Genomic DNA, 47,716 nt, shown 5'->3' with positions numbered 1-47,716 from the left:
GAACGGTGATACGGTGCTATGGCCTAGCTATACGGAAATGCATGATGCCGCATTCTGCTCATTAATAGGTAATTACAAAATAACGTCAATGGTAGGGGTAATTTAATGGATAAAAATCGATGGCAATGGCTGCTAATTTAGCAAATTGAAAGGCCAAGAGGCATCGTCATTGCGAGAAGGCTTTTTCAGCCGACGGCTAGCCCCGACTTTTCGGGGAAGCAATCTTAAAACGATCGCTACTAGCGTGCGCATTAAGATTGCTTCGCTGCTCGCAATGACGATTTTTCTATTGGATTCTGTCAATGGTAGGGGTAATTTATTTAATAAAAATCAATTCGCAAAAAAAGATTGCTTCGTCGTTCCTCCTCGCAATGACGACTTTTTTACGGACTCTGTCTATAGTAGCTTTTCGAAAAAAAAGGTTTCTAAATGCTTTAAAGGCGTTTTGATACCGTTACTTGCTCAGGACAAGCTGAGTTCAACTTGACAAATTAGAGGTGAAATTTCAAATTTTATAAAGCTTCTTTTGTTTTTTTATAGCATTTTTAATGTAAGCAATTCAACAGACAGGGATTGGAAGTAATTTTTTTAAAATTTTCAAAAACCAAATGCTTAAGATTCCGTTTCTTCGACATGGAAACTTTTAAGAGGCTACTTTCAATTATTTTAGACGTATTTTTCATTTGTCTGGTCGTTAGCGCCATTCTCGGCATGACCTTAGCTAAACTGGCTTAATTTTTCATCTGATTTTTACAAACCATTACGTTATTTAATTTGCATGGAAAGTTTAGATTCATTTGAAAGGTTGCTGGCTATATTTTTTGCCACCATTTTATTGCTTGGTTTCATTATCGGTACAGCCCTTTACCTGCTGGTATAAACCATGGCTTTTCAGGAGTTAATCCATTGGCGCTATTTCAGGCTGTCGAATTCGATGAACTCATATTCCGGCGAGCTCTCCAGTAATTGCCGGAGGATAGCCCCATGACCGTTCCCGAATATGACCAGAATCCGGTCTTTCGGACTTTCGGTAATCTCCTGAAGGTTTCTAAAAATCCGCAGGTTCCGGCTGTACCAGTTTATGGCCAGGGCATCTGCACCTCTTTTATCATCTAACTTAAAATCACCTACAAGGTAAGCACCATGCATAAGCTGTTGATAGCGCTTCGAGTTTGTAAGTTTGAAGTATACTAACAAGGAAGTGTTAGCACGTAAACTGTCTTCAGCTTTATACCAATGTTCATACATTTTGGAGTAAGGGTCTTCACTTTTATAGTCATAATCTTTAAACAAAGCTTTAAAATACTCCGGATCGATTTTGCTCAATGCAGAAACCATTGAGTTATCATCAATTGAATAAATGGTATCCAGCTTCAGTTCAGTTGCCAGCCGCATACCAAGCTGGTAGCGTTCATCCCGCTCCGCCCTGTAGGCTCCGTTTTTGTATGCTTTTAATTTCTGTGTCGCTTTCCATTCAGGAAAAGCCTCAATTGCGATTTTTGTTGGCCTGAATTTTTTGATATAGTTTACCAGATCAGTAAGTTCTTTTTGCCTGGATGCCGAAAGTACATCCACTTGATCATCGTTTGCGGTTACATGGGCATCTAATCCGGGATAGTGAAAATGAAAAGTCCCGACAAATAACACTTTTGCGCTTTGTTGAGGGAAATATGATTTTGTTGAAGATAAATTTTGATTGTGCTGTGCAAAAACGGATGAAATACCAATCAGCGATGGAATAATTAAGGCTGCCAGCCGGCTAAAAATTGTTTTTTTCATATTGTTGTAATGGATTTGTGTATAAGACAGGTATTGGTTATCAATGTTGCATTACCAATACATCATCTTGATATAAACCTTTTGCGTTTGGTGTAAATTTAAATAACCACTCACTACCTCCGTAAAGGATATCTGGAAAAACCATTTTACCAACATCGGTTAGCGCTTGCTTTAATGTATTTTATGCGTCTTGGTTTTATATCATCTTCTAAATAAATTACACCAGCTTTGTTTTTTATTTAAAACTTCAACATGTCTTCAGTATCTTATACCATATTTGTTTATCATGAAGATTCTGATTATTGAAGATGAGCCGGGTTTGCAACAAAGTATTGTGCAATACCTGATGTCTGAAGGCAACCAATGCAGTATGGCTTCAACTTATGCGCAGGCGCTTGAGCGCCTGGGGTTATACGATTATGATTGCATTCTGCTTGATCTTGGTTTGCCGGATGGAGAAGGACTTCAGTTATTAAACTATTTAAAAAGACTGAACCGGACAGAGGGCGTAATCATCATTTCGGCGAGAAATTCGATTGATCAAAAAATAGAAGGTTTGCGTTTGGGGGCTGATGATTACCTGACCAAGCCTTTCCATCTTTCTGAACTTAATGCCAGGATACTTGCTGTTGTACGCCGGAAAAGTGCGCATGGAGAACGCCATATCGAGTTTAAAGAAATTCGCATTGATTTAGATGCCAAGGAGGTTCTGGTGAAAGGTAAATTGGTTTACCTGACCAAAAAAGAGTTTGATCTCCTGCTTTATTTCGTTGCCAATAAAGGAAAAGTAATTTCTAAATCGGCGGCGGTGGAGCATATTTGGGGTGATGATTCAGACATGGCAGATAGTTTCGATTTCATTTATACCCATATCAAAAACATCAGAAAAAAATTAACTGATGCCGGGAGTGGCGATTATTTTCAATCCGTATATGGCGTGGGTTATAAATTTATGGAAATATGAAGTTGTTTACCAGGTATAATATCATATTGATGGCGATCAGCCTTTTCGGGTTGCTGTTGATTGGTTCTCTTTTTTACCGGTTGCTGGGTTATTACCTGGATAAACAGATTGATCATGATCTGGTAGAAGAGATTATGGAAGTAAAAGAATATGCTTCAAAAGGAAATTTTTATCAGCCGCACGAATTTGAGGATCTGGTTGTTCAATACAAAAAAATAAAAAAAGCCAATCCTTCCAGCAGCTATGCTGATACCATTTTTTATAATCCTGTAAAGCATCATACGGAAACAGCAAGATACCTTAAAACAGAACTTGAACTGTTGGGCCAGCCCTATCAGATCCTGGTCATCGCCTCAAAATCTGAACGCCAGGAGCAGATCCAGAACATCTGCCTAATCATTCTCGTCCCCGTGATGCTGCTTTTTGCTTTGGTTTTGCTGGTGAACCGGATTTTGCTTAAGAAAATCTGGACGCCATTTGAACAGCTGCTTAAAAATATTACGGCATTCAATATTAATCATGAAGTGCCCTATCAGCCGGTAGAAATGCCTGTTGCCGAATTCAGGCAGCTGAATAAAGTATTGGTGGAGCTTTCGGGTAAAGTTAAATCAGACTATAATGAGATCAAGCTATTTACCGAAAATGCATCTCATGAGATGATGACACCCCTCGCTGTGATCAATTCAAAGCTTGATAATATGCTTCAGTCAAATGTTTTGGAGAAAGAGCACGGAGAAACGCTAGTTGAATTATATAAGGCTACCTCTCGCTTAACAAAGCTTAATCAATCTTTGCTGCTTTTGGTTAAAATTGATAATAATTTGCTCCAGGATAAAGAAAAAATTAACCTGAAGTCGCTTATCGAAGAAAAATACGTTTACTTTCAGGAACTTATCAATGGCCGGAACATACATGTGGAATCTGTTTTAGCCGATGTAAGCATTTATGCAAACCAGCAACTTCTGGAGATATTAATCAACAATTTATTTAGTAATGTTATCCGGCATAATTATGATGGAGGGCAGGTTGAGATTCGTTTAGACCCGGAGAAAATTGTATTTGCCAATACCGGCCATAATCCGGCGCTCGATCCCGAAAAAATATTTGATCGTTTTTATAAAGATCATGCTTCTGAAGGTACAGGCCTGGGGCTTGCTATACTTAAGCAGATCTGTAACCGGCAGCACTTCCTGTTGAATTATACCTATCATCACGACTTGCATACTTTTATTATTACCTTTAAACATTAAGTTAATATGGCTATTATCGAACCAATCAATCAGGAAATCGGAGAAATCAATACCGGAAAGAAATACCCGGCCAGCCTGCGCTTTTGGCACTGGGTAAATGTTATTGTGCTTTTCGGATCACTGTTTACGGTACTCATCAACGCTACGCTTTTCGATCATGCGCAACGCAGTTTTGTCAAAACAGCGCTAATGAATGCCGGCGCACCCGTAAGTGATAAGCAGGCAGGCGCGGTAACACATGGACTTGAGGACCAGGTTTGGGGCATCCACATCTACTTTGGCTATGCCCTTGCTACGCTTTTTTTATTCAGGTTGATTGCTGAATTTTTTCTGCCTGCTGCCCAGAGAATTTCTCCAAAAATTAAAAAAGCTTACCTGGCTTATTTTATCTTAAAAAAAGAACGGGAGGCAGCAAAGCACGAATTGGTAGTAAAAGGGCTTTATCTGGTTTTTTATATTTTGTTAGCGATTATGGTGGTTACAGGCTTATTGCTGGCCTTTGAAGATTATACCGGCATTCCCAGAAACATGAATCACAGCATCAAGGAATTCCATGGCTTTTGCATGTACCTGATCCTTGGCTTTATTTTTATTCATTTGGCGGGCATTTTTCTGGCCGAACGAAAAGATGGAAAAGGAATTGTTTCAGATATGATCAACGGGGGGTGAGCAACATCACATGATGACAGACATTATTTTTTAAAAAATGAGAAAGTCCCATAAAGAAGAACATCTAAAAAGTTCCGCATTTATTTCTGATATCGTGATCGGGATGAGTGACGGGCTTACTGTACCTTTTTGCACTTGCCGCAGGTTTAAGTGCTGCAGTAAGTAGCAATTCGATCATCATTACGGCCGGTATTGCCGAGATCATTGCAGGTTGTATTGCCATGGGGCTGGGCGGCTATCTGTCTGGCAAGACTGAACAGGAACATTATGAGAGCGAGCTGAGGCGGGAATACCTGGAGGTTGAAAAAGTTCCGGAGATGGAAAAGAAAGAGGTTAAAGAAATCTTTGCCGCATACGGACTGGATCATCACGCACAAGATCTTTTGGTGGATCAATTGAGTAAAAACAAAGACCAATGGGTAGACTTTATGATGAAATTTGAACTTGGCCTTGAAAAACCGGATATCAACAGGGCCAGAAACAGTGCGCTTACCATAGGTTTATCTTACTGTGTGGGCGGCATGTTACCCTTATCTGCTTATTTTTTTACGTCAAAACCACAGGATGGACTGCTGTTATCTGCCTTACTCACTACCATTTGTTTGTTCGTATTTGGCTATTTTAAAAGCAAGTTAACCGGTCAGCCAGCAGTTAAGGGTGCTTTCAAAGTTACCGCTATCGGGCTCATTGCGGCAGGTGCGGCCTTTTTGATTGCGAGATGGATTGCATAAGCTTTTTTGCATTTTTTTAGGTTTATTTTTAACAGATGTTTAACAATTTTCTTTCAGAACTTCAGAATGTCTTCAGACTTGATTTATTTTTTTGTTAAAAGATCAACCTTCTGATTTTGTTATTGTGCAAAATAGAAAGTTGAGGACATACTTAAATCAGAAGTTTTTATAGGAACAATTTTACAAAGATTTTTCAAGCTGTATTTATTGATCATAAAAGCCTGGCTATAATGCCACTGTTGGATCATCTTATCGTATTGCTGATTTAATTATAAAAGAAGAATGAAATTACTTTTTGTTGCCCTATTGGGGCTGTTTACCATTCCTGCATTATGGATGGAAAACTTTTCAGAAGCACAACAGCAGGCTAAAGCCACGCATAAACAGATTTTAATTAATTTTTCGGGCTCAGATTGGTGCGGCCCATGTATCCGCCTGCGCAAAGAAATTCTCGAATCTGAACGTTTTGAGCAATATGCAGATCAGAACCTGATTTTGGTAAGGGCAGATTTTCCAAGGCAGAAGAAAAACCAGCTGACAAAAGAGCAGGTTAAACTTAACGAGGCATTGGCCGAGGTTTACAATAAGGATGGTAAATTTCCATATACGCTTCTTGTTGACGAAGATGGAAAGGTGCTTAAAACCTGGGATGGATTTCCTAACGAAAGTCCTGAAGCATTTGTATCTGAGTTGGATAAGCTAAAGAAATAACCTAAACAAGATGGCTAAACCTGTTTCTGTAAACCGGATACTAAAACTCATGGGAAACCGGTTTGAGTTTACGGTAATTGCTGAGCATGAGCAGGAGGGGAATGCAGCGATAGATTCGGCAATAAAAGAAGTGCAGCGGATAGAACAGCTGCTTACTACTTACAGCGAACTTAGCCAAACGAGTTTGATAAACAGGCACGCGGGTTTAAAGCCGGTAACGGTTGATGAAGAAGTGATTAACCTGATCGAGCGCTCAATAAGGATCTCTGAAATTACCGACGGCGCTTTTGACATTACCTATGGCTCTATAGATAAAAGATTGTGGAATTTTGATCAGCGTATGACGAGTCTTCCTGATGAAGAAACTGCACTCAAATCTGTCGGATTAATTGATTATCGGAATGTGATCATTGATAAAAAGCAATCAACTGTACTGTTGAAAAATAAAGGAATGAGGATCGGCTTTGGTGGTATTGGAAAGGGCTATGCAGCCGATAGGGCAAAATTAGTGCTGCAACAACTGGGTATTAGAAGCGGAATTGTAAATGCAGCCGGCGATTTGACCACATGGGGTACGCAAATAGGCGGCCACGCTTGGACAGTTGGCATTGCCGATCCTGAACAAACCGACAGGCCGTTTTCTGCACTGAAGATCAGTGATATGGCGATTGCAACTTCGGGTAGTTATGAAAAATATGCGACCATTAATGGGAAGCGTTACTCGCATACCATTGATCCTAAAACCGGACTTCCGGTAAGCGGGGTGAAAAGTGTCAGCATTATTTGCCCGAGTGCTGAACTGGCCGATGCACTTGCCACACCTGTTGTGGTAATGGGGGTAAAGGTGGGGCTCGAACTTATTAACCAGATTAAACAAGTAGCCTGTATTGTTATTGATGATGATGATCGGGTTTTTACCACAAAAAATATTAATGTGATATAATATGAAACCGTCATGATTTTACCAAAACCCGAACGGGAATGAATATTTAAAATCATGATCGCTTCATCACCTTTAAACCGAGCTTGCGAGCTCGTTGATACCATAAAAAACATAAACTATCGTCAATAAAATAAATCATAGATAGATGAAAATTTCCAGAATTTTCCTTGCAACGGTTAGCGCTGTTTCACTAATCAGTATGCTCAGTGCCTGCAGTAGCGTAAAGCCTTATCAAAAAAATAAGATTAACGATGCCGATATGACCCTATCGGCCAGAAAGGTGCAGAAATTTGAACAGAGTTTTCAGCTTTACCGCGAAGGTGCATCTGGTGCCAACGGTGGCAAAAGCGGTGGAGGTTGCGGCTGTAATTAATGAATGATCGGAAATGAAAAAAATATATCTCCATGTGCTCTTTATGTATTTCGGTATATTAGGCACTTATGCACAAAGCAGACCGGAACCGGCAAAAGTAGATAGCAGCAAATATCAGTCGAGAAAGCTAAAAGTAGATGAAATCAATCTGGTTTCGGCTTATTATCATCAGAACGGCAATAATTCTGCGGTAACCGGTGGTATCGGTACCGAGAAACTGAGTGATTTTGCGAATACTATCGACCTTCAAATGTCTAAGTTCAACAAAAGAGGCAAAAAAAATACTTTTCTTTTTGAGCTCGGTGTTGATCATTATACCTCGGCTTCTTCAGATAAAATTGATCCGAATACTATTTCTTCTGCTTCTTCTGCAGATACCCGTATTTATCCGTCACTAAACTGGACACATTCGAACGAAGAGACCGGTAATTCATTCGGTTTTACAGGTTCTTACTCAACGGAATTTGATTACCAGTCGCTTGGGGCAGCCTTTAATTTAACCCGCCTGTCAAAAGATAAAAATACCCAGTTTGATTTTAAACTGCAGGCATTTTTAGATCAGTGGACAGTGATCCTCCCGATAGAGTTACGAACGGGCAATACGGGCAGGGGGCATGAACAGTACGATACCGCACCAAGAAATTCGTTCAGTACATCTTTTTCCTTGTCTCAGGTTATCAGCCAAAAGTTTCAGGCCGCTTTGATTTTGGAGCCATCTTATCAGAAGGGATTACTGGCGACTAAATATCAGCGTAATTATTTTACGGATGGTTCGCTCCGCGCTGAAACATTACCCGATAAGCGTTATAAACTTCCTATAGGCTTACGCATGAACTATTTCCTGGATGATCATTTTGTAATTCGTACTTTTTACCGTTACTATATGGATAACTGGGGCATCAGGGCGCATACAGCTGAACTTGAAATACCGGTGAAGATCAATTCTTTCTTTTCGATCAGTCCTTTCTACCGGTATAATAACCAGGTGGGTACCAAATATTTTGCACCTTACGGGCAGCATGCTCCATCTGAACAATATTTTACCAGTGATTATGATCTATCTACACTAACAAGCGACTTTTATGGTGCAGGTATTCGTTTTGCCCCGCCCAAAGGTGTTTTTGGCTGGCAAAGACTTAACATGCTGGAGTTGAGATATGGGCATTATTCGCGATCGACAAGTTTGGTTTCCAATATCCTATCGCTAAACCTTAAATTTAAGTAAGATGCTATCCGTAATAAAGAGCTATTCAGGTATTTAAATTCTTCTGACGGGTACATTGGGGCTGTATCAAAATAACAGATTTAGCACCGGTAAAAGAATTAAATCTGGCGGTGTCGTCGGGCATCTTAATGATTTGGTATAGAAGTACTTATTTTCTATACTATCGCATTAAGATTAGCTTCGCTGATCACTCCGCGGTTCCCGTTTTCACGTGAATGACGACCTTTCAAAATATATGCTGCCAAAAATCCAAAAATCATTTCTGATACAGCCTTTTTTTACTAAAGTTAACCTACATTCTTTTTTTAAAATAAAGACATTGTTGGCTAGCTCTTAATAAACGGTCGTTAACATTGCAAGAGTTTAGTTTTTTCCAGATGTAGATCTTTCAAACTTAGTATCCATCCGAAAATGCTTCACTGATTAAGTTAAGCAGGTCGTTACGGTTTGATTTTTTAAAGACCACATCATTGCACTTATTGAACAAAATAAATTCCTTTAAATGATGGATAAGCTTATCGATGGTTTTTTCGTCAGGCTCAACGGCTTCAAAATGGAGATTGTGGACGATCAATGTTTTCTTTTTCCGGTCGGCTTTGGCATCCATCCTGGCAATAAACCTTTCTCCGGCCAGAATAGGTAAAGAGAAATAGCCAAATTTTCGTTTCGGAGCTGGCACGAAGCACTCAATCTGATAATCGAAATCGAAAAATTCTTTTAAACGGGCACGAAATACGTTCAGGATATCAAAAGGCGAGAGGATGAAAACTTCGTCTTCTACACTAACATTAACATCTGCGCCAGAAAGCATATACAATGGTCCTTTTACACCCTCTACCTTTGCCGTTGTAACTTCTCCTGCCTGCAGCATCTTTTCCAGTTCTTTTTTTATCAGGTTGCCTTTTACGCGGCGGGCACGCCAGGCCATTTCTTTTACCGATGAAATGCCCAGTGCACCGAGGGTGCGTTTAATGATGTAACGTGCATAATCTTCGTCAGTAGGTTCGGTTTGGTCGGTGTCATGTGGTATTACATCCAAAGGAAGCTGGTAAACTTTTTGAAATGCGCTATTGCGGCTGATCATCAGTTTGCCTTCCAGGTAAAGCCTTTCTAATGCAACCTTTGCCGGGCGCCAATCCCACCAGCCCGAGCTGGCTTCTATACGGTCGTTCTCAAAATCGCCAACCATCACCGCCCCATCCCGCTCAACCTGATCTAGAATTTGTGTCATTAAATCCGATTGTGCTTTTGTTAAGGGGCTACCCTGCGTTGCAAATGCTTTTTTTACCGGAAGCGAAAATCGGAAATCGTGCATGGGCAGAAATCCTGCATCGGAAGTGAAATATTCGAAAACATCACCATCATTACATAAGGCTGCAAGCCATTCTGTTTGATAATCCGGAACCCGCGTAAACAGGGCATGATGGTGGGCACGTTCTACAACATAGTTGGTATCTAACTGTACATAACCCAAATGGTCAATTACACGGTTAACGGCCTCAATACCAGTGCCAAAATGCGCTTTTCCGGAGAGGCCTGCCGCATGTAAAATCATTCTCCGCGCCTGCGATCTGCTGAGTTCAATAGCTTCCATTGTGCTAAGATATTGATCATTTATCAGGCATCAAATATTGCTTAACCCTTTTTCGGTTTGGATAAATGTGCTATTGCCATCTCTCCATGTATCCTCCATTTAAGCTCCGAAATCAGCGTGGCTGTAAAAATCAATCCTCCGCCTATTAATAAGCGGGAGGTAATGGCTTCACCCAGCATAAAATGTGCGGCAATGGCACCAAAAACCGGTTCGAAAAGATAAATGATCGATACCCTTTCGGCGCTGATGTATTTTTGAGCAATGTTTGATATGGTATACATGTATGCAGTAGAAAATAACGCACAGAAAATGATACCGAACCAAAAAGTTTGCGTTTCGGGAATCCAGACCGTGTTGTTTTGAAAGGAGGCCAATAAAAAAGTGAAAAGCGCACAGGTGGCAAACATGGGGACTATGCTGGGTACAATATCACCTTCTTTCGATTTCTTTTCCACCTGAATTAAATATACGGCGAAACAGAAAGCCCCGGTAATGGTATACAAATCGCCGATACCAATACTCAATTTATCAGTAAGTGATATGACGAAAAGGCCAGTTAGCGCTACGCAGGCCGCAATCCATATTTTCAGCGGCGCAGCTTTTCGGTAAATCATCAGTTTGATTACAGGAATGATCACCACGGTTATGCCGGCTACAAAGGAACATTGCGATGCTGAAGTATGTGTAATACCGAGGGTTTGCAGGTAAATGCCCAATACAAGCGATATTGCAAGGCCCGCGCCCGTTTTCATCGTGTTTATATTAAGCTTCTTTACGTGCTTCCAGAAAATTACGGATAAAACCATCGTGGCTAAAAGGAAACGGTAGCATAAAAATAAAAGTGGCTGACCATGGCCAATCGCCAGTTTGGTAACCGAAAAAGAAATACCCCAGAAAGCGGTGCCCAGGACGAGTAAAATCAGGAAAAGGGTTCTTTTTTCCATTATAATGTCTTTAATTCGTTTGAATGATCCAGTTCTTTTTTCATTAACAGATCGGTTTGCTCATCGTTACCGAGCCAGAATGCATGTTTTCCAAAGGCTTTGAAGCCATTTTTTTCGTAAAACCGTAAAGCCCTGTGGTTTTCTTCCCATACCCCAAGCCACACCCATTTTGCCCCTTGTTCGCAGGCCATATCAATAGCTTTTTGATAAAGGGCCTGGGCTACTTTTTTGCCATGGAATACTTGTCGTACGTAAATCCGTTCAATTTCAATGGCATCTTCTATTTTTTCGTTTTGTGCTTCACCAGAATTAATTTTCAAATAAGCCACAACATTACCATCTACCATCGCAAAATAAAACTGCGAATCCCTGTTATTCAGTTCCGTTTTCAATTTCTCCTCCGAAAAACTTTTTTCCAGATAATCTTTCATATCGTCTTCCGTATTTACGCCGGCAAAAGCTTCATAAAATGTGCTTCTCCCAATTTCCTGGAGTTTTGGGATGTCGTTTGTGGTTACCTTTTCAATACTGATTTTCATGTTACGAATGTAATTAGTTGTTAAATGATTTAAAATGTTATTATTTCATTTATTAATGCATATTTTGCATTAATGGATCTCCAAAGAATCAAATATTTTTTAGCCCTTGCAGAGCAGCTTCATTATTGGAAAACTGCAGAGAAGGTTAACATTACGCAGTCAGCACTAAGTCGCCATATCCAATCGCTCTAAAATGAATTGGGCCTGCAGCTGTTTGAGCGTAATAAGCGTAATGTGAAACTTACGCCGGCAGGCAAATTCCTGAAAGAAAAGTGGGAAATCGAATTAAATGAACTGGAATATATCCATCAATTTGCTAAACAGCTCCATTTAGGCGAGCGTGGAACCATTACCATTGCACATCCCGATTCCATATCCGCTTCGCTCATGCCTGATATGCTGGCTAAGATCACACAGGTACTTCCCCGGCTTCAGATCAAGTTGGTACAGGTTTTATTTGAAAATCAACTGGATTTCTTAAAAAACTATAAGATTGACCTGGCCATCACGAGAGATATCAACAGCGAACCGGGGATCAGGGCGAAAAAACTGTATTCCGATCACCTTGCATTGGTGGTTCCGGTAGAACATCCTTTTAACGTGTTCGGAGATCTATCTACCGAAAGCCTGAAAAAGCAAAAATTTATACTGCCCACCAGAGATGAGGGAAGCAGTTACAGCGAGATCATCCAGGCATTATTTAAATTTTACGATTTTGTTCCGGATGTGTTTTTACACTCTGAATTTGGTTCTGCCATCATCGCATTGGTGAGAAAGGGCTTGGGCATAGCCATTTTACCCGACTCGTATATGCACCATCAAAGTCCTGGTTTGCGCTTCATCCCGCTGCCATTTAAAACAGACTTATGGATCAATTGGCGGGCAGACGATCATAATCCTGTGCTGGCCAATATTTTGAAGATTGTGTTTAAGTACTAACTAAATATTTTACTTAATTTTTTGATACCTATATGTTTAGAATTACAAGAAAAAAGAATTTTATTAAAATATGATGGAAATGCTTTAACTTTGATAAAAATTAGTCACTCTCAATAAGTAAGTAGAAATAAATAATAACAATTTAAATTAATCGTTGTTATTATTTTACACTTAAAAGAATTACCATGGGTAGCAATAACAATTCATACGGACAAAATAAAGCACATTATAACAGTGCTGTTTCGGCCAAAAATTCTTGTGTTAAAATCAATTCTACATCAAAATCAAATCTTGTACGTGTGACTTCCAATCAAATCAATAATGGACGTTCACAAGCATACAAGCACTTGATACCTTAATGTTTGATCATTCATATCCATTTACAAAACATTTTACCAACAAATTTCAAGGAGCTCAGTACTTAAAAGAGCGAACCACTTATATTTTTAAAACTCAGAAAGAAAAATATCATATAGAGGTTGAAGAGTATCTTTTTAATATTTATGTGTTGAAATTTTTTCCTGCGCGTTTAAAAAAACATCCAAGGAAATTCAATGTTCTCACTGGTGAAAATAAGATGGGTAAAATTGTGGCAACCTGTATACAGCTTATATTACAGATATTGAAAAGGAATCCTATAGCAAGCTTTGGTTTTTTAGGATCACATACCTTTGATCCAAAAAGGTCTTACGAGGAAAGTAAGGATTGTACAAAAAGATTTAAAATATATCGTTACGCTGTTTATAATCTTATTGGTGAAGCATATTTTAGCCATTTCATGGAAGAAAAAAACAGCACCTATTTATTGGTTAATAATAAACATGAAGATGTTGAGTTAATTAAGGAACAAGCCAATATCATGTTCGATACTATTTTTCCTTTACTAAGTTAGGATAATTATTATTCGCATTTAACTTTTTATCAATCACTTTCTTAATCAAAAAAATATTTTACTGCAGTATATAATTTACATTTTATAGGCAAAAAAAGCATCAAGTTTAAATAACTTTGTTTTTTATTGAAAAATCGGTGAATCGATTTATTTAAACCAAATAATTAAAATGCTTTTACTTATTCTCAACATTATTTTCTGTATCTCCTTTTTGGGTTTTGCCTATGTAAACCTTAATGATAACGACGCTTTTTTATGGGTGTCTATTTATTTAAGTGCTGCAATATGCTGTGGATTGGCTGCTGCCGGTAAGTATTATCCGTTTGCATATCTGTTTTTAACTGCTTTTTATTTGATTTACGCGGTCATCCTGTTTTTTGCAAAAGACGGCGTACGCGATTGGATCACTAAATACAGGCGCGAGAGCCTGGTGCAGAGTATGCAGGCTACTAAACCCTATATCGAACAAACAAGGGAATTTTTTGGCCTGTTGATTATTGCAGGAGCATTGCTGATCAACTATTTTGTTTCTGCAGGTATCACCGCATAATAGCTTTTTTTGACATAATTTATGAGAAATGAGCATATGAAGGCCGTGAATGAGATTATAGGGGCTGTTGTTAAAAATAACATCAGTGTAGCAGCCGAAAAGTGGCTGGAGGAATTTTCACAAGCTCAAGACCAAGCTACACTGTTGGCCAGGGCATTTGTGATGCTGCCCCGCAAAACGGGTAAATTACCGGTTGCTATTTCTGAGGAGCAGCAAGCAGTGCTGGATGCAGCCGGTTTTGGGTATATCAGCAGCTGGACAATAGACAGGCTCACCCGGGTGTGGCTGTTGGCAGGTTTGGATCCGGGAGATAAAGAACTTTTATTTTCCTCCGTTAACCCCTTATTTCTGTCGGCAGAAGTAAATGAAGCTGTGGCTCTATATTCGGCTCTTCCGTTTTTACCCCATCCCGAAATCTGGACGAAACGCTGTGCTGAAGGGATCAGGAGCAATATTGGTTCTGTACTCGAAGCCATTATGGAAAATAATCCTTATCCGGCAGCAAACCTGGATGAAGCTGCATGGAACCAGCTGGTGCTGAAAGCTTTTTTTACCGAGAAGAATATTAAACTGATAGTGGGTTTAGATCAACGCGCCAATCTGCTGCTTGCTTTAACGCTGGTAGATTACGCTCAGGAACGCTGGGCTGCGGGCAGGGAAGTACATCCACAGTTGTGGCGCCTGGTGGGTAGATTTATCAATCCTGAAATTTTTGAAACCCTTAAAACCGGTTTGCAGCATTATAACCAGATGGAACAACGCGCCATTGCGCTGGCCATTTCGCAGTCTGATTACCAACCGGCAAAAGATTATATCAATACTTTTCCGGAACTGAAATTGGCCCTGGCCGATGGAAGCTTAAACTGGAATTCATTTTAACCTATAAAAAATCTAAGATAAAGATATGTGTTGTAGCAGTTCAATAGAAAGAGATAAAGCCATGATGGGCGAGCCAGAAGCTTTCGATATCAGTGCGGTAAAGGGAATGAAATTCTTCGACCCACATGTGCATATGACTTCGAGAACAACAGACGATTATCAGGCTATGGCCGATGCTGGTGTTGTTGCTTTGATAGAACCCGCATTTTGGTTGGGCCAGCCCCGTACCGGATTGGATAGTTTTAGGGATTACTACAGCAGCCTGATTGGTTGGGAGCGTTTCCGTTCTTCTCAATTTGGCATTAAACACTATTGCACCATTGGTCTTAACTCCAGAGAGGCCAATAATGAAAGCCTGGCCGAACAGGTAATGGAAATCCTGCCTTTGTTTATTTATAAAGAAGGCGTGGTTGGTGTTGGCGAGATCGGTTTTGATGATCAGACTGCTGCCGAAGAAAAATATTACCGTTTGCAGCTGGAACTTGCTAAGGAAGCAGGTTTGCCTGTTCAGGTACATACCCCACACCGCGATAAGAAAAAGGGCACCCAGCGCAGCATGGATATTGCTTTGGAGCATGGCCTTGATCCTTATAGCGTGATTATCGATCACAATAATGAAGAAACGGTAAAAGAGGTATTAGACAGAGGTTTTTGGGCAGCTTTTACCATTTATCCTTTTACCAAAATGGGCAACGAGCGTATGGTAGAAATTGTAAAGCAATACGGTTCGGAGCGTATTATGGTCAATTCTGCTGCCGATTGGGGCATTAGCGACCCCCTGGCGGTACCGAAAACTGCCGCCCTGATGAAAATGCGTGGACTAAGCGATCAGGATATTCAATTGGTTACCTACAACAATGCCATAAAGGCTTTTGCACAGAGTGGACAACTTGATGAAAGCGATTTTAACGCACAGATAGACCTTACAGAGAAATTTGAAGGTAATACCATCTTAAGAGGCGGACAGCAGCCCAGACCAGATAAATCTTCTATCATTATTAGTTAAAGTATTGAAAAAATTAACTGTCTATCTGCGCATGATGCGCCCGGCCAACATCGTTACTTCAGTAGCCGATATTCTGGCAGGGATTGCCATTTCAGGGGTTTTAAGCATTGGCTTTCCCATTCCATGGCTGTCTATTATATTATTGGCTGCATCAACCGCCTGTTTATATGGCGGAGGGATCGTTTTTAACGATGTTTTTGATGCAGATCTGGATAAAATAGAACGTCCGGAACGGGCTATTCCCAGTGGCATAATCAGTTTACGGGATGCAACCTTATTGGGAGGCCTGCTACTGTTTGCAGGAATCGCTTTTGCGGCTTTAAATAGCCTGACCTCGGGATTATTGGCCCTTCTGGTAGCTGTTTTTGCCTTACTTTATAATAAATTTGGGAAACACCATTCCTTCTTCGGTCCGTTGAATATGGGCCTATGCCGTGGCTTTAACCTGTTGTTGGGTATAAGTATCGTGCCTGAAATGCTATCCAATCACTATCTGGCTATTATTCCTGTCATTTACATTTTTTCCATTACCATGACCAGCCGTGGCGAAGTTCATGGAGGCCGTGCTAAAAACTTATATTTGGCCGCGTTTCTATATGCTATAGTAATCTGTGCCATAGCTTATTTTGCATTTGTAAATGAAAGGTTGCTGCTGTCAATGCTATTCCTCGTGCCATTTGTCGTCATGATTTTCAGGCCGCTTATAAAAGCCATAAAAGAGCCTGTTGGCAAAAATATCGGTGGCGCAGTAAAAGCCGGCGTCATTTCACTTATTCTGATGGATGCTGCCTGGGCGGTAACCTTTGATGCTTTGATCCTGGCTTTTATCATAGCAGCGTTATTGCCTTTATCCATGTGGCTTTCTAAATTATTTGCCGTTACTTAACCATCAAACACAACTTCGCAATTGTTATGGAACATTTACACCAATCCTTTACTGTACAGTATCATTATAACGTTTTCTTCACCTCTTCGCTTTTTTCGCCTGAAAACGAATTGTTGAACAGTTTTTTGGTTAACTTAAATCCGGCTGCTGCAATAAAGAAAATTTTATTTGTTATTGATAAGGGGGTAGCAGATGCACACCCAGGACTTACTACGCAAATTAAAGCCTATTTTTTACAGCATCATCGAACTCAACTGGTTCAGGATATGCTGGTCATCCCGGGTGGAGAGCAGGTGAAAAATGACACGGGATATTTTGACCAGGTATTAGAAGCCATTAATACATATGGTATAGACAGGCATTCGTTTGTTGCGGCCATTGGTGGCGGGGCAGTACTAGATATGGTGGGTTATGCGGCTACCGTAGCACACCGGGGCATAAAACACATCAGGATTCCGAGTACCGTGCTTTCGCAGAACGATTCGGGTGTCGGGGTAAAAAACGGAATCAATTATTTCAATAAAAAGAACTTTCTGGGCACTTTTTCGCCACCCGTTGCTGTTTTTAACGATGAAGTGTTTTTAAATACTTTATCTGACCGCGATTGGCGTTCAGGTATTGCCGAAGCGGTTAAAGTGGCACTGATTAAAGATGCCGGATTTTTTGAATGGCTGGAAACAAACGCGGTTGCACTTGCAAATCGTGATACCGCCGCTATGAACTACCAGATCTGGAAATGTGCGAAATTACATATGGAACATATCCGCAGTGCCGATCCATTTGAGAACGGTTCGGCCCGTCCACTGGATTTTGGCCATTGGAGTGCACATAAACTGGAATACCTGACTAATTTTGAAGTGAGACACGGGGAGGCAGTTGCCATGGGCATTGCTTTAGATACCGTATATTCTAATTTATCGGGCAGGATCAGTGCTGAAGACGCACGCAGGGTGATCAACCTGATTCAGCAACTTGGTTTTGAACTCACGCACCCGTTGTTGCAGGTTAAGGAAGGCAACAGCCCGATTTTGGATGGATTGGAAGAATTCCGCGAGCATCTTGGTGGGCAGCTTACCATTACTTTGCTTACCGGACTGGGCAGCGGCGAAGAAGTCCATGAAATTGATGCCGACATATTAAAGCAGGCCGCAGAAATTTTAAATCAACAGACCGCCAGTATTCAACATTAAGCTATGAAATTAACTTCAGGGCACTTAACCTTCTGCACCAATATTTACGCAGGCGAAAACTGGGCGGCACATTTTGATGTGTTAAAATCCAGTTTCCCAATACTAAAAGCAAAATTATCTCCAGATGCACCAATGGGGATCGGTTTACGCCTTTCCAACCTGGCCAGCATCGAACTGTTGGAGGGAAATCATCTTGAAACATTTAAGCAGTGGCTTGCACAGGAAGGTGGTTACGTTTTTACCATGAACGGATTTCCATACGGCGGTTTTCACCATACCAGGGTGAAAGATCAGGTACATGCGCCCGATTGGACAACGGTAGAGCGTGTTGAGTATACGCTCCGTTTAGTAGAAATCCTGTCAAGGCTGCTTCCTGATGATATGGAAGGTGGTATTTCAACCTCGCCATTAAGTTATAAGCCCTGGTTTAATGATATGGGGGGGAGAAAAAGCGCCACATTTAGTGCAACGGCCAATATTATACAGGTGGCGGAAGGTTTACATCGTATTTTTAGCCAGAGCGGCAAGGTTATCCATTTGGATATTGAACCCGAACCGGATGGTTTTCTTGAATCTGGACGGGAATTTATTGAGTGGTACGAAAATATACTTTTACCTGCAGTAAAAGATGAAAGCCTGATCAAAAAGCACATTTGTTTATGTTATGATGTTTGCCATTTTGCAATCGGTTACGAACCACATACCGCCATTATCAAAGAATTGCAGCAAAAGGGTATCAAAATTGGGAAAATCCAGATCAGTGCGGCGCTAAAAGCTAAATTGCCGTCTTCTGAGGTAGAAAGAAACGCGGTATTGGATCAGCTTGCCCGATTTGATGAACCTGTTTATCTTCATCAGGTAATCGCCAAAAAAAATGATGGCAGTTTAATTCGTTATCCTGATCTTAAAGAAGCACTGGCAGAAAGTAAAAACTATGCAGTAGAGGAGTGGCGGGCGCATTTCCATGTGCCTATTTTTGTAGAAGACATGGGCCTGATCCAATCTACGCAATCAGATATTACAGCCGTGCTGAACCTTCAGAAAACTAATCCGTTTACCGATCATTTAGAAGTAGAAACCTATACCTGGGAAGTTTTGCCTGCAGCGTTAAAAGCGCCCCTTAACGATTCCATTATCAGAGAACTGGACTGGGTAAAAAAAATATTATAAGTTAAGCATATGCATAAAACCGTTGTTATCGATATTGTAGCCTTATCTAATTCTGTGATAGGAAAACATACACCCTTTCTTCAGAAATACATCGCTGAACACCACCTCAGTACGATTGAACCTTTATTGCCAGCGGTTACCACGGCGGTACAGTCGAGTTACCTGACGGGTAAATTTCCTTCAGAAAACGGGATTGTGGGCAATGGCTGGTACGACCATGAGGATGCGGAAATCAAATTCTGGAAACAGTCTAACAAACTGGTTAATGCTGAAAAAATCTGGGATCAGGCTAAAAAGGAAGATCCGGATTTTACCTGTGCCAATATGTTCTGGTGGTACAATATGTATTCTACAGCCGATTTTTCGGTAACACCCCGGCCTAATTACCTTGCCGATGGACGTAAATTGCCTGATTGCTATTCGCAACCGGCCGAACTTCGCGATCATTTGCAGGCTAAGCTGGGCCAGTTCCCTTTGTTTCAGTTCTGGGGACCAGGTGCCAATATCAAATCAACAAAGTGGATTGCAGATGCCTCAATGGAAACCGAGAAACTGCATAATCCGACACTTACCTTAATTTATCTGCCTCATTTAGATTATTGCCTGCAAAAGTTTGGCCCGGAGCTGGAAAAAATCAGCGCCGAGCTGAAAGAAATTGACCAGGTGGTAGAGGAACTGGTGCGTTTTTATGAAAGCAGGGGGGCGCGCATCATTTTACTTTCTGAATATGGGATTGCGCCTGTAAATCAGCCCATTCATCTGAACCGTTTGTTCCGGGAGAACGGCCTGATCCAGATCCGCGAAGAAAGAGGATTGGAATTGCTTGACGCGGGTGCTTCGAAAGCCTTTGTAGTGGCCGATCATCAGGTGGCACATGTATATATTAATGATAAAAGTGTTACCGAACAGGTTGAAGCGCTATTGAAAAATGTACCTGGTATTGATTTGATACTTGATAAAAAAGGGCAGGAACAATACCATATTAACCATAAACGTTCTGGCGATCTGGTACTGGTTGCAAAAGAGAACAGCTGGTTTACTTATTATTTCTGGTTAGATGATGCGAAGGCACCGGATTACGCCAGGGTAGTAGATATTCATAAAAAACCTGGATACGATCCGGTAGAAATGTTTATGACCTCAAAATTAAAGGCCGGATATAAACTTTTGAGAAAAAAGGCCGGCTTCCGTTATGTGATGGACGTCATTCCGCTTGACGCTACGCTGGTTAAAGGGTCGCATGGCGGCATCAATACCGCTGATCAATATAAACCTGTTCTGGTTACGTCAAAAGCAATGGATAAGACCTTGCAGGCACCCGATGTTTATCAGGTAATTTGGGATAGTTTAACGGTTTAAAAAGGTAACCATTCTACTGATCCGATCGCAATCGGATCAGCTAGGGTTTATGGTTTTTGAGCAATGATATTGTCAAAAAAAATCGTGATTGCGAGAAGCCTTTTTCAGCCGACAGCTAGCCCCGACTTTCCGGGGAAGCCATCTTTTTTATCGCACCAATGATATAATCTGTTAGCAGGGTCCTAATTCCCGCGCATTCGGGAGTTTTAAAGCAAACGTTTTAAGATTCCACTCAAGTTGGGAATGACGATTGACCGGGGGATATTACTAACTAAATTTTATCTGGCATTAATATTGATGTTATCCATTGGGTTATCCCTCAGACTGACAATGTATATTTTTATACTTTTTTAAACCTTTACCTTAAATTATTATTCTCTTATAAACCTATACCCGCAACCCTCAATACAAGGTGGGTTAAGTTCCAGCGATTTTGCTGAAGCCCGGTATCGGAAAATTGCCGGCATTTTATTGTTGTCGCTATAAACCTCCATTTGTACACTGTCTAATATCTTAAAGGAAAATAGATTTGGGATTGCATCACCTTTAATTATTCCGGCTTTATCTACTGATTTCTCCAAAATCAAATATTTGGCACCACCTGTAACCTTTGTGTACTTCCCTTGTCCATTACCAATATCGAACAAGGTTTCGGTCAGTTTCCATTTTCCGTAAACTTCGCTTTTGCCATCATTACTATAGTCTGATTTTTTGCACGATGCATTGATCATGCCTACAGCCGCCAAAAAGAATAAAATTTTTTTCATAAAGTTGAATTTACAGCGTATACGCAGACGAATCCCAAAACGCTACTGGCAGGCTGAATTTAACTATTTATTTTTGCGGGTGAATATCTTCATTTACCTGTAGAGAACGGATTATTGTGCTGACCTCACAACTATCAGGTTTTTTTAACCGCAAATATTTTTAACGTTCTTCTGCTGTAGGTTGCAGACAGCTGTTTTTTATGGTTATTATAAATATGGAAGAAAGCCGAAGATACTTTGCCAATGCCGGTTCGATTGAATTCATATCAGTATCAATCCTGAGGTTGCCACCAAAAACTCCAGCAATTACCGTTGTATATTTTATTCCAGTCCAGCGCTGAAATCTATTCCAAAGTCAAAATCAAGCAGTACTGTCGGGTGGATTTTTAAACCGATGGCCAGTCGCATAATGGTAATAAAATTTGGACTGGTTTCGCCATTTTCATATTTAATGATGTCGCCGGTGTTTACCCCACTTCTTTTATAAAATTCGCGATAAGAAAGTTCCTGTTTCTCTTTTAAGGATTTTAAATGCTCGCCAAAGCTTTTCAGAATTATTTTTTCTTTCTCACTGATCATTTCATTGCTAATAAAAATACAATTGGCAATGTCTTTTATATTTTATTCAAAATCGTCATGCAATTACTTGACATTTGTCTTTTTTTTATTTACATTTACGTAACAAAAAAAAATAGACCAGTAAAAGGTAAAATTAAGAGTCTTGCAACCTCAAATCTCACGCCGTTGGAGCAAGACAGCAGATTTTATCCCATTTCTTATAGCGGAATTGCTATCTTTAGCTTTCCAACATAAGAGTGGGCTTCTGCTGTAATTCCATTTCAACGTAAGGCGTGAGAAACATTATGAGGTTATGGTTTGGGAAGCCCACTTTTTCTTCTCTCCGGCAAGACTCATAACATATAGTTATGGGAACGCAAAAAATAAATAAGATAAACAGGTTGTTGCTTACCAAAGTAGGTGTACGGCAGTATGTTTGTTTATTTATTTGTTATTTGCAGATATTTCTATACCAGTCCCTTTTAAGTTGTCCATTCGATAGGCTTTATGCCTTGAAACCTAAAAATCCCGAATAATTTTTTGATAAGGCAGGCTAACCTTAAAGGTTAATGAAAATTTAGGTTTTTTAATGATGATGGCCTGCCTTATTCCTTTTTGCAGAGATTATTGATATGCCGGTTAAACTTTGGTTTAGACGGAATATTTTATAAAAACTAAGTGGCTTATGCTGCAATGGGATTGTTATGTCTAAATTTTTCGCCTAAATACTTTTTTTCCTTTTAAATCAATATCCGATAAGGCTAATTTTTAAAGTTCAAATTAACCGGATCACGCCAATTAAACGATGAGATTCAACAATGCATATTTGCCGCTTTTTTTCTTTTGCTGGGCTTTGTTGTACAGTCCACTGGCGATATGGTATGTTTTTGAACAAAATGAAAATTTGAACACGGCTGTTCGGAAGGGTACACATACCGATAAGATGGATAAGGCAGGGGATTTTGAATGTTTGCCTTTTACCTACACATCGTGCTGGTTGATCAAGGGGCATAATCATCAAGGTTGCAATTTTAGCGATAGCCACATTCCATTTGTTTTTTATAAAGTTGATCAATGCGGAGCGTATAGGAAAAATTAGGTGGTTTCTGCTTGATTGCTGTATGTTATGAAGTTTAAACCAAACGAAAATTGTAGTCTTGCTTTTCACATTTTACCAAAATTCAATCTTTTAGAATTGAATTTGCTGGCAGGACTTTCTTATTTACATATCAACTAACCCATACAAAACCATTAGCAACGATTTCGGTGTAGCATTTTTATCCTTAAAATGTTAAGCGGATTAACAAATTATCTGATGCCGGTACTCCTGATCCGCAAAGCAGGTACGGCAAGCTTTAGCGCAGTTTTAAAACTGCCTAAAGCCTTTTAAAAATTCCGATTCAGGCTAATTAACTCAATTTTATGAAAGTATTTATTGCGACAGGCATGATGCTTGTTTTTTCTCTTTTTTTATATGCGCAAGAACCTGTTAAGGCTTTGCAAGTGGGCGATACGGTACCAGATGCTTTCTGGACTACACCCAGAAAATTTATGGTAAATGGTAAGGTAGTGCAGCGGAATATGGAGCACTTTAGGGGCAAGCTGTTGATTATCGATTTTTGGGCTACCTTCTGTGTTCCATGTATTAAAGGGATGCCAGAACAGGAAAGGCTTTCCAGGTTGTTCCAAGGAGAGGTTAATATCGTAAGCGTAACAGCGGATAACGAGAAACTGATTTCGACTTTTTATTCTTCAGAAAGAAACCCCATTGGCAGGGATTTTACTTCAATTGTAGATGATAAAGCGTTAAACCGGCTCTTTCTACACAACAAGATTCCTCATCTGGTTTGGATCGATAACCAGGGAATTGTAAAGAACACAACTGAGGGTGATGAACTATCTGAAGCAAATATTAAGGCAGCCTTATCTGGAAATTTAAGTTTAACACCCTTGAATTACATTTACCCCAACACCGTTTTAATGATGAATCAGAACCCTAAAGGAATGCAATCGTTTAACCTGTTAATTAAAGGTAGAATACCAGGTATTTCGAGTTCTACGGTCCGTTCCAATGGATCAAATACTGGAATGATCATTTTCAACCATCCACTACGTTGGACTTATACTGTACTGGCAATGGGAGAATTCCCGTGGTTTTCTGATCAGCGTTTTAAACTTGATTTTGATGACGTAGATGGCTTTAATAATCCGTCTTTAAAGCCAGAAGATCTTTGGACTGTAGACTTATGGGTACCAAAGGAAAAATCTGCTTCATTAAAAAAACTTACGATGAAGTACCTGAACGAAAATTCGGGATACTCCGCCGCTGTAAAAGTAATCAACACCGCAGTGTATAAGTTAACGTATTCACCATCAAAGGCCACTCGTAAACTGAAAACACAGGGTGGACCACCCACTAATTTGGGTTTTCACAAAGGATCGAAATTTATCAACCAACCCATAGCCAACCTGATAAATAATATTCAAGATTGTGCTTTTGTAAAATATCCGGTTTTGAATGATACTCACCTCGATTTTTTAATTGATCTGGAGCTTTCAGACGTTAAGGATATGTCAGGATTGAATGCATTGCTCAATCCTTATGGCTTTTCGCTAGTAGCCGATCATCAGGAACTAGAAATGCTTGTAGTTAGTAAAACCGATAAAAAAAACTAATATGAGATACATCTTATTTTTAACTGCTTTCCTCATTTCATTAAGCACAGCTGCCCAAGAGAAATTAGCCGGCATCAGAATTTTCAATGCAGAAATGAAAACTCCTTTGGAAGGAGTGATCTTACAATTTACAAAAACTAATAAAACTTTCATTAGTGATAGCACGGGTAAGGTTTCAATCCCTAAATATATTGGAGAATACACAGTTGAAGTAGGCCAGATGGGCTATGAAAAAACTTTAATTAAGCTAAGTTTACCTTTAAAAGCTGATCTGATCATTTACTTACAGCCTACAGTAAGGTTGCTGGACGAGGTACAGGTGCACACAGGTTACCAGACCTTGCCGAAAGAACGTTCAACAGGCTCATTTACCAATTTAGACAATACACTATTGGCGCAACAGGTGGGGCCTAACATTATCTCCAGATTAGAGGCAGTTTCATCGGGGCTGATCGTTGACCGGTCTACCAACAGCGGTGGAAGGCTGATGATCCGCGGATTAAGTTCGATACAGGGGCCCAAAGCGCCACTGATTGTACTGGATAATTTTCCTTATGAGGGCGACATCAACAATATCAACCCCAACGATGTGGAAAGTATTACAATTTTAAAAGATGCAGCTGCATCAAGTATTTGGGGCGCACGAGCAGGTAATGGAGTGGTGGTAATTACATCTAAAAATGGACGGTTTAATTCGAAAGTAAAGATTGATGCAAATATCAATACCAGTTTTGTTCAAAGTCCCAACCTTTCAAGGTTAAAGCAGATCAGCCCGGCAGACTATATTGATAATGAAATCTTTCTTTTTTCTAAAGGTTTTTATCAATCTCAGGTCAATAATGCTCAACAGCCGGCCTTAAGCCCCATTGTAGAACTGTTGCTGAAAAAAGAGAAAGGAACGGTATCGGGTAATGACGCGCAGGCAGAGATTGACCGGTTAAAATCGCTGGATGTAAGGGACCAGTATAAAAAGTATTTTTATTCAGCAGGATTGAACAATCAGGCTTCTGTAAATGTTTCCGGTGGGCAGGAATTATTCAAATGGTATTCTTCAGTAAGCGTTGATGACAACAGATCAGTAACTGATGCTGTTTTTAGGAAGTTGAATGCAAAAATGAGCATGACCTACAAGCCCTATAAAAGCATGGAGGTTAGCACCGGATTTTATTATACCAATAGCACTGCGCGCACAGGAAAGCCAGATTATGGAAGCATCAGTTCTGTATCAGGCAATCTTTATCCGTATGCAGAATTTGCTGATGCCGATGGCAATGCACTTGCTATACCAAAGGATAGGCGCGCATCATATTTAAGTGGATTGGCGGGTGGCCTTTTGGGTGATTGGAGATATTATCCTTTAACAGATTACCAGCATGTTAACAACCAGATCAAGGTAGGAGACCTGCTTCTTGATGCCGCTTTAATACAAAAATTACCTTATGGGTTTTCTGTTACGTTAAAATACCAATATGAAAACCAGGAACGGAAAAATCCGGTGCTTAGCGATGAGCAAAGTTATTTTGCTCGTAACCTGGTTAATGATTTCGCTCAATATGCAAACAATGTTTTAAGTTATAAGATACCGAAGGGAGGAATTCTGGATAATTCTTTCAACTCTTTACAGGTGCATAATCTGCGGGGGCAGCTAAACTATAGCCTAAGTACACCAGTACATGTTATAGCAGGATTTATTGGTGCAGAAACAAGGGCGTCGTCGGTTAACGGATTGTCTTCCAGGCTGTATGGTTTCAGGGATGATATTATTTCTGCGGGCGTGGTTGACTATACGACTGCATATCCCTCGCTTGTTACCGGAAACAATTCATTTATACCAGACAGAAACGGAATCATATCTACAGATACGCGATTCGTTTCCGTTTTTTCCAATTTATCTTATTCCTATAAATCCAGATATACCGTTACCCTGAGCGGCAGAAGGGATGCCTCGAATCTTTTTGGGGTTAACACCAATGATAAATGGAATTTACTTTGGTCAGCGGGGTTACTATGGAATGTATCAAATGAGCATTTTTTTAACAAAGACCTGTTCAGTTCGCTAAAGATCAGGGCAACTTATGGGCTTACCGGTAACATTGATCCTGCTATGACCTCAATTTCAACTATCGTTTATGTAGGGAGTTCTACCAATACCGGACTGCCATATGCCAGATTCAATACCTACTCTAATCCTTCCTTAAAATGGGAAACATCCGCAATGACAAATCTGGGGGTAGATTTTTCCATGTGGAAAGACCGCTTGTCGGGTTCCCTGGAGTATTTCCATAAAAGGGGAAAAGATCTGTTCGGTATTGAAAGCCTGGATTATTCCGGCGGTGTAGGCCAATCAATTATAAAAAACGCGGCTGAAATGAGTGGTAATGGCTGGGAGATTCAGCTTAATTCCATCAATACCGAAGGCAGGTTGATCTGGAAAAGCAATTTTAATATAAGCGGTTACAGGGATAAGATTGATAAATATTTATTTTCAAATTACCAGGGAAGCAACTTTTTGGGCATTGCAGGGGGACCCTCAATCTCGGGCATCATTGGAAGTCCGGTTTACTCGATATATGGTTACAGGTGGGGCGGCCTGGATCCTGCTAACGGCGATCCCATCGGATACCTGAACGGCAACGCAAGTAAGGATTATAACCTGATTACAGGGCAAGGTACACAGCTTTCTGATCTGGTTTATTATGGTTCTGCTGTACCCAGGATATTTGGTGGCTTAGGCAACGGTTTTAGATATGGTAACCTTGAGCTTAATGTTCAGTTTAGCTTTAAGCTTGATTATTTTTTTAGAAGAAATTCTATCCAATATGCTAACCTGAATAATACGGGACAGGGCCATGCTGATTATAGCTTGCGCTGGAAACAGCCAGGCGATGAACTCAACACGGATGTACCTTCTCAAATATATCCCACAGTTAGTGCCAGAGACAATTTTTACAGGGGATCAGAAGTGCTGATCTCAAAAGGCGACCATATCCGCCTGCAGTACATTAATCTGAGTTACAGCCCAAAAATTCAGTCGAAAGTATTCAGAAGTTTAACGGTTTATGCTACAATTTCAAATTTGGGCCTGATATGGGTGGCAAACAAACAGGGTTTAGATCCTGACTATGAAATTGGTTTAAATGGTCTCGTACCTCCTAAAACAGTTTCAATTGGCCTAAGGACCAGCTTTTAATCTTAAATAAATTATATGAAAATATTATATCTAGTAGCTATTGTGCTGACGATGTCACTACCTGGCTGTAAAAAGTTTTTGGATGAAAAATCCGATATGAAGTTGGCCGTACCAGAACGACTTGACGATCTGCAGGCATTGCTGAATAACGAAAATTTAAACAATGCGGTAGATCCGGGCGCCGCTGAAGTTAGTGCTGATGACTATTTTGTGACTGATGCAGACTTGAACAGTTTATCAAATGAGCAAAATAGAAGGCTATATACATGGGAAAAGGATAATTTATTTACCAGTGCAAACTTTCCCAACGATTGGGAGTACCTGTATGCATTAATTTATACCGCTAACACCGTTTTAGAGAATCTGGAGAAAATCGAGCTGACTTCATTAAACGCTGCCCAATATGATAATATAAAAGGGCAGGCATATTTTAATCGCGCCCGTGCTTATTACAATGTTTTGCAACTTTGGTCAGTAGGTTATAATAGCAGTACTGCAGATGGTGATTTGGGTCCTGTGATAAGAGAATCTACTGATTTTAACAAAACTTCAGTCAGATCATCGGTAGCCAGGGGCTACAATTATGTTCTTGCTGATCTTTTTGAAGCCAAACGCTTGCTGCCAAATGTATCGGTACATCCACTCCGCCCTGGTAGGCAGGCATCTTTTGGCCTGCTCGCCCGTGTTTATTTGAGTATGAGAGAATATACAAATGCAGCCTTATATGCAGATTCATGTCTTAAGATTAAAGCTGTTTTATTGGATTATAACCAGATCAGCGCTACGCCTACATTTCCTTTTGCTAGGTTCAATGCTGAGGTTATTTACGAATCTTCTGCTGCTAACCCGCAGATTCTGAATAATTCAAGGGCAAAGATTGTTGGAGATTTGATTAACCAATATGCAGATAACGACTTGAGGAAAGTACTTTATTTTAAAAATAACAATAACGGAACCTTTGGCTGGAGAGGGAGTTACCGGGCCGGACAGGGCGTATTTCCCGGTATTACGGTTGATGAGCAATACCTCATCAGGGCGGAATGTAATGCGCGTTTAGGAAATTCACAAATTGCGGTAGATGATCTAAATACGCTATTGATCAAACGTTTCAAAAGTGGTACTTACATTCCTTATACGGTCAATTCGCTGGATATTTTAGGTTTGATTTTAAAAGAGCGGAGAAAGGAATTGGTTATGAGAGGCTTGCGCTGGACCGATTTAAAGCGGTTTAATCTTGAAGGTGCGAACATTAAGTTGAGAAGAACCGCCAATGGAACTAACTATGAACTTAAACCCAATGATAGAAGGTATGCCCTGGAAATTCCGCAAGATGTGATTGCAATAAGTGGTATTGAGCAAAATCCTAGGTAAATTAGTGGGGAAATTCTTCCCCACTAATTTTCTGGCTATTGTTCTGGTGTGCGTTGGGCCGATAATGCAAGAATTTCACTATTTGTTTTATCTGCAAAAAAATCTTGAAGATCTGATTGAGTGGCAACTGACTCCGGAACCTGGATAACACATGGTAATGGCTCATTATCTTCAGTACACTTTTCTGAAGGCGTCGAGGTATGAATGTACTTTGTGTAATCCCTTAAGTTGTTGTTTGCATTTGGCTGGTAAGCCCAGAAAGTGGTTGATTTAGTAGTGAAAGCACTTTGTGTTGCGATAAGGCCGAACCCCAATACGAGGGCTACAAGGCCTAAGTTGATTTTTTTTAACATGTTTTTTTAAGTTTGATATTTACTGCTTATCAAATAGGGCTTAAGCAGCTAGCCCTGCTGTTTGTTTTTCTTGGCCATCAATACAGCTTGTAGTTTTTGATCTGTTGGCTTGGCCAGTTCCATTATTTAACCTTAATCTTTGTCACGTACCTCCGGCTTTAGTTTAATAAATAGTGAGAGCATTGCGGCGCTAATAAAAAAAATGTTGAAAATGAGGTGAGCCTTCCAGCCCATGGCTTTAATTACGCCACCACAACTACATGGTACTTTTGGGAAGTATCCTGAAATGATGAGTAGGATATATCCGGTAAAAATCAACATGAGTAAGAGCGATAAGACTAAGCCCAGCTTATTGGTTTTTTTAATCAATAGCAGTACAGCAGCAATTATTTCCAGGAATGGGATTAAGTATAATAGCACCGCTGTTACACTTGGGCTAAAAACTTGCAGACTCATTTGCTGCTGGTAAGCCTGGAAGTCAGTCAATTTGCTCCCCGCGGTATATACCCAGAGTAAAATGAATGCTGCGGAAATAACCTGTACTATCGATGTTTTCATATCCGTTTTCTTTGCCATTTCGAAATTGGATTATATTCTGCTAAACCGCCTCACATCTAAATGGGAAAAACCAATATCTTCATCAAAAATGACTAAACCAATGTGGGTGATCATGCTGCTGTTGATCGATAGGCCAAGTAAATTAGGGTGTATGTTTGTAATTTCTATTTCTCATTGCACTCAGCGTACTGCTATGAACGCCCAGGTATGACGCCACATCTTTTACCGCAGTTTGGCTAAAAATGATCGGAAAAGATGCAAGTAATTTATTCAGCCTTTGGTCGGCATTTTGAGTTTTTAATCCAATAATCATTACGATTACTTTGGCCAATAATTCAGCATTTATTTCAGCACTTAAAGTGGCCGATTCGCGGAATAGCCTATGCATATTATTGCCGTGTTTTACGGGTATGGCAAGCAAAGTAGTGTCTTCTGAAAATTGTATGAAAAACTGCCTTTTTGCATATCTGGAGATGGATTTAAAGTCTGGTAAAATATCGTTTGCCTGGAAAAACATCAAGGTAATTTCCTGCTCATTCTCGGTGTCATCAGTAAATATTCTTCCACCGCCTTTGGCCAGATAGCAAAAATGGCCAAGCGATGTGTTGTTGAGTGCGATTTTTTCCAGTTTCATGAAATCGGTTTGGTACATCGCGTAACCAATGTAGGCGCGGAGGCCGACCGAAAGTTTTTGATAGGATGATAATTTAGAGAGGTATTGTTCTTTTTCCATAACCATTTTTTTGAAGGTAAAGAAATGGCTATTTCGACGTTTGTCAAGTTGCTGTTCCAGCCACCCTCAGCAACCCCGTTATTTTTTCGTTTTAAGAAAATAAAAGGCTTAGATCTGTTATATTTGAGCCATGAAATAAAAACTAATTATATATTGATATTTAGCAACAGCTATTTTACTGTTTTAGAAAACCGCAAAACTTCAAAAGACACAGGAAAAAATAGATGGTTGCCTACGCTATGCGTGGGTGCCTGTTTATCTTGTGTCTGGGCATTTGCGGTGCCCCTAAAACGGATATCGGGTTAACCCACGCTTTTATGGACAGTTCCTCCCAGTCAAATTACTTTCTTCTCAATCTGCCCATTGCAGAACTTCCACTATCTGAGAATTTTAAGCTTAGAAGCAAATTAATGGGCTTTTTTACCCTTCAGGATATTATTGGAGTAAAACAAAAAGAATTATCTACGCTTGAGGATTATTCAGAACACTGGTATTTTGAATTTGTAGATTTCTTACACAGGAAAGAATTATTAGATCTTCTTGGTTAGCATTTATCCTGGGCAATGTTCAACATGACAACGATTTTTTCGATCACCTTTTGGATATCCTTATCAACATTGCCATAGTATGCATTTTTAAAGCTTTTTTCTGATATAACATCTTTTTCAGTCGTACTATAATGTTTAGTAATGTATTGGTGCAGCAGTTTTGGACTCTTTGTTGTAATAATGCCCGCCTCGACTTGCAAGTTGATAAATAGGGCAAGCTGCCTAACGGTGAAGGTTACCTTAAAATTGCTTTCTAAAATACCACCGCGCGTCAGATCTTCGGCTATGGTATCTATTGATTGCAGGTAGCTGATTTCACTTTCAATATACCTGAGTATGGCTTCATCAATATCGGGCAAATTTTTATGGTATGGTATACTGATGGTTTTAAAAACCTGTCCAATCAGTTTTTTAAAGAAATGGATTAATCTATATTGCTCGCTTATGTTTTCGCAATTCTGAAGCTCGCGATTAAGGTGGCTGCAGCAGGAGTGATAAAAGAAGGGATGATTAAAATTTAATGATACAAGTAGAAGAATAATGTCGGAAAAATCTAAAGGTGGCACAAAAGTATTTAAAGCCATCTTTATGGAATCAAAAAAAGCGTACAGGTATTTAGCCTGTTCAAAAGTGAAACGCCCTGTATAGTCGTTCAGGTTTTTGAAGAGCTGTTTAAACAGGTTGATGGTTTCCTGGTCTGCATGCAATTCTTCAACTTTTTTCAGGATCTGACCGGAATTTGATGCAATATCTAAAATGAGTTGTTCCTGGCTTGCCGCTGAAACGGGGCAATCGAAGTCAAAATAATATGGTAAATGCTGCTGAAGATCGATTACCATTTGATGAAGTAGCTTTACTAAACCACTAATCATTCCGTTTCTACTTTTTTGATCAGCGTAAGGCTCATTTTCATTTGTTAGCGCTTCTACCTCATCAATTAATTGCATCAATCCTCTTTGATGTTGCCTGATGTAAGCTTTAGCTCTATCAGGCTCAACCAACGTAGCATGATGTAGAATGGAACTCATTATCCGTTTACTTTCTTTTATGATTTTGTGTTGGGATTCTTTGTCATGGCATTGCCCTGCCACTTTAATCTTAATAACATCTAAAATCAATTCCCTGAAGCTTATAATTTCGTACATCATTTGCTCAAAAGCCAATTGCCTAATTCTAGCTTTTTTATTTTCATTTTCCGAATCAACTTGGTAAAAAGCTACTTTAACGTGGCGAAAATAAATGTTAACAATTGTTGGCTAGCGTAAACAGGCTATATCATGTGGTAAAGTAACACCCACATTCAAATTAGGGAAGTATGGAAAATGCATAGACTTTCCCAACTCATCGTTAGGAAAATTGCATTAGATATATTATTGCAGATGGTTTTCTATTGCGCCGGAAATCTGGTTGATCTCGGCTACGCCTAAAGAAATGTGGTGACCGCTTCCAGTCAGTTTATTTTTAGTGACTAATGTTTCAGCATCGATCTCGTCCGCTTTCATTAAGATCCAGTCAGATCCTTGTTTTTTTAAAATGCCTAAAATCTCTTCTAAATAAACAATCCTAAAATGATCATGTTGTGGAATAATGGTCAGTGTTAGTGCCTGATCATTATGGTTAATTTCAATATTAAATGCATTCATGATCTCAAAACCATTGCATTTTGTTTATTGTTTTGGTAAAATGAAACAGGTGATCAGAATACACAAACAACTATCATGGATCAGTTGAAAGAAATGTTTTTGGATCTGCTTTGATGTTTAAATGTTATCATACACGTTCAGCCACTCTGGCTTAACTATTTAGCCGGTTACTTGTAATGAACCGCTGTTCACCAAGCAACCGGCTTAAACGAGGTATCGTTAATCCACTCTTCCCGGATATTGCTTCAACGCTATTTCCAGACAGTCCATAGCTGCATTTAAGTCATTGGTATTTAAAACGTAAGCCATACGGACTTCATTTTTACCAGAGCCAGCGGTAGAGTAAAAGCCGGTAGCAGGCGCCATCATAACCGTTTGATTATTGTGGTTAAAATCCTCTAAGATCCACTGGCAGAATTTATCGGCATCATCAATCGGGAATTTGGCTACTACATAAAATGCACCCCCCGGATTAGGACAAAAAACGCCATCAATATTATTTAACCGGTTAACCAATGTATCTCTGCGTAAAGTATATTCGGTATTTACTTTTTCGAAATAACTGTCCGGAGTATCTACAGCTGCCGCACCAGCAATCTGTTCTACCATGCCCGGGCTTAACCTTGCCTGTGCGAATTTTAATCCTGATGCAATCACTTCTTTGTTTTTGGTAATCAAACAGCCTAAGCGTGCGCCACATGCACTGTAACGTTTAGAAACCGTATCCATAACCACCACATTTTCATCCAAACCATCCAAATGCATTGGCGAAATAAATTCCCTTCCATCATAACAGAATTCGCGATACGCTTCATCAGAGAATAAAAACAGATCGTATTTAACACAAAGCGTTTTTAAAGCCTCTAATTCTTCTTTAGAATATAAATAACCCGTTGGGTTATTAGGGTTGCAGATAATAATTGCTTTGGTTTTTTCTGTAATTAATTTTTCGAATTCGGCAATCGGTGGCAATGCAAAACCATTTTCGATATAAGAAAGAATCGGTTTCACCACAACATTGCTCATACAGGCAAAGCCATTGTAATTGGCGTAAAAAGGTTCCGGAATGATAATTTCATCTCCTTCATTTACACAGGTTTGCATGGCAATGGTGATGGCCTCTGAGCCACCAACGGTTACCAGGATATTTTCTGGCGTAATATCGTAACCCAGTTTATTGTAGTATTCGGTAAGTTTTAAACGGTAAGCAAGGGTACCTTCTGATGGTGTATAGGCCCAAACATTAAAATCAATGTTTTTGATGGCATTTAACATTCCTTCGGGTGTCTCTATGTCTGGCTGACCAATATTTAAATGGAAAACTTTTTTACCATCTTTTTTAGCTTGATCTGCAAATGGAGTTAACTTTCTGATTGGTGAAGCAGGCATCTGCACACCTTTTTGTGAAATTTTTGGCATGGCACAAAAATAAAAAAGTCCGGATGAAAATCCGGACTTTTTAAATATTATCGTTTAAAAATTATTTTGAAGATGCGGCAACTGTTTCGCCTTTAATGTAAAGCACTTTAATTGGTGTTTTTGCATTTGAAGTAATGGTTACTGCTTTAGAAAAGGTTGATGGACCAGCAGCGGCGTTAAACGTTACTGAAATTACACCGGTTTCACCTTTTTTTATTGGTGTAGAAGTATACTTAGGTACTGTACACCCACAGCTTGCCTCAGCTTTGGTGATAATTAAAGGCGCTTCGCCAACATTGGTGTATTTGAAATCGTAAGTTACTGGTTTGTTCAAAACAATTTTACCAAAATCGTGCGTTTCTGATTCAAATTTGAACTCTGCAGGTTTGGTTTGTGCGTTTGCTGCAAGACCCAAACCTAAAACAAAAGCGAATAATACTAAGATCTTTTTCATGTTATGTGGTGTGATTTATTTTTTAATAATTCTAAAACAAATTTAATGTTTTCCTAATAAAACAAAAACTATTCCAAATATATTTTGCAAATCCATATATAATTTTACAATGTAGGGTAAAGGCAAACTTTTAATTTTCCATATATTTGCCGCAACCAATCTTTGATTACTATGCCGAATGAAAAATTGATGACCAAAACTATTGATGCTTCCGAACTTAGTTTTAACGATTTTAAATCTATTGTTATAAACGACTATAAAATTGCCTTCGAAAGTAGGCAGGCCAGTATTTTAGGCCGCAGGGAAGTATTAACAGGTAAGGCTAAATTTGGCATTTTCGGCGATGGGAAAGAGGTTCCGCAATTGGCCATGGCTAAAGCATTTAAAAATGGCGACTGGCGCTCGGGTTATTACCGCGATCAAACTTTTGCCTTTGCCACAGGGATTTCTACTATCAAAGAATTTTTTGCGCAGCTCTATGCTAATCCGGCAGAAGGTGCGGATCCATTTTCGGGGGGAAGACAGATGAACTGCCATTTTGCAACAAAATCTGTAAATGAAGACGGCAGCTGGAACGATTTAACGCAGATTAAAAATTGCTCATCTGATATTTCGCCAACCGGTGGGCAGATGGCCCGCTTGGTAGGTTTGGCTTATGCTTCTAAATTATTCAGGCAAAATAAAGAACTCGATTATTTAAAACACTTTTCTGTAAACGGAAATGAGGTGGCCTTTGGTACCATTGGCAACGCATCAACTTCTGAAGGGGTATTTTTCGAGGCCATTAATGCTGCTGGCGTATTACAGATACCCATGGCCATTTCTATTTGGGATGATGATTATGGCATTTCCGTTCCGGCAAAATATCAAACTACAAAAGAAGATATTTCTGAGGTTTTAAAAGGTTTTCAGCGTGATGCTGACCAGCCAGGATATGAAATTTATAAAGTAAAAGGCTGGGATTATCCGGCTTTATGTGAGGTGTATGAAAAGGCGATACAGGTTTGCCGGGATGAACATGTACCTGTTTTAATCCATGTTACCGAACTCACCCAGCCTCAGGGACACTCCACATCTGGTTCGCACGAAAGGTACAAATCAAAAGAACGCCTATCTTGGGAAACTGAATACGATTGTATCCAGAAAATGCGTGCCTGGATGCTCGAATCGGCCCTGGCAACCGAAGAGGAAATCGCAGCGCTTGAAAAAGAGGCAAAGATTTTTGTTCGCAACGCCCAAAAAGAAGCCTGGAATGAGTTTTTGGACAGCATTAAACCAGAACAGAAGCAAGTAGTTGATTTGGTTAGCGGCGTAGCTAAACATCAGCCCGAACTGGCAAAAATTGCGGCAGGATTAGCTTCAATTGCTGATGCGCAACGCAGGGAAGTATTTGCAGCTGCACGCAAAGCCATACGTTTATCAGCTGCTTTTAGCAGTCCTGAACGGGATAAACTGGTGGAATGGTATAAACTACAGGATCATTTAAATTACGATCGTTACAATTCCAAACTGCATACCAATGGTAATGAAAGTCCGGATAAGATTGCACTGGTTGAAGCCGTATATGATGAACAATCGAAAATGGTTGATGGTAGGGAAGTACTCAACGCCTGCTTTAATGAAAACTTTGCACGCGATCCGCGTTTGGTTGCTTTTGGAGAAGATTTAGGAAACATTGGAGATGTAAATCAAGGTTTTGCAGGTTTGCAGGCTAAATATGGCGAGTTAAGAATCACCGATACCGGCATCAGGGAAATGACCATTATGGGGCAGGGGATAGGTTTAGCCATGAGGGGTTTAAAGCCTATTGCCGAAATCCAATATCTTGATTATTTGATTTTTGCTTTAAATGTGCTTAGTGATGACCTGGCATCGCTCTCATACCGTACCAAAGGAATTCAGAAAGCGCCGGTTATTGTGCGCACCCGTGGTCATCGATTGGAGGGAATCTGGCATTCCGGATCGCCAATTAGCATGATTTTAGGGGCCTTAAGAGGTATGCATTTATGCGTGCCAAGAAATATGACGCAGGCTGCAGGTATGTATAATACTCTTTTCAGGGCTGATGAACCAGCCATTGTAATTGAATGTTTAAATGGTTACCGCCTTAAAGAAAAACTGCCGGGTAATGCCGGTGATTTTACAGTACCCTTAGGCCGGGCAGAGGTTTTAGAAGAAGGAACTGATATTACGGTTATCTCTTACGGTTCGTCATTAAGAATTGTTCAGGAAGCAGCAGAAGAGCTGAACTTATTGGGTATTTCTGTCGAAATTATAGACACACAAACGCTTTTACCTTTTGATATTACACAGGTTTGTGTAAAATCACTTGCCAAAACCAGTAAATTATTGGTGGTGGATGAGGATGTTCCCGGAGGGGCATCGGCCTATATCCTTCAACAGGTACTGGAAGAACAGAAAGGTTATTTTCATTTAGATGGTCAGCCAAAAACATTATCGGCCAAAGCACATCGCCCACCATTCGGATCAGATGGTGATTATTTCAGTAAGCCTTCTGTTGATGATGTAATTGAAGCTGTTTACCAGATGATGCATGATGCAAATCCCTCTAAATATCCTTCGCTATTTTAACGAATAGCTGGATAGTTAGATGATTGATCATCGTCTTTTTATTTCTATTGAAGATGATTAATGTTGAGGCATGATTAAAAAAGTGATTCCTTGATCATTTTTTTCTTTAATAAATCAAACTTAATCTGAAGTTAGTTCATTAGAAAGGAGTAAAAGTTGTATCAACGATTTTCAGCGTAATTTCCGTAAAAATTTATTTTTGATGTTTCTTTTTTCCCGTATATAATTTCTCTCCTGCTTTTATGGCCAATTGCAGGTCGTTTTCTTCTGGTGGTACCGGACAGCGATAGCCTTCACTAAAGGCGCAATATGGATTATAAGCCTTGTTGAAATCGATTTCGATGTGATTATCGACAATTTCTTTAGCATCCAGATCAATGTACCTGCCACCACCATAAGTTTCCTTATTGTTGGTTTCATCTGTAAAAGGCAAAAAGAGGTGATCTTTATATAATGGGTTGTTTGACAAAGCAACACTTCTATACAAAGTCATTTGGATTTTCTTTTCATCCAAAACGAAGTTAACATGTGCATACCGGTAATAATCGCTGCTTGAACCATTAAAAGCAGGCATCTTGAAAACTTTTTCGTTTTTTAGTAATGCTATTGTAGCGAATATTTTATAAGTACTGTCCGCGTCGTAAAAGTGCAGGTTTTGCAGGTCACTTTTCTTTAGTGGAGCGCGTTCGTCTTTTATAAAATCCTGCATGTAAGCCTCACGGTGCTTTGCAATCTGTTCAGCGTAGCTTTGGGCAAAGCTGTTCATGCTGATGAGGAGCAATAGAAAGGTGAAAATTTTCATTGAGGAAAATTAGATGATACTGGCTTTGTTTCTTAAAAACTGATCGGCTAAAACCAGTGCAGCCATTGCTTCAACAATAACGACTGCTCTGGGTACTACACAAGGGTCGTGCCGGCCTTTGCCTTTAATCTCCGAGGCTTCACCCGCAGCATTTATAGTTTGTTGGTTATGCATAATAGTAGCTACAGGTTTAAATGCCACTTTGAAGGTAATATCCATTCCGTTGGATATCCCGCCTAAAATACCACCCGCATAGTTGGTGGTGGTTTTAAACACTTTTGAATCGGCAGCTTTTGGTTGGGGGATATCGTTATGTTGTGAACCCCTTAATTCGCTTCCTGCAAAACCAGAGCCATATTCGAAACCGTGAACGGCATTAATGCTGAGCATGGCTTTACCTAAATCAGCGTGCAATTTATCGAAAACAGGTTCCCCTAAACCTGCCGGGCAACCTTTTATTACACAGCTTATTTTTCCGCCAACGGTATCGCCATCTTTTCTAACCGAATCTATAAATTCAATCATTTCGTGTGCAGTTGCAGGATCGGCACAGCGAACAATATTGTCTTCTCTGATTTGCAATAAAGCAGATAGGTCATTGCCTTCTAAATTTGGCGCTTCAATTGTACCTACTGAAGTTACATGGGCGAAAATTTCGATCCCCTGTTGCTTTAAAAGCAATTTGGCAATTGCTCCGGCTGCTACGCGGGCAGCGGTTTCGCGTGCAGACGAGCGCCCGCCACCGCGGTGATCGCGGATTCCGTATTTGGCATCGTAAACATAATCGGCGTGGCTGGGGCGGTAAACATCCACATTATGCCCGTAATCTTTTGAACGCTGGTCCTCATTCGGAATTAAAAGGGCAATAGGTGTCCCGGTACTTTTTCCTTCAAATACACCCGATAGAATCTGAACGGTATCGCTTTCTTTTCTTTGCGTGGTGATTTTAGATTGACCTGGTTTACGTTTATCCAGTTCTGATTGGATAAAATCCATATCAATATCCAATTGTGCCGGACAGCCATCGATAATTACACCAATAGCCACACCATGAGATTCGCCAAATGTTGTGATGCGAAAAAGTTGTCCGAATGAGTTGCCTGCCATGTTTATTAGATAAGAGAGAGTAGATATGAGATTTGAGAAGAACCAAATTCGTATCTAAACTTCAGTTTTTAAATTATTTAGGGGTTAGATTTGAGAAGTTTTCTCCCTCAAATCTTATTATTTATTTGTCTTAATTAATCTGATGTCTCACATCTGGTATCTCACTTCTCAAATCTCTTTCACCTCAAACCCTGCTTTTTTCAAATCTTCCCAATAATATGGATATGATTTTTCTACCACCTGCATGTCTTCAATTTCGACTTCGTTAATCAACAATGCCAGTGGTGCAAAAGCCATGGCCATACGGTGGTCTTCGTAGGTTGCAATGGTAATTTTATCCGGGAAATGAAGATTATCTGTGTTTAGTGTATAAATCAGATTTTTTTCAGCCAATGTAACGCCAATTTTTGCCAGTTCGTTCTGAAGGGCCGCAATGCGGTCTGTTTCTTTGATTTTTAAAGTTTCCAGGCCCGTAAAAGCCATGTTTTTACCCAAAGCTGCAGCAATAACGATAATGGTTTGTGCCAAATCAGGGCAGGTTTTAAGGTCTAGTATCTGATTGGTATCTAAAGACAGTCCCAGGTTGCTGATCGAAATTCCTTTTTCCGTTTTACTGGTTGCAATGCCAAAAATCTTCATGATGTTTTTGATCTGGCTATCGCCCTGTAAACTTTTCTCTTTTAAAGCCGGTAAATTAATTTCTGCTTCATGAGCGAGAGCTGCAATGCTATACCAATAGGATGCTGCACTCCAATCGGGCTCTACAACCAGGGTCCCTGGTTTAAAAGCCTGGGGTTCAATAGTGATCGAATTCCCGTTCCAGCGATGTTCGATACCAACTTCTGCAAGCATATCCAAAGTCATATCTACATATGGCCTGGAGGTAAGCTCACCTTCAATTTCTAAAGTCAAACCTTGGGGCAGGACAGGGGCAATCATTAACAATGCCGAAATATACTGACTACTGATATCGCCTTTAATTCTTACCTGGTTTGTTTTCTGGTCTAACGGACCATTGATATTCAGCGGTGGAAAACCTTCAGCCTCTGCATAAGAAATGTCAGCACCAATGGTTTTTAAGGCTTCGGCCAAAATACCGATCGGGCGTTGCTTCATGCGTTCGGTCCCCGTAAGTAAAAAGTTGCCGTTTTTTGCCGAAAGATACGCCGATAAGAAACGCATAGCGGTTCCGGCAGGCCCCACATCAACCAGTTCGGAGTTTGCCGTTTTCCGGTTAGCGTCTACTCTCAAATCACTACCCTCAACTCCCAGCTTGTTCAGGATATCATTTAATGTTACGGTATCAGCGGCGTTGGAAAGATTATCTACTTTAACCAGATTTTTACTTAAAGCGCTTATAATTAAAGCCCTGTTGCATTCGCTTTTTGAGCCTGTTAACTGGATTTCCGCATTAATATTCTTGGTTCCTTTAAAAGAAACTAAGGCATTTTTAGACATTTTTATTCTGTTTTAAACTTAAATGTAGGTGTCAGATGGTGACATCTGACACCACATCGATAATGTTATATGTAGAAGATTTCTTTTTAAGGTTAGGTTTCCCCCTCTACCTTACACCTTCCAGCCTTATACCTTACTTAGGCTTTAACTTCATTATGTTGCTCAGCAGCGATGCCTTTCTCGGCTTTACCGGCATTCATAATTTCAGTTTGTTTACGGATGGATTCACCATGCATTAATTCCAGGAATTTCTCTGTAAAGTTTAAATCCAGTTTCAAAGCTTTTGCAAAAGCATGGCCTTTTTTGATGATGGCATCCCAACGGTTTACCTGTAAAATCGTTACCTGGTTATCACGTTTAAATTCACCGATTTTTTCTACAATAGCCATACGCTCACCTAATTTCTGTAACAAGATATCGTCAATTTTATCAATTGATTTACGCAGTTCGGCTAATTTATCGGCAGAGGCTTCATTTGGTACTTCAGGTTCACGTACGGTTAAACGATCTACCAAATCAGCTAAAGCTGCTGGTGTAACTTGTTGTTTGGCATCTGTCCAGGCCACTGATGGATCTACATGAGATTCGATCATTAAACCTTGCATATCTAAATCCAAAGCTTTTTGAGCAACGTAAGGGATTAACTCACGGTTACCACAGATATGGCTTGGATCGTTAATGATGGGAAGTTCAGGGCATAAAGTTTTTAACTGGATAGCCATCTCCCACATTGGTTCGTTACGGAAAGAACTTTTCTCGAAAGATGAGAATCCACGGTGAATAGCACCGATTTTAGTAATTCCGGCACCATTGATACGCTCAATTGCACCGATCCATAACTGTAAATCAGGATTAACCGGGTTTTTAATTAATACCGGAACATCATGGCCTTTTAAAGCATCAGCAATTTCCTGAACGGTGAACGGATTTACTGTAGAACGTGCACCGATCCAAAGGATATCTACACCAGCAGCCAAAGCCTCTTCAACGTGTTTTGCATTTGCAACCTCTACAGCTGTAGGTAAACCAGTTTCCGCTTTGGCACGTTTTAACCACTCTAAGCCAATACTTCCGATACCTTCAAATTCTCCCGGACGGGTGCGTGGTTTCCAGATACCTGCACGTAATACCGATACTTTACCGGTAGCCGCTAATAAGTGTGCTGTAATTAACAATTGTTCTTCAGTTTCTGCACTGCAGGGACCGGAAATGATTAGTGGTTCGTTGTTTACGTTTAACCAGGTGTTTAAAGGTTGAATGTTTAAATTAAGTTTCATGATGAAGGGTTTGTTTAAAGTCCTTAGTCCGCAGTCGGAAATCAGGAATTATATTTTAATTATTTTATTATTACAAGTTTGAATATTCTATTATTTGTCTTCGGCCCAGACTTCGGACTCCAGACTTATTTATACTTTATCGTTCTTTTGATATTCTCCTAATATGTTAAAGTTCGATGTATATTTTAATGCCTTTCTAATGGCCTTATCATATTTTTCGGTGCTTGGCCATTCTAAGTCGACGTAAAAGTAATATTCGTTTCTTTTACCTAAAACCGGCATAGATTGTATTTTTGTTAAGCTTACTTCTTGTTCTGCGAAGATATTTAACACTGTTGCCAATGAACCGGCTTTGTGGCCAACCTGAAAGCAAATAGATGCTTTGTTTATTTTTTTGCCTTCGTCTGTTTTGTCTTTTTTCAGGATCAGGAAACGGGTATAGTTTTTCTTATTTGATTCTACACGGCGTTCTAAAATGTTTAAGCCGTAAAGTTCTGCTGCTAAGTTGTTTGCAATGGCCATCGTGTCTGTTAGCTGCTCTTGCTGTATGCGTTTGGCACAGGCTGCGGTATCATTGCTTTCTACGATTTTAATGTGTGGATAATCATAAAAGAAATCGATACACTGGCGGATGGCGATGGGGTGTGAAGTAACCACTTTAATATCTTCAAACTTTACGCCTGGTAGCGCCATCAAGTGCAATTGGATAGCTAAGTAAACCTCGCCTACAACTGAAAAACCAAAATCTCTGATCAGTGTATAGTTTGGTAATAAACTGCCGGCGATAGAGTTTTCGATCGCCATTACGACGAAATCTGCCTCGTTTTTTTCTAATTTATCGCAGGTTTCTTTAAAAGAATTACACTCAACAGTCTCAATGTCTCTACCAAAGAATTTGTATGCGGCCTCCTCGTGGAAAGATGCCTTAATACCCTGAATTGCTACTCGTTTTGTCGTTTCCATTTTTGCGTTAAAACAAAAAAGTCCCGGCTGGTTGCCGGGACTTTTTTATACATTTTAATATTGTTATATATCTTTTTGCATATTAGCCCCGGCTCTTACTAAAATAGTAAAAGTAACCAAAGTAATATGTGTTTGTATTTTGCATTTCTTTTTTTGTTGAGCCAAATGTAGTAACAAAATTTAATTTGTCAATAGTAAAATGAAAATATTTTTAATGAAATTTAATTTTTTTGTTTTTGAACCGTTTTGGCAATGAGTGTATAATATTCAAATCTATTGTTTAGTTGATATGTAACTATCGATTTTAACTGAAGATAGCTGATATAGAAAGTAGAATTTAACTCAGATATTAATTGAATTTACAAGCTTTCTATTATTTTCTGAATATCTTTTTTAGTGATAGTAGCTTCTTCAGATTTATCATAAATGTAAATCATATTGATTTCATTTTCAATCTGCAGATAAGTAATTACCCTGTAACCACCGCTCTTTCCTTTTCCTTTACTTTTAACAGCTAATCTTATCTTAAAAATTCCATTGCCAAGATCGGCACCAATTCGTGGATTTTCGAGCAGTTGGGATTCTAATTCGGATAAATCGTTAATTAGAGATAAATGTTTTTTTTTTAATTGCTTGGCTTTTTTTATAAAAATAGGTGAGTAGATTATCTTTATTTCCATTGTTTCAGATATCTTTTAAAGATAACGGCTCAATTTTGCCAGATTTAATTTCTTTTGCTTCTTTTATCCCCTGAGCAATACCATTTAACAGAAGTTTTTTCTTAGAAGGCTGAACCACTTTTGCATTAATTCTTTTTAATACCTCTAGCAGAAATTCAGTATCGTTATCTTTAACTTGTATGGTTAATGTGGTCATAGCAGTAAATTTTATACCAAAAATACGAATTATATCTAAGTATAATAGATATTAAGTTTAAAGAGAGAAATTACCAAATACTGTGCCTGATGGAGCGTAATCAGTGACAAAATTAGGTGTGGTATATCATAAAAAAAAAAGGTCTGTGGAGACACAGACCTTGGTTTATTTTTATCCTGCAGAGCTTAGCTCGCCATGGTTGTTAAGTGCTTTTACTTTTTGCTTTTGCTCGTCATCATGTCTTTTCTGTTCTTCTTCGCGCAGCTCCTTTTGCATGATCTTTGCGATTTTGGTACTTCCGTCATGGCTCCACCCCGGTGGGTTAAAAATGTATTTCACTTTATCCATAAAGGTGGGTGCCTTTTTTACATCTGCTGTTAAGGCAATAAATTCGTGGAAAATAATGTTTACAGGGCCTGTATCGGTAGGCTGGGTGGTTAAGCCATATTTAACTTTATCTTCAGGTAACTCGGCCTGGAAGGTTCCAAACCACCTGTCCCACAGAATTAATACCATACCCATGTTTTTATCAAGGTAACGCACATTACTGGCATGGTGTACACGGTGATGAGACGGCGTTACAAAGATATACTCGTACCATTTCGGGAATCTGATATTGTATTGGGTGTGAACCAGGTTGCCATAAATTTGGGTAACCAGGTAGGCAAAAAGAATATCAACTGCCGTAAAGCCCATAAAGGCCAGGGGCAGGTAAAAGAAAACGCGGTATAATGGCTCAAAAACAGTTGAACGGAAACCCGTGGTTAAGTTAAAGTGTTCAGAAGAGTGATGGGTAACATGCATTGCCCAGAAAAAGCGTACGTAATGACCTACGGTATGCAAAAACCAGTATAAAAAATCCTGTGCTAAAATCAGCACGATCCAATAGAGCCAAACATTGGAAATCTGAAACAAGCGGAACTGGTAACAATAGGCCAATAAGAAAAAAGTAAATGTTTTGGTACCTAAATTAATCACAACAGCTGCAGTCATCAGATAGATGTTGGTCCAGGTATCGCGTTTGGTATATAATTTTCTGTCGTGCTGGTAGCTAAAATACATTTCAACCAGGGTTAACACGATTACGAAGCTAAAAAGCCCGATAACAGAAATATCACTTCCGGTATATTTCATTTTATAAACTGTTATAATAATCTAAACTGCTTAAAATATCGGTTGTACTTACACGGCAGTTAAACGTGCATTTACCTATGTTTTCCAAAAGTGAAAAGAGAATGTTTCCGTCTTCGTTCTTTTTATCACTTTTCATTAATTCCAAAAGGGTGTTATAGCTTTCTTTTTTAATATGATATTTGGGATACAACGATAAGATATATCTGCTGATATCTTCCAGTTCTTCTGTGCTCAATGTGCTGTTGTTGATTGAAAGCGCTGCCTCGCACACAAAACCAATGGCAATGGCTTCACCATGTGTAAGCGGATTTTCGTCATTTGCCAAAGAATAACCTTCAATAGCATGGCCGATGGTATGTCCAAAGTTTAAAATCTTCCGCAGGTTTTTCTCATGCGGATCGATGGTTACCACCTCATTTTTAATCTCGACCGAGCGGTAAATATCTGCTGCTGCGGGCGTTAAATAGTCACTAACCTTAAGTTTTTCGTAATAAGCTTTGTCGTAAATTAAACCATGTTTAATCATCTCGGCAAAGCCCGATAAAAGTTCGCGCGGGGGCAGTGTTTTCAAAAATGCGGTTTCAATAAAAACCATTTGCGGGAGGGTAAAGGTACCCACCATGTTTTTTACATTGTCGATATCAATTCCCGTTTTACCGCCAACTGAGGCATCAACCTGAGAAAGGAGGGTGGTGGGAATGTTGATAAAATCGATTCCGCGTTTATAGGTAGAGGCAATAAAGCCACCCATATCGGTAATTACACCTCCACCGAGGTTGATCATCAGGCTTTTACGGTCGGCTTCAAAATCCAGTAAGGTTTTCCAGATGCCAATGCAGAAATCGATGTTTTTATTTTCTTCACCTGCTGAAGTTTCAATCAGGTCAAATTCAGAAAAGTCTAAGATGGATTGAAACAGGGGCAGGCAAACTTCACTGGTATGTTCATCAGCCAGTACAAAAACCTTGCTGTATTTATTGCTTGCTAAAAGTGTTTTTAAAGCGTCTAAATTGCTTTCGAAATAAAGCGTATGGCCTGCGCTGGTAAGTGGTTCCATTAAATAATTTCTATTTTATTTTCGCCAAAAATAACAATATCGCCAACTCTAACCTTATAACGTTTGCGGAATTCGACCTCGCCGTTGGTTTTTACTAAACCATCTTCAACAACGGTTTGGGCATCGCCGCCACTACCTACCAATCCGCTTGCTTTTAACAGCTGGATCAATGGAATAAATTCGCCCTCTAATTTGAATTGTATCATTTTGTGCAAAAATACGATTATTTAAAGGTTTTTAGTTTTAACAACCAATGCTTTTTATAATTTTGCATCAATCTGACTTATTATATCGTAACAAATGGATTTATCCACCAAGAAACTGCCAAATTTCGATAATACGGAAATTGCATTCCGCCAAAAATCTAACCAGGAACTTAAAAAAGCATACTGGCTTTTTAAAATGATCGGAAATAATTTCCTCACGAAAGTTGGTCCCGCCATTACAAACTTCTTTTTAAATATTGGCCTGCCGATTCAGGGCGCCATTAAAGCAACCATTTTTCAGCAGTTTTGCGGCGGTGAAACCATTGCAGAATGTGATAAGGCTATTGCGCAACTGGACAAAGGTGGGGTAGGTACCATTTTAGATTATTCGGTGGAAGGAGAAGAGGAAGAACGGGTTTTTGATGAGACCTGTGCCGAAATTATCCGCACCATTGTGCGTGCCGATGGCGATCCCAAAATTCCGATTACGGTATTTAAGATAACAGGTATCGGCCGTTTTGCGCTATTACAGAAACTGGATGCTAAAGGGACGCTAACTGCAGCAGAACAGTCAGAATATGAAAAGGTGAAGTTACGCTGCGAAATGATCTGTAAAACCGCTTATGATAGAGGAGTGCCTATCATGATTGATGCAGAAGAAACCTGGATTCAGGATACCATTGATGAACTGGCGCTGGATATGATGCGTAAATATAACCGCGAACGCATTATTGTGTACAACACTTACCAGATGTACCGCCATGATAAGCTGGCCGATATGAAAGCTGATCATTTGATTGCAAAAGCGGATGGCTTTATTTTGGGCGTAAAAATGGTACGTGGTGCTTACATGGAAAAAGAGCGTAAACGTGCTGCGGAAATGGGGTATCCCTCGCCGATTCAGCCGGATAAAGCCGCATCAGACCACGATTACAATGAATCTTTACGCTATTGTGTGGATCATATTGAAGATATTGCCATTGTTGCCGGAACGCATAATGAGGATAGCAGCCGGTTATTGACTTACCTTTTGGAGGAAAAAAAGATTACGCACAATCATCCGCACGTATACTTCGCCCAGTTATTGGGCATGAGTGATAACTTAAGTTTTAATCTTGCTGACTCGAATTATAATGTGGCTAAATATGTTCCTTATGGCCCGATTAAAGCGGTAATGCCTTATTTGTTCAGAAGAGCACAGGAAAATACGTCGGTGGCCGGACAAACAGGTCGTGAGTTAGGTTTGATTGAAAGAGAATTGAAGAGAAGGAAGCTGTAGTTCAGTTTTCAGTTAGCAGTATTCACTTAACAGCGTCGTCATTTCTAAATAAGTGTGATTGTCATCCTGAGGGATAATTTATGATATAAAAATCAATATGAT

The 47,716-nt window shown here is 39.7% G+C and carries 47 protein-coding genes; 24 read left to right on the top strand and 23 right to left on the bottom strand.

Going from position 1 to position 47,716, the window contains the following annotated elements; genetic code table 11:
* Positions 1-912: 912 nt before the first annotated feature.
* Positions 913-1,779, bottom strand: a complete 867-nt coding sequence (locus tag BM107_RS23660) for a DUF5694 domain-containing protein (protein ID WP_090988020.1) — start codon at positions 1,777-1,779, stop codon at positions 913-915.
* Positions 1,780-2,065: 286 nt separating this feature from the next.
* Between BM107_RS23660 and BM107_RS23655 the strand changes: the two genes are divergently transcribed.
* The 8 genes from BM107_RS23655 to BM107_RS23620 all read left to right on the top strand — a co-directional run bounded on the left by BM107_RS23655 (position 2,066) and on the right by BM107_RS23620 (position 8,645).
* The gene (locus tag BM107_RS23655; protein WP_090988018.1) at positions 2,066-2,743 is read left to right on the top strand and encodes a response regulator transcription factor; all 678 of its coding nucleotides are present in this window, start codon (positions 2,066-2,068) and stop codon (positions 2,741-2,743) included.
* On the top strand, positions 2,740-3,993 hold the full coding sequence (locus BM107_RS23650) for a sensor histidine kinase (protein ID WP_208864457.1): 1,254 nt from the start codon (positions 2,740-2,742) through the stop codon (positions 3,991-3,993). Before BM107_RS23655 ends, BM107_RS23650 begins: the two co-directional genes overlap by 4 nt.
* Positions 3,994-3,999: 6 nt before the next feature.
* On the top strand, positions 4,000-4,662 hold the full coding sequence (locus BM107_RS23645; protein WP_090988016.1) for a cytochrome b/b6 domain-containing protein: 663 nt from the start codon (positions 4,000-4,002) through the stop codon (positions 4,660-4,662).
* A 107-nt stretch (positions 4,663-4,769) separates the two neighbouring features.
* On the top strand, positions 4,770-5,393 hold the full coding sequence (locus BM107_RS23640) for a VIT1/CCC1 transporter family protein (protein ID WP_208864456.1): 624 nt from the start codon (positions 4,770-4,772) through the stop codon (positions 5,391-5,393).
* Positions 5,394-5,675: 282 nt separating this feature from the next.
* On the top strand, positions 5,676-6,104 hold the full coding sequence (locus BM107_RS23635; protein WP_090988014.1) for a thioredoxin family protein: 429 nt from the start codon (positions 5,676-5,678) through the stop codon (positions 6,102-6,104).
* Positions 6,105-6,114: 10 nt separating this feature from the next.
* Positions 6,115-7,047, top strand: a complete 933-nt coding sequence (locus tag BM107_RS23630) for an FAD:protein FMN transferase (RefSeq protein WP_090988012.1) — start codon at positions 6,115-6,117, stop codon at positions 7,045-7,047.
* 145 nt (positions 7,048-7,192) lie between these two features.
* Positions 7,193-7,420 (top strand): DUF4266 domain-containing protein, encoded by a 228-nt coding sequence (locus tag BM107_RS23625; protein WP_090988009.1) that lies wholly within the window; start codon positions 7,193-7,195, stop codon positions 7,418-7,420.
* 13 nt (positions 7,421-7,433) lie between these two features.
* Positions 7,434-8,645 (top strand): DUF3570 domain-containing protein, encoded by a 1,212-nt coding sequence (locus BM107_RS23620; RefSeq protein WP_090988008.1) that lies wholly within the window; start codon positions 7,434-7,436, stop codon positions 8,643-8,645.
* A 394-nt stretch (positions 8,646-9,039) separates the two neighbouring features.
* Here BM107_RS23620 and BM107_RS23615 read toward each other — a convergent pair whose 3' ends face one another.
* The 3 genes from BM107_RS23615 to BM107_RS23605 are packed head-to-tail and all read right to left on the bottom strand — an operon-like array spanning position 9,040 to position 11,722.
* On the bottom strand, positions 9,040-10,239 hold the full coding sequence (locus BM107_RS23615; RefSeq protein WP_090988006.1) for a winged helix-turn-helix domain-containing protein: 1,200 nt from the start codon (positions 10,237-10,239) through the stop codon (positions 9,040-9,042).
* A 41-nt stretch (positions 10,240-10,280) separates the two neighbouring features.
* Complete coding sequence (locus BM107_RS23610; protein ID WP_090988004.1) at positions 10,281-11,183, bottom strand: DMT family transporter; 903 nt, start codon at positions 11,181-11,183, stop codon at positions 10,281-10,283.
* The gene (locus BM107_RS23605; protein ID WP_090988002.1) at positions 11,183-11,722 is read right to left on the bottom strand and encodes a GNAT family N-acetyltransferase; all 540 of its coding nucleotides are present in this window, start codon (positions 11,720-11,722) and stop codon (positions 11,183-11,185) included. Before BM107_RS23605 ends, BM107_RS23610 begins: the two co-directional genes overlap by 1 nt.
* Before the next feature lie 72 nt (positions 11,723-11,794).
* Between BM107_RS23605 and BM107_RS25380 the strand changes: the two genes are divergently transcribed.
* The 10 genes from BM107_RS25380 to BM107_RS23560 all read left to right on the top strand — a co-directional run bounded on the left by BM107_RS25380 (position 11,795) and on the right by BM107_RS23560 (position 20,593).
* Positions 11,795-11,914 (top strand): LysR family transcriptional regulator, encoded by a 120-nt coding sequence (locus tag BM107_RS25380; RefSeq protein WP_208864455.1) that lies wholly within the window; start codon positions 11,795-11,797, stop codon positions 11,912-11,914.
* A 42-nt stretch (positions 11,915-11,956) separates the two neighbouring features.
* Entirely contained in the window at positions 11,957-12,661 is a 705-nt protein-coding gene (locus tag BM107_RS23600) for a LysR family substrate-binding domain-containing protein (protein WP_208864454.1), read from the top strand.
* A gap of 358 nt (positions 12,662-13,019) precedes the next feature.
* Positions 13,020-13,553 (top strand): hypothetical protein, encoded by a 534-nt coding sequence (locus tag BM107_RS23595; protein ID WP_090988000.1) that lies wholly within the window; start codon positions 13,020-13,022, stop codon positions 13,551-13,553.
* A gap of 169 nt (positions 13,554-13,722) precedes the next feature.
* Positions 13,723-14,103: a transmembrane 220 family protein gene (locus BM107_RS23590; RefSeq protein ID WP_090987998.1), complete on the top strand. Its 381-nt coding sequence runs from the start codon at positions 13,723-13,725 to the stop codon at positions 14,101-14,103.
* A 21-nt stretch (positions 14,104-14,124) separates the two neighbouring features.
* A complete protein-coding gene (locus tag BM107_RS23585; RefSeq protein WP_208864453.1) occupies positions 14,125-14,982 on the top strand; it encodes an EboA domain-containing protein in 858 nt (285 codons plus the stop codon).
* A 25-nt stretch (positions 14,983-15,007) separates the two neighbouring features.
* Positions 15,008-15,988 carry a TatD family hydrolase gene (locus tag BM107_RS23580; protein WP_090987996.1) on the top strand — a complete coding sequence of 327 codons (981 nt, stop codon included), beginning with the start codon at positions 15,008-15,010 and terminating at the stop codon, positions 15,986-15,988.
* A gap of 4 nt (positions 15,989-15,992) precedes the next feature.
* On the top strand, positions 15,993-16,874 hold the full coding sequence (eboC, locus tag BM107_RS23575) for a UbiA-like protein EboC (protein ID WP_244278900.1): 882 nt from the start codon (positions 15,993-15,995) through the stop codon (positions 16,872-16,874).
* A gap of 26 nt (positions 16,875-16,900) precedes the next feature.
* Positions 16,901-18,064: a 3-dehydroquinate synthase gene (locus BM107_RS23570; RefSeq protein ID WP_090987994.1), complete on the top strand. Its 1,164-nt coding sequence runs from the start codon at positions 16,901-16,903 to the stop codon at positions 18,062-18,064.
* Between the two features lie 3 nt (positions 18,065-18,067).
* Entirely contained in the window at positions 18,068-19,234 is a 1,167-nt protein-coding gene (gene eboE, locus BM107_RS23565) for a metabolite traffic protein EboE (protein ID WP_090987992.1), read from the top strand.
* A 9-nt stretch (positions 19,235-19,243) separates the two neighbouring features.
* Complete coding sequence (locus tag BM107_RS23560) at positions 19,244-20,593, top strand: alkaline phosphatase family protein (RefSeq protein WP_090987990.1); 1,350 nt, start codon at positions 19,244-19,246, stop codon at positions 20,591-20,593.
* A 371-nt stretch (positions 20,594-20,964) separates the two neighbouring features.
* Here BM107_RS23560 and BM107_RS23555 read toward each other — a convergent pair whose 3' ends face one another.
* On the bottom strand, positions 20,965-21,360 hold the full coding sequence (locus tag BM107_RS23555) for a hypothetical protein (RefSeq protein WP_090987988.1): 396 nt from the start codon (positions 21,358-21,360) through the stop codon (positions 20,965-20,967).
* A 321-nt stretch (positions 21,361-21,681) separates the two neighbouring features.
* Positions 21,682-21,939, bottom strand: coding sequence for a helix-turn-helix domain-containing protein (locus tag BM107_RS23550; protein ID WP_090987986.1), 258 nt, complete (start codon positions 21,937-21,939; stop codon positions 21,682-21,684).
* Positions 21,940-23,340: 1,401 nt separating this feature from the next.
* On the opposite strand from BM107_RS23550, the gene BM107_RS23540 reads away from it, so the two are divergent.
* From BM107_RS23540 to BM107_RS23530, 3 genes are read left to right on the top strand one after another with little or no spacing between them, the layout of a single operon-like run.
* Positions 23,341-24,594, top strand: coding sequence for a TlpA family protein disulfide reductase (locus BM107_RS23540; protein ID WP_090987982.1), 1,254 nt, complete (start codon positions 23,341-23,343; stop codon positions 24,592-24,594).
* A 1-nt stretch (position 24,595) separates the two neighbouring features.
* On the top strand, positions 24,596-27,784 hold the full coding sequence (locus BM107_RS23535) for a SusC/RagA family TonB-linked outer membrane protein (protein WP_090987980.1): 3,189 nt from the start codon (positions 24,596-24,598) through the stop codon (positions 27,782-27,784).
* 15 nt (positions 27,785-27,799) lie between these two features.
* Complete coding sequence (locus tag BM107_RS23530; protein ID WP_090987978.1) at positions 27,800-29,155, top strand: RagB/SusD family nutrient uptake outer membrane protein; 1,356 nt, start codon at positions 27,800-27,802, stop codon at positions 29,153-29,155.
* A gap of 35 nt (positions 29,156-29,190) precedes the next feature.
* Here the strand turns inward: BM107_RS23530 and BM107_RS23525 are convergent, their stop codons facing one another.
* From BM107_RS23525 to BM107_RS23515, 3 genes are all read right to left on the bottom strand, one after another.
* Positions 29,191-29,508: a hypothetical protein gene (locus BM107_RS23525; RefSeq protein ID WP_090987975.1), complete on the bottom strand. Its 318-nt coding sequence runs from the start codon at positions 29,506-29,508 to the stop codon at positions 29,191-29,193.
* Positions 29,509-29,640: 132 nt separating this feature from the next.
* Positions 29,641-30,066, bottom strand: a complete 426-nt coding sequence (locus BM107_RS23520) for a MauE/DoxX family redox-associated membrane protein (RefSeq protein ID WP_139222330.1) — start codon at positions 30,064-30,066, stop codon at positions 29,641-29,643.
* 142 nt (positions 30,067-30,208) lie between these two features.
* Positions 30,209-30,799 (bottom strand): Crp/Fnr family transcriptional regulator, encoded by a 591-nt coding sequence (locus BM107_RS23515; protein ID WP_134203310.1) that lies wholly within the window; start codon positions 30,797-30,799, stop codon positions 30,209-30,211.
* Positions 30,800-31,116: 317 nt separating this feature from the next.
* On the opposite strand from BM107_RS23515, the gene BM107_RS24570 reads away from it, so the two are divergent.
* Positions 31,117-31,347: a hypothetical protein gene (locus BM107_RS24570; protein WP_134203311.1), complete on the top strand. Its 231-nt coding sequence runs from the start codon at positions 31,117-31,119 to the stop codon at positions 31,345-31,347.
* On the opposite strand, the gene BM107_RS23510 is transcribed toward BM107_RS24570, so the two are convergent.
* The 4 genes from BM107_RS23510 to BM107_RS23495 all read right to left on the bottom strand — a co-directional run bounded on the left by BM107_RS23510 (position 31,344) and on the right by BM107_RS23495 (position 34,863).
* Entirely contained in the window at positions 31,344-32,375 is a 1,032-nt protein-coding gene (locus BM107_RS23510) for a hypothetical protein (RefSeq protein ID WP_139222329.1), read from the bottom strand. The genes BM107_RS24570 and BM107_RS23510 overlap by 4 nt on opposite strands.
* 342 nt (positions 32,376-32,717) lie before the next feature.
* Complete coding sequence (locus BM107_RS23505) at positions 32,718-32,990, bottom strand: hypothetical protein (protein WP_090987967.1); 273 nt, start codon at positions 32,988-32,990, stop codon at positions 32,718-32,720.
* A 219-nt stretch (positions 32,991-33,209) separates the two neighbouring features.
* Positions 33,210-34,409, bottom strand: coding sequence for a pyridoxal phosphate-dependent aminotransferase (locus BM107_RS23500; protein ID WP_090987964.1), 1,200 nt, complete (start codon positions 34,407-34,409; stop codon positions 33,210-33,212).
* Between the two features lie 61 nt (positions 34,410-34,470).
* Complete coding sequence (locus tag BM107_RS23495; RefSeq protein ID WP_090987962.1) at positions 34,471-34,863, bottom strand: DUF1573 domain-containing protein; 393 nt, start codon at positions 34,861-34,863, stop codon at positions 34,471-34,473.
* Positions 34,864-35,034: 171 nt separating this feature from the next.
* Here BM107_RS23495 and BM107_RS23490 point away from each other — a divergent pair, with 171 nt between their 5' ends.
* The gene (locus tag BM107_RS23490) at positions 35,035-37,455 is read left to right on the top strand and encodes an alpha-ketoacid dehydrogenase subunit alpha/beta (protein WP_090987961.1); all 2,421 of its coding nucleotides are present in this window, start codon (positions 35,035-35,037) and stop codon (positions 37,453-37,455) included.
* Positions 37,456-37,648: 193 nt separating this feature from the next.
* Here the strand turns inward: BM107_RS23490 and BM107_RS23485 are convergent, their stop codons facing one another.
* From BM107_RS23485 to BM107_RS23440, 10 genes are all read right to left on the bottom strand, one after another.
* The gene (locus BM107_RS23485; RefSeq protein WP_090987959.1) at positions 37,649-38,257 is read right to left on the bottom strand and encodes a DUF1684 domain-containing protein; all 609 of its coding nucleotides are present in this window, start codon (positions 38,255-38,257) and stop codon (positions 37,649-37,651) included.
* Between the two features lie 9 nt (positions 38,258-38,266).
* Positions 38,267-39,364, bottom strand: coding sequence for a chorismate synthase (aroC, locus tag BM107_RS23480; RefSeq protein ID WP_090987957.1), 1,098 nt, complete (start codon positions 39,362-39,364; stop codon positions 38,267-38,269).
* Positions 39,365-39,532: 168 nt separating this feature from the next.
* On the bottom strand, positions 39,533-40,822 hold the full coding sequence (gene aroA / locus BM107_RS23475) for a 3-phosphoshikimate 1-carboxyvinyltransferase (protein WP_090987955.1): 1,290 nt from the start codon (positions 40,820-40,822) through the stop codon (positions 39,533-39,535).
* A gap of 137 nt (positions 40,823-40,959) precedes the next feature.
* Complete coding sequence (locus BM107_RS23470; protein ID WP_090987953.1) at positions 40,960-42,099, bottom strand: chorismate mutase; 1,140 nt, start codon at positions 42,097-42,099, stop codon at positions 40,960-40,962.
* 129 nt (positions 42,100-42,228) lie between these two features.
* Positions 42,229-43,062 carry a prephenate dehydratase gene (locus BM107_RS23465; RefSeq protein ID WP_090987951.1) on the bottom strand — a complete coding sequence of 278 codons (834 nt, stop codon included), beginning with the start codon at positions 43,060-43,062 and terminating at the stop codon, positions 42,229-42,231.
* A gap of 359 nt (positions 43,063-43,421) precedes the next feature.
* Positions 43,422-43,742: a type II toxin-antitoxin system RelE/ParE family toxin gene (locus BM107_RS23460; protein WP_090987949.1), complete on the bottom strand. Its 321-nt coding sequence runs from the start codon at positions 43,740-43,742 to the stop codon at positions 43,422-43,424.
* Positions 43,743-43,746: 4 nt separating this feature from the next.
* Positions 43,747-43,938: a hypothetical protein gene (locus BM107_RS23455; RefSeq protein ID WP_090987947.1), complete on the bottom strand. Its 192-nt coding sequence runs from the start codon at positions 43,936-43,938 to the stop codon at positions 43,747-43,749.
* A 171-nt stretch (positions 43,939-44,109) separates the two neighbouring features.
* Positions 44,110-45,072 carry a sterol desaturase family protein gene (locus tag BM107_RS23450; protein ID WP_244278899.1) on the bottom strand — a complete coding sequence of 321 codons (963 nt, stop codon included), beginning with the start codon at positions 45,070-45,072 and terminating at the stop codon, positions 44,110-44,112.
* A gap of 1 nt (position 45,073) precedes the next feature.
* A complete protein-coding gene (aroB, locus tag BM107_RS23445) occupies positions 45,074-46,129 on the bottom strand; it encodes a 3-dehydroquinate synthase (RefSeq protein WP_090987945.1) in 1,056 nt (351 codons plus the stop codon).
* The gene (locus BM107_RS23440; protein ID WP_090987943.1) at positions 46,129-46,335 is read right to left on the bottom strand and encodes an RNA-binding S4 domain-containing protein; all 207 of its coding nucleotides are present in this window, start codon (positions 46,333-46,335) and stop codon (positions 46,129-46,131) included. The genes aroB and BM107_RS23440 overlap by 1 nt, the downstream gene beginning before the upstream one ends.
* A gap of 94 nt (positions 46,336-46,429) precedes the next feature.
* Between BM107_RS23440 and BM107_RS23435 the strand changes: the two genes are divergently transcribed.
* The gene (locus BM107_RS23435; RefSeq protein WP_090987941.1) at positions 46,430-47,614 is read left to right on the top strand and encodes a proline dehydrogenase family protein; all 1,185 of its coding nucleotides are present in this window, start codon (positions 46,430-46,432) and stop codon (positions 47,612-47,614) included.
* Positions 47,615-47,716 lie beyond the last annotated feature (102 nt).

It is taken from the genome of Pedobacter suwonensis, from assembly GCF_900111825.1.
Classification (GTDB): domain Bacteria; phylum Bacteroidota; class Bacteroidia; order Sphingobacteriales; family Sphingobacteriaceae; genus Pedobacter; species Pedobacter suwonensis.
Note: the sequence above shows the minus strand (reverse complement) of the source record. Positions and strands in the feature narration are given on the sequence as shown.

Coding starts and splice junctions, on each gene's coding strand:
- BM107_RS23435 (WP_090987941.1), top strand. CDS start 46,430: ATGGATTTATCCACCAAGAAACTGCCAAATTTCGATAATACGGAAATT.
- BM107_RS23515 (WP_134203310.1), bottom strand. CDS start 30,799: ATGGAAAAAGAACAATACCTCTCTAAATTATCATCCTATCAAAAACTT.
- BM107_RS23525 (WP_090987975.1), bottom strand. CDS start 29,508: ATGTTAAAAAAAATCAACTTAGGCCTTGTAGCCCTCGTATTGGGGTTC.
- aroA (WP_090987955.1), bottom strand. CDS start 40,822: ATGTCTAAAAATGCCTTAGTTTCTTTTAAAGGAACCAAGAATATTAAT.
- BM107_RS25380 (WP_208864455.1), top strand. CDS start 11,795: ATGGATCTCCAAAGAATCAAATATTTTTTAGCCCTTGCAGAGCAGCTT.
- BM107_RS23585 (WP_208864453.1), top strand. CDS start 14,125: ATGAGAAATGAGCATATGAAGGCCGTGAATGAGATTATAGGGGCTGTT.
- BM107_RS23500 (WP_090987964.1), bottom strand. CDS start 34,409: ATGCCAAAAATTTCACAAAAAGGTGTGCAGATGCCTGCTTCACCAATC.
- BM107_RS23455 (WP_090987947.1), bottom strand. CDS start 43,938: ATGACCACATTAACCATACAAGTTAAAGATAACGATACTGAATTTCTG.
- BM107_RS23450 (WP_244278899.1), bottom strand. CDS start 45,072: ATGAAATATACCGGAAGTGATATTTCTGTTATCGGGCTTTTTAGCTTC.
- BM107_RS23660 (WP_090988020.1), bottom strand. CDS start 1,779: ATGAAAAAAACAATTTTTAGCCGGCTGGCAGCCTTAATTATTCCATCG.
- BM107_RS23645 (WP_090988016.1), top strand. CDS start 4,000: ATGGCTATTATCGAACCAATCAATCAGGAAATCGGAGAAATCAATACC.
- aroB (WP_090987945.1), bottom strand. CDS start 46,129: ATGGAACCACTTACCAGCGCAGGCCATACGCTTTATTTCGAAAGCAAT.
- BM107_RS24570 (WP_134203311.1), top strand. CDS start 31,117: ATGGACAGTTCCTCCCAGTCAAATTACTTTCTTCTCAATCTGCCCATT.
- BM107_RS23615 (WP_090988006.1), bottom strand. CDS start 10,239: ATGGAAGCTATTGAACTCAGCAGATCGCAGGCGCGGAGAATGATTTTA.
- BM107_RS23570 (WP_090987994.1), top strand. CDS start 16,901: ATGGAACATTTACACCAATCCTTTACTGTACAGTATCATTATAACGTT.
- BM107_RS23490 (WP_090987961.1), top strand. CDS start 35,035: ATGCCGAATGAAAAATTGATGACCAAAACTATTGATGCTTCCGAACTT.
- BM107_RS23550 (WP_090987986.1), bottom strand. CDS start 21,939: ATGATCAGTGAGAAAGAAAAAATAATTCTGAAAAGCTTTGGCGAGCAT.
- eboE (WP_090987992.1), top strand. CDS start 18,068: ATGAAATTAACTTCAGGGCACTTAACCTTCTGCACCAATATTTACGCA.
- BM107_RS23555 (WP_090987988.1), bottom strand. CDS start 21,360: ATGAAAAAAATTTTATTCTTTTTGGCGGCTGTAGGCATGATCAATGCA.
- BM107_RS23650 (WP_208864457.1), top strand. CDS start 2,740: ATGAAGTTGTTTACCAGGTATAATATCATATTGATGGCGATCAGCCTT.
- BM107_RS23635 (WP_090988014.1), top strand. CDS start 5,676: ATGAAATTACTTTTTGTTGCCCTATTGGGGCTGTTTACCATTCCTGCA.
- BM107_RS23495 (WP_090987962.1), bottom strand. CDS start 34,863: ATGAAAAAGATCTTAGTATTATTCGCTTTTGTTTTAGGTTTGGGTCTT.
- BM107_RS23530 (WP_090987978.1), top strand. CDS start 27,800: ATGAAAATATTATATCTAGTAGCTATTGTGCTGACGATGTCACTACCT.
- BM107_RS23590 (WP_090987998.1), top strand. CDS start 13,723: ATGCTTTTACTTATTCTCAACATTATTTTCTGTATCTCCTTTTTGGGT.
- BM107_RS23605 (WP_090988002.1), bottom strand. CDS start 11,722: ATGAAAATCAGTATTGAAAAGGTAACCACAAACGACATCCCAAAACTC.
- BM107_RS23540 (WP_090987982.1), top strand. CDS start 23,341: ATGAAAGTATTTATTGCGACAGGCATGATGCTTGTTTTTTCTCTTTTT.
- aroC (WP_090987957.1), bottom strand. CDS start 39,364: ATGGCAGGCAACTCATTCGGACAACTTTTTCGCATCACAACATTTGGC.
- BM107_RS23610 (WP_090988004.1), bottom strand. CDS start 11,183: ATGGAAAAAAGAACCCTTTTCCTGATTTTACTCGTCCTGGGCACCGCT.
- BM107_RS23560 (WP_090987990.1), top strand. CDS start 19,244: ATGCATAAAACCGTTGTTATCGATATTGTAGCCTTATCTAATTCTGTG.
- BM107_RS23620 (WP_090988008.1), top strand. CDS start 7,434: ATGAAAAAAATATATCTCCATGTGCTCTTTATGTATTTCGGTATATTA.
- BM107_RS23625 (WP_090988009.1), top strand. CDS start 7,193: ATGAAAATTTCCAGAATTTTCCTTGCAACGGTTAGCGCTGTTTCACTA.
- BM107_RS23440 (WP_090987943.1), bottom strand. CDS start 46,335: ATGATACAATTCAAATTAGAGGGCGAATTTATTCCATTGATCCAGCTG.
- BM107_RS23470 (WP_090987953.1), bottom strand. CDS start 42,099: ATGAAACTTAATTTAAACATTCAACCTTTAAACACCTGGTTAAACGTA.
- BM107_RS23580 (WP_090987996.1), top strand. CDS start 15,008: ATGTGTTGTAGCAGTTCAATAGAAAGAGATAAAGCCATGATGGGCGAG.
- BM107_RS23505 (WP_090987967.1), bottom strand. CDS start 32,990: ATGAATGCATTTAATATTGAAATTAACCATAATGATCAGGCACTAACA.
- BM107_RS23535 (WP_090987980.1), top strand. CDS start 24,596: ATGAGATACATCTTATTTTTAACTGCTTTCCTCATTTCATTAAGCACA.
- BM107_RS23630 (WP_090988012.1), top strand. CDS start 6,115: ATGGCTAAACCTGTTTCTGTAAACCGGATACTAAAACTCATGGGAAAC.
- BM107_RS23465 (WP_090987951.1), bottom strand. CDS start 43,062: ATGGAAACGACAAAACGAGTAGCAATTCAGGGTATTAAGGCATCTTTC.
- BM107_RS23485 (WP_090987959.1), bottom strand. CDS start 38,257: ATGAAAATTTTCACCTTTCTATTGCTCCTCATCAGCATGAACAGCTTT.
- BM107_RS23520 (WP_139222330.1), bottom strand. CDS start 30,066: ATGAAAACATCGATAGTACAGGTTATTTCCGCAGCATTCATTTTACTC.
- BM107_RS23655 (WP_090988018.1), top strand. CDS start 2,066: ATGAAGATTCTGATTATTGAAGATGAGCCGGGTTTGCAACAAAGTATT.
- BM107_RS23595 (WP_090988000.1), top strand. CDS start 13,020: ATGTTTGATCATTCATATCCATTTACAAAACATTTTACCAACAAATTT.
- BM107_RS23460 (WP_090987949.1), bottom strand. CDS start 43,742: ATGGAAATAAAGATAATCTACTCACCTATTTTTATAAAAAAAGCCAAG.
- BM107_RS23510 (WP_139222329.1), bottom strand. CDS start 32,375: ATGAGTTCCATTCTACATCATGCTACGTTGGTTGAGCCTGATAGAGCT.